57 protein-coding genes and 2 pseudogenes (1 of these 59 running past the window's edge) are annotated in these 56,198 nt (G+C 67.0%); 44 read left to right on the top strand and 15 right to left on the bottom strand.

Annotated elements, in window-relative coordinates; genetic code table 11:
- The 3 genes in view from KZC50_RS15530 to KZC50_RS15520 are tightly spaced (each overlapping or abutting the next) and all read left to right on the top strand, a layout consistent with a single transcriptional unit that may run on beyond the window.
- Nucleotides 1–960, top strand: the 3' portion of a protein-coding gene (locus KZC50_RS15530) for a M15 family metallopeptidase (RefSeq protein WP_310892271.1). The gene continues 105 nt to the left of window position 1, outside the view; 960 of the gene's 1,065 nt are visible here — the last part of the coding sequence; its start codon lies beyond the left edge, outside the window; it ends in the stop codon at nucleotides 958–960.
- On the top strand, nucleotides 957–2,393 hold the full coding sequence (locus tag KZC50_RS15525) for a hypothetical protein (protein WP_310892270.1): 1,437 nt from the start codon (nucleotides 957–959) through the stop codon (nucleotides 2,391–2,393). Before KZC50_RS15530 ends, KZC50_RS15525 begins: the two co-directional genes overlap by 4 nt.
- Nucleotides 2,390–2,986 carry an FHA domain-containing protein gene (locus tag KZC50_RS15520; protein WP_310892269.1) on the top strand — a complete coding sequence of 199 codons (597 nt, stop codon included), beginning with the start codon at nucleotides 2,390–2,392 and terminating at the stop codon, nucleotides 2,984–2,986. Before KZC50_RS15525 ends, KZC50_RS15520 begins: the two co-directional genes overlap by 4 nt.
- A 61-nt stretch (nucleotides 2,987–3,047) precedes the next feature.
- Here KZC50_RS15520 and KZC50_RS15515 read toward each other — a convergent pair whose 3' ends face one another.
- Entirely contained in the window at nucleotides 3,048–3,602 is a 555-nt protein-coding gene (locus KZC50_RS15515) for a hypothetical protein (RefSeq protein ID WP_310892268.1), read from the bottom strand.
- A gap of 304 nt (nucleotides 3,603–3,906) precedes the next feature.
- Here KZC50_RS15515 and KZC50_RS15510 point away from each other — a divergent pair, with 304 nt between their 5' ends.
- The 16 genes from KZC50_RS15510 to KZC50_RS15435 all read left to right on the top strand — a co-directional run bounded on the left by KZC50_RS15510 (nucleotide 3,907) and on the right by KZC50_RS15435 (nucleotide 17,998).
- On the top strand, nucleotides 3,907–4,128 hold the full coding sequence (locus KZC50_RS15510; RefSeq protein ID WP_310892267.1) for a hypothetical protein: 222 nt from the start codon (nucleotides 3,907–3,909) through the stop codon (nucleotides 4,126–4,128).
- Between the two features lie 100 nt (nucleotides 4,129–4,228).
- A complete protein-coding gene (locus KZC50_RS15505) occupies nucleotides 4,229–4,471 on the top strand; it encodes a hypothetical protein (protein ID WP_310892266.1) in 243 nt (80 codons plus the stop codon).
- Nucleotides 4,472–4,661: 190 nt separating this feature from the next.
- Nucleotides 4,662–6,599 (top strand): hypothetical protein, encoded by a 1,938-nt coding sequence (locus KZC50_RS15500; protein WP_310892265.1) that lies wholly within the window; start codon nucleotides 4,662–4,664, stop codon nucleotides 6,597–6,599.
- Nucleotides 6,600–6,824: 225 nt separating this feature from the next.
- Nucleotides 6,825–7,751: a ParA family protein gene (locus KZC50_RS15495; RefSeq protein ID WP_310892264.1), complete on the top strand. Its 927-nt coding sequence runs from the start codon at nucleotides 6,825–6,827 to the stop codon at nucleotides 7,749–7,751.
- Nucleotides 7,752–7,813: 62 nt separating this feature from the next.
- Nucleotides 7,814–8,203 (top strand): ParB family protein, encoded by a 390-nt coding sequence (locus tag KZC50_RS15490; RefSeq protein WP_310892263.1) that lies wholly within the window; start codon nucleotides 7,814–7,816, stop codon nucleotides 8,201–8,203.
- A 345-nt stretch (nucleotides 8,204–8,548) separates the two neighbouring features.
- Nucleotides 8,549–9,583 carry a LacI family DNA-binding transcriptional regulator gene (locus KZC50_RS15485; RefSeq protein ID WP_310892262.1) on the top strand — a complete coding sequence of 345 codons (1,035 nt, stop codon included), beginning with the start codon at nucleotides 8,549–8,551 and terminating at the stop codon, nucleotides 9,581–9,583.
- A 96-nt stretch (nucleotides 9,584–9,679) separates the two neighbouring features.
- Complete coding sequence (locus KZC50_RS15480) at nucleotides 9,680–11,047, top strand: M24 family metallopeptidase (RefSeq protein ID WP_310892261.1); 1,368 nt, start codon at nucleotides 9,680–9,682, stop codon at nucleotides 11,045–11,047.
- Nucleotides 11,048–11,058: 11 nt separating this feature from the next.
- A complete protein-coding gene (locus KZC50_RS15475; RefSeq protein WP_310892260.1) occupies nucleotides 11,059–12,324 on the top strand; it encodes an amidohydrolase family protein in 1,266 nt (421 codons plus the stop codon).
- A 12-nt stretch (nucleotides 12,325–12,336) separates the two neighbouring features.
- A complete protein-coding gene (locus tag KZC50_RS15470) occupies nucleotides 12,337–13,158 on the top strand; it encodes an ABC transporter ATP-binding protein (RefSeq protein ID WP_310892259.1) in 822 nt (273 codons plus the stop codon).
- Nucleotides 13,158–14,003, top strand: coding sequence for an ABC transporter permease (locus tag KZC50_RS15465; RefSeq protein ID WP_310892258.1), 846 nt, complete (start codon nucleotides 13,158–13,160; stop codon nucleotides 14,001–14,003). The genes KZC50_RS15470 and KZC50_RS15465 overlap by 1 nt, the downstream gene beginning before the upstream one ends.
- The gene (locus KZC50_RS15460; RefSeq protein WP_310892257.1) at nucleotides 14,003–15,160 is read left to right on the top strand and encodes an ABC transporter substrate-binding protein; all 1,158 of its coding nucleotides are present in this window, start codon (nucleotides 14,003–14,005) and stop codon (nucleotides 15,158–15,160) included. The genes KZC50_RS15465 and KZC50_RS15460 overlap by 1 nt, the downstream gene beginning before the upstream one ends.
- A 71-nt stretch (nucleotides 15,161–15,231) precedes the next feature.
- The gene (locus KZC50_RS15455; protein ID WP_310892256.1) at nucleotides 15,232–16,128 is read left to right on the top strand and encodes an arginase family protein; all 897 of its coding nucleotides are present in this window, start codon (nucleotides 15,232–15,234) and stop codon (nucleotides 16,126–16,128) included.
- A gap of 137 nt (nucleotides 16,129–16,265) precedes the next feature.
- Nucleotides 16,266–16,562 (top strand): hypothetical protein, encoded by a 297-nt coding sequence (locus tag KZC50_RS15450; protein ID WP_310892255.1) that lies wholly within the window; start codon nucleotides 16,266–16,268, stop codon nucleotides 16,560–16,562.
- A gap of 347 nt (nucleotides 16,563–16,909) precedes the next feature.
- The gene (locus tag KZC50_RS15445; protein ID WP_310892237.1) at nucleotides 16,910–17,119 is read left to right on the top strand and encodes a hypothetical protein; all 210 of its coding nucleotides are present in this window, start codon (nucleotides 16,910–16,912) and stop codon (nucleotides 17,117–17,119) included.
- Nucleotides 17,116–17,532, top strand: a complete 417-nt coding sequence (locus tag KZC50_RS15440; RefSeq protein WP_310892254.1) for a hypothetical protein — start codon at nucleotides 17,116–17,118, stop codon at nucleotides 17,530–17,532. The genes KZC50_RS15445 and KZC50_RS15440 overlap by 4 nt, the downstream gene beginning before the upstream one ends.
- 16 nt (nucleotides 17,533–17,548) lie before the next feature.
- A complete protein-coding gene (locus KZC50_RS15435) occupies nucleotides 17,549–17,998 on the top strand; it encodes a hypothetical protein (RefSeq protein WP_310892253.1) in 450 nt (149 codons plus the stop codon).
- A 1,077-nt stretch (nucleotides 17,999–19,075) separates the two neighbouring features.
- Here the strand turns inward: KZC50_RS15435 and KZC50_RS15430 are convergent.
- On the bottom strand, nucleotides 19,076–19,402 hold the full coding sequence (locus KZC50_RS15430; protein WP_375294621.1) for a helix-turn-helix domain-containing protein: 327 nt from the start codon (nucleotides 19,400–19,402) through the stop codon (nucleotides 19,076–19,078).
- Between the two features lie 154 nt (nucleotides 19,403–19,556).
- Complete coding sequence (locus KZC50_RS15425) at nucleotides 19,557–20,456, bottom strand: LysR family transcriptional regulator (protein ID WP_310892252.1); 900 nt, start codon at nucleotides 20,454–20,456, stop codon at nucleotides 19,557–19,559.
- A 167-nt stretch (nucleotides 20,457–20,623) separates the two neighbouring features.
- On the opposite strand from KZC50_RS15425, the gene KZC50_RS15420 reads away from it, so the two are divergent.
- The 7 genes from KZC50_RS15420 (at nucleotide 20,624) to KZC50_RS15390 (ending at nucleotide 28,556) form a co-directional block, all read left to right on the top strand.
- A complete protein-coding gene (locus KZC50_RS15420; protein ID WP_310892251.1) occupies nucleotides 20,624–21,973 on the top strand; it encodes an FAD-dependent oxidoreductase in 1,350 nt (449 codons plus the stop codon).
- Complete coding sequence (locus KZC50_RS15415; protein ID WP_310892250.1) at nucleotides 21,970–22,506, top strand: flavin reductase family protein; 537 nt, start codon at nucleotides 21,970–21,972, stop codon at nucleotides 22,504–22,506. Before KZC50_RS15420 ends, KZC50_RS15415 begins: the two co-directional genes overlap by 4 nt.
- A gap of 147 nt (nucleotides 22,507–22,653) precedes the next feature.
- Nucleotides 22,654–23,469 carry a carbohydrate ABC transporter permease gene (locus tag KZC50_RS15410; protein ID WP_310892249.1) on the top strand — a complete coding sequence of 272 codons (816 nt, stop codon included), beginning with the start codon at nucleotides 22,654–22,656 and terminating at the stop codon, nucleotides 23,467–23,469.
- Between the two features lie 51 nt (nucleotides 23,470–23,520).
- Entirely contained in the window at nucleotides 23,521–24,432 is a 912-nt protein-coding gene (locus KZC50_RS15405; protein ID WP_310892248.1) for a carbohydrate ABC transporter permease, read from the top strand.
- Nucleotides 24,433–24,484: 52 nt separating this feature from the next.
- Nucleotides 24,485–25,789, top strand: a complete 1,305-nt coding sequence (locus KZC50_RS15400) for a sugar ABC transporter substrate-binding protein (protein ID WP_310892247.1) — start codon at nucleotides 24,485–24,487, stop codon at nucleotides 25,787–25,789.
- 107 nt (nucleotides 25,790–25,896) lie between these two features.
- Nucleotides 25,897–28,098 (top strand): malate synthase G, encoded by a 2,202-nt coding sequence (locus KZC50_RS15395; protein WP_310892246.1) that lies wholly within the window; start codon nucleotides 25,897–25,899, stop codon nucleotides 28,096–28,098.
- A 35-nt stretch (nucleotides 28,099–28,133) separates the two neighbouring features.
- Nucleotides 28,134–28,556: a GlcG/HbpS family heme-binding protein gene (locus tag KZC50_RS15390; RefSeq protein WP_310892245.1), complete on the top strand. Its 423-nt coding sequence runs from the start codon at nucleotides 28,134–28,136 to the stop codon at nucleotides 28,554–28,556.
- Nucleotides 28,557–28,910: 354 nt separating this feature from the next.
- Here KZC50_RS15390 and KZC50_RS15385 read toward each other — a convergent pair whose 3' ends face one another.
- On the bottom strand, nucleotides 28,911–29,192 hold the full coding sequence (locus KZC50_RS15385) for a hypothetical protein (protein WP_310892244.1): 282 nt from the start codon (nucleotides 29,190–29,192) through the stop codon (nucleotides 28,911–28,913).
- A gap of 145 nt (nucleotides 29,193–29,337) precedes the next feature.
- Here KZC50_RS15385 and KZC50_RS15380 point away from each other — a divergent pair, with 145 nt between their 5' ends.
- Entirely contained in the window at nucleotides 29,338–29,739 is a 402-nt protein-coding gene (locus KZC50_RS15380; RefSeq protein ID WP_310892243.1) for a DUF3800 domain-containing protein, read from the top strand.
- Between the two features lie 524 nt (nucleotides 29,740–30,263).
- Here KZC50_RS15380 and KZC50_RS15375 read toward each other — a convergent pair.
- The 3 genes from KZC50_RS15375 to KZC50_RS15365 form a co-directional block, all read right to left on the bottom strand.
- Nucleotides 30,264–32,819 (bottom strand): S8 family peptidase, encoded by a 2,556-nt coding sequence (locus KZC50_RS15375; protein ID WP_310892242.1) that lies wholly within the window; start codon nucleotides 32,817–32,819, stop codon nucleotides 30,264–30,266.
- A complete protein-coding gene (locus KZC50_RS15370; protein WP_310892241.1) occupies nucleotides 32,812–33,780 on the bottom strand; it encodes an AAA family ATPase in 969 nt (322 codons plus the stop codon). The genes KZC50_RS15375 and KZC50_RS15370 overlap by 8 nt, the downstream gene beginning before the upstream one ends.
- Nucleotides 33,781–34,001: 221 nt before the next feature.
- The gene (locus KZC50_RS15365) at nucleotides 34,002–34,271 is read right to left on the bottom strand and encodes a hypothetical protein (RefSeq protein WP_310892240.1); all 270 of its coding nucleotides are present in this window, start codon (nucleotides 34,269–34,271) and stop codon (nucleotides 34,002–34,004) included.
- Nucleotides 34,272–34,609: 338 nt separating this feature from the next.
- Here KZC50_RS15365 and KZC50_RS15360 point away from each other — a divergent pair, with 338 nt between their 5' ends.
- Nucleotides 34,610–35,281, top strand: coding sequence for a DNA-processing protein DprA (locus KZC50_RS15360; RefSeq protein WP_310892239.1), 672 nt, complete (start codon nucleotides 34,610–34,612; stop codon nucleotides 35,279–35,281).
- 316 nt (nucleotides 35,282–35,597) lie between these two features.
- Here the strand turns inward: KZC50_RS15360 and KZC50_RS15710 are convergent, their stop codons facing one another.
- The 3 genes from KZC50_RS15710 to KZC50_RS15355 form a co-directional block, all read right to left on the bottom strand.
- A complete protein-coding gene (locus tag KZC50_RS15710) occupies nucleotides 35,598–36,410 on the bottom strand; it encodes a uracil-DNA glycosylase (RefSeq protein WP_375294620.1) in 813 nt (270 codons plus the stop codon).
- A 162-nt stretch (nucleotides 36,411–36,572) separates the two neighbouring features.
- Nucleotides 36,573–36,767, bottom strand: a complete 195-nt coding sequence (locus KZC50_RS15705; protein ID WP_375294619.1) for an RNA polymerase sigma factor — start codon at nucleotides 36,765–36,767, stop codon at nucleotides 36,573–36,575.
- Nucleotides 36,768–36,865: 98 nt separating this feature from the next.
- A complete protein-coding gene (locus KZC50_RS15355) occupies nucleotides 36,866–38,065 on the bottom strand; it encodes a hypothetical protein (protein ID WP_310892238.1) in 1,200 nt (399 codons plus the stop codon).
- A 554-nt stretch (nucleotides 38,066–38,619) separates the two neighbouring features.
- On the opposite strand from KZC50_RS15355, the gene KZC50_RS15350 reads away from it, so the two are divergent.
- From KZC50_RS15350 to KZC50_RS15340, 3 genes are read left to right on the top strand one after another with little or no spacing between them, the layout of a single operon-like run.
- A complete protein-coding gene (locus tag KZC50_RS15350) occupies nucleotides 38,620–38,829 on the top strand; it encodes a hypothetical protein (RefSeq protein WP_310892237.1) in 210 nt (69 codons plus the stop codon).
- Complete coding sequence (locus tag KZC50_RS15345; RefSeq protein ID WP_310892236.1) at nucleotides 38,826–39,251, top strand: hypothetical protein; 426 nt, start codon at nucleotides 38,826–38,828, stop codon at nucleotides 39,249–39,251. The genes KZC50_RS15350 and KZC50_RS15345 overlap by 4 nt, the downstream gene beginning before the upstream one ends.
- Nucleotides 39,252–39,267: 16 nt before the next feature.
- Entirely contained in the window at nucleotides 39,268–39,789 is a 522-nt protein-coding gene (locus KZC50_RS15340; RefSeq protein WP_310892235.1) for a hypothetical protein, read from the top strand.
- Between the two features lie 111 nt (nucleotides 39,790–39,900).
- Here the strand turns inward: KZC50_RS15340 and KZC50_RS15335 are convergent, their stop codons facing one another.
- Nucleotides 39,901–40,146 (bottom strand): hypothetical protein, encoded by a 246-nt coding sequence (locus KZC50_RS15335; RefSeq protein WP_310892234.1) that lies wholly within the window; start codon nucleotides 40,144–40,146, stop codon nucleotides 39,901–39,903.
- A gap of 354 nt (nucleotides 40,147–40,500) precedes the next feature.
- Here KZC50_RS15335 and KZC50_RS15330 point away from each other — a divergent pair, with 354 nt between their 5' ends.
- Both KZC50_RS15330 and KZC50_RS15325 read left to right on the top strand, forming a co-directional pair.
- The gene (locus KZC50_RS15330; protein ID WP_310892233.1) at nucleotides 40,501–41,442 is read left to right on the top strand and encodes a DUF3560 domain-containing protein; all 942 of its coding nucleotides are present in this window, start codon (nucleotides 40,501–40,503) and stop codon (nucleotides 41,440–41,442) included.
- Between the two features lie 69 nt (nucleotides 41,443–41,511).
- Nucleotides 41,512–41,748: a hypothetical protein gene (locus KZC50_RS15325; protein WP_310892232.1), complete on the top strand. Its 237-nt coding sequence runs from the start codon at nucleotides 41,512–41,514 to the stop codon at nucleotides 41,746–41,748.
- Between the two features lie 320 nt (nucleotides 41,749–42,068).
- Here the strand turns inward: KZC50_RS15325 and KZC50_RS15320 are convergent, their stop codons facing one another.
- The gene (locus KZC50_RS15320) at nucleotides 42,069–42,368 is read right to left on the bottom strand and encodes a hypothetical protein (protein WP_310892231.1); all 300 of its coding nucleotides are present in this window, start codon (nucleotides 42,366–42,368) and stop codon (nucleotides 42,069–42,071) included.
- 186 nt (nucleotides 42,369–42,554) lie between these two features.
- Here KZC50_RS15320 and KZC50_RS15315 point away from each other — a divergent pair, with 186 nt between their 5' ends.
- The 4 genes from KZC50_RS15315 to KZC50_RS15300 all read left to right on the top strand — a co-directional run bounded on the left by KZC50_RS15315 (nucleotide 42,555) and on the right by KZC50_RS15300 (nucleotide 46,001).
- Nucleotides 42,555–42,974, top strand: a complete 420-nt coding sequence (locus tag KZC50_RS15315) for a plasmid mobilization protein (RefSeq protein ID WP_310892230.1) — start codon at nucleotides 42,555–42,557, stop codon at nucleotides 42,972–42,974.
- Entirely contained in the window at nucleotides 42,974–44,536 is a 1,563-nt protein-coding gene (locus KZC50_RS15310; protein WP_310892229.1) for a relaxase/mobilization nuclease domain-containing protein, read from the top strand. Before KZC50_RS15315 ends, KZC50_RS15310 begins: the two co-directional genes overlap by 1 nt.
- Before the next feature lie 18 nt (nucleotides 44,537–44,554).
- Nucleotides 44,555–45,379 (top strand): coiled-coil domain-containing protein, encoded by an 825-nt coding sequence (locus KZC50_RS15305; RefSeq protein ID WP_310892228.1) that lies wholly within the window; start codon nucleotides 44,555–44,557, stop codon nucleotides 45,377–45,379.
- A gap of 94 nt (nucleotides 45,380–45,473) precedes the next feature.
- Nucleotides 45,474–46,001: a hypothetical protein gene (locus KZC50_RS15300; RefSeq protein ID WP_310892227.1), complete on the top strand. Its 528-nt coding sequence runs from the start codon at nucleotides 45,474–45,476 to the stop codon at nucleotides 45,999–46,001.
- 26 nt (nucleotides 46,002–46,027) lie between these two features.
- Here KZC50_RS15300 and KZC50_RS15295 read toward each other — a convergent pair whose 3' ends face one another.
- Entirely contained in the window at nucleotides 46,028–47,020 is a 993-nt protein-coding gene (locus KZC50_RS15295; RefSeq protein WP_310892226.1) for a hypothetical protein, read from the bottom strand.
- Nucleotides 47,021–47,185: 165 nt separating this feature from the next.
- Nucleotides 47,186–47,479, bottom strand: a pseudogene (locus tag KZC50_RS15290) (transposase); the annotation flags it as partial.
- A 196-nt stretch (nucleotides 47,480–47,675) separates the two neighbouring features.
- Between KZC50_RS15290 and KZC50_RS15285 the strand changes: the two are divergent.
- Genes KZC50_RS15285 through KZC50_RS15275 form a run of 3 tightly spaced genes read left to right on the top strand, consistent with a single transcriptional unit; the run spans nucleotide 47,676 to nucleotide 49,404 of the window.
- The gene (locus tag KZC50_RS15285; protein WP_310892224.1) at nucleotides 47,676–47,939 is read left to right on the top strand and encodes a hypothetical protein; all 264 of its coding nucleotides are present in this window, start codon (nucleotides 47,676–47,678) and stop codon (nucleotides 47,937–47,939) included.
- Complete coding sequence (locus KZC50_RS15280) at nucleotides 47,936–48,253, top strand: type 1 periplasmic-binding domain-containing protein (RefSeq protein ID WP_310892223.1); 318 nt, start codon at nucleotides 47,936–47,938, stop codon at nucleotides 48,251–48,253. Before KZC50_RS15285 ends, KZC50_RS15280 begins: the two co-directional genes overlap by 4 nt.
- Entirely contained in the window at nucleotides 48,250–49,404 is a 1,155-nt protein-coding gene (locus KZC50_RS15275; RefSeq protein WP_310892222.1) for a glycerate kinase, read from the top strand. Before KZC50_RS15280 ends, KZC50_RS15275 begins: the two co-directional genes overlap by 4 nt.
- A gap of 761 nt (nucleotides 49,405–50,165) precedes the next feature.
- Here KZC50_RS15275 and KZC50_RS15270 read toward each other — a convergent pair.
- A pseudogene (locus tag KZC50_RS15270) lies at nucleotides 50,166–51,633 on the bottom strand (IS1380 family transposase).
- Between the two features lie 167 nt (nucleotides 51,634–51,800).
- On the opposite strand from KZC50_RS15270, the gene KZC50_RS15265 reads away from it, so the two are divergent.
- Genes KZC50_RS15265 through KZC50_RS15250 form a run of 4 tightly spaced genes read left to right on the top strand, consistent with a single transcriptional unit; the run spans nucleotide 51,801 to nucleotide 56,119 of the window.
- Nucleotides 51,801–52,709: a DeoR/GlpR family DNA-binding transcription regulator gene (locus tag KZC50_RS15265; RefSeq protein ID WP_310892221.1), complete on the top strand. Its 909-nt coding sequence runs from the start codon at nucleotides 51,801–51,803 to the stop codon at nucleotides 52,707–52,709.
- Nucleotides 52,706–53,800, top strand: coding sequence for an alcohol dehydrogenase catalytic domain-containing protein (locus KZC50_RS15260; RefSeq protein ID WP_310892220.1), 1,095 nt, complete (start codon nucleotides 52,706–52,708; stop codon nucleotides 53,798–53,800). Before KZC50_RS15265 ends, KZC50_RS15260 begins: the two co-directional genes overlap by 4 nt.
- On the top strand, nucleotides 53,797–54,642 hold the full coding sequence (locus KZC50_RS15255) for a class I fructose-bisphosphate aldolase (protein ID WP_310892219.1): 846 nt from the start codon (nucleotides 53,797–53,799) through the stop codon (nucleotides 54,640–54,642). Before KZC50_RS15260 ends, KZC50_RS15255 begins: the two co-directional genes overlap by 4 nt.
- Nucleotide 54,643: 1 nt before the next feature.
- Entirely contained in the window at nucleotides 54,644–56,119 is a 1,476-nt protein-coding gene (locus tag KZC50_RS15250; RefSeq protein WP_310892218.1) for an FGGY-family carbohydrate kinase, read from the top strand.
- Nucleotides 56,120–56,198: the final 79 nt, after the last annotated feature.

Genomic DNA, 56,198 nt, shown 5'->3' with positions numbered 1-56,198 from the left:
CGCGTGGCCGAAGGGCAGACCGTTGGACGGTGGGACGCTGAACAGCTCACCAACGCCGCGGCGATCATCCAAGCGGCAGGCGACCTCGAGCTGGACGCACACGCCGCGGTCATCGGTGTGATGACCGCGATGGGTGAATCGTCGTTGCGGAACATCGACTACGGCGACAACGCGATCAACCCGGACGGCAGCGTGGCCGACTCGATCGGTTTGTTCCAGCAGCAAGGCAGCTGGGGCACCGTCGCGGAGCGTATGGACCCGGCGACATCGGCGCGGTTGTTCTTCGATCGTCTCGCCGTGCTGGATGGCTGGGCCGGAATGGTGCCCACGCTGGCGGCTAACGCCGTCCAGCGCAACAGCGACCCGTACCACTACGACCCGTACCACGCCGAGGCGGTCGAGGTTGTCGAAGCCCTGACGGGTGCGACTCTCGATCTCGTCCCCGGTGCCTCGGGAGCGTGCGCCGCGGCAGGAGACGGCAGCTTCTCCCCCGCGACCGGCGCAGCCCCCGGCCCATGGGGCGGATTCAGCAACGGGAAGATCCCGGAGAGCGCGCTGCAGCCGCTTCCGTGGAACCCGGACCGGACACTTCGTGCCGACGCGGCGCAGGCGCTCATCGCGCTCAACAACGCCTTCCGGGCAGAGTTCGGCTACGACCTCCCCCTCAACGACGCGTACCGCAGCTACGAGAACCAGGTCCGCGCACGAGAGTTCTGGTGTTCCCTCGGCAGCTGTCGGAACGCCGCTGAACCGGGCACAAGCAACCACGGGTGGGGAATGGCGATCGACGTCGCCAACCGCCAGTCGTTCACGATCTCCGAGGGAAGCCCGATCTTCGTCTGGCTGACGGCGAATGCCGGCCGGTACGGATGGGTCCACCCCGATTGGGCGAAGCCCGGCGGCACGGGCCCGCGCGAGGCATGGCACTGGGAATACTACGGATTGGCGGTAGCCGCATGACCACGATCGACCCCACCACCGTCCCTCCGTTCCCGATCTACACGCTGGAGCTCGACGCACGCGGACGGCTCCAGCTCAACGGGTTCACCATCCCCGTCAGCGTCGGAGAAGACCCCATCCGGGCAGGCCACCAGGCGATTGCCGAGCGGGCGCGCAATGAAGGTTTGCGTGCGGTCCGCGTGCGGGCCGTCGCCGGCGACGTCGTCACCGCGCTCGTCGTCACCGACGACGGCGCGGTCCACTCCCTCGGGCAGATCGACGCGGAGGCTAGCCCTCGCCATCGTCCGCGGTGGGTAATCGGGGCCGTCGCCGGCCTCGCCGTCGTCGCGCTCGGGTCGGTCGGGTTCGCCGTCGCCGCCGGGGCAGGCGCGTTCGATCCGCCTCGGCCCACGGCAGCGCCCGTGTACACGCCCCCCGGGCAGGGCGCACGCCTGCCGGTCTTCCCCCCTCCCGGGTTCTCCCCCGATGCCAGCTGGTCCCTACCTGTCCGAAGCGGCAGCACCCCCATTGCTGTCAACGATTCGGAGGCCGCACTGATCCTCGACGACGGCACCCTCTCGGTCCGATCGCTGTCCGACGCCCGCGAGCAGTGGCGCTCGATCAGCGGCACGTCAGGGACCCGCGTGGAGCTCGCGCAGATCGCAGGCACACGCGTACTCGTCAGCGCCGCCGGCGCTGGACTGACCGCCTGGAACCTCGACAGCGACCAAGGCGCGTCACAGGCGTACTCGTTCCCCACGGGCGGGAAGCTCAGCGTCGACGGGTCGGCGCCGCTGATGACCCTCCCGAACCAGACCGCAGGGATTGTCACGTCCGAGGGGGCGCGTACCGTCGATATCCCCGCCACCAGCACCGCCGTTCTCGCGCGCGAGGACAGCGTCATCGCCGCCAACGGCGAGGTGTGGTGGGAAGTGTCGGCCGACAACCGACTGTCGTCCAACCTCATGCCCGTCCCGGACGGCGCCGACGGACAGCCGCGCACGATCCGAGGCGTCGACGACCAGCACATCGTCGTGGTGTGGCCAACCGGCGGGAGAGCGATCATCTCCCTGGTGGATCTGGAGCGCAACGAGATCATCGCCACCGCGGCCGCGTCGACGGCGAGCATTGGGACAAACGCGACCCTTTTGCGCTCTGTCGACGGCGACACCGCCGTCCTCGGAAGCGTCTTCATCGATCACGGCGACAACCCCGCCGTGATCCCGCTCGATCGAATGATTCCCACCGCCGTCGACGGCGACACCGTCTACGGCACCAGCAGCGGCGTCCCCGTGCTCGCCACCCGGGACGCCGACTTCAACGCTGAACCGTTCACCGACCAGACCGCCGGCGACCGCGAGCCCGTCGTCGTCGCCACCGGCGACGTCGTCCTCGTCGTCGCAGACAAGCTCCGCGACCACAACGTGTACGCCACACAGAGGGAGATCCGATGACCACCACCGTTCACCTTCGGTCCGACGCGACATGCACCATCAACATCGACGGTGCGCAGCTGCACCGCCACGGTGACGACGTCCCCACCCTCCGCGGAGACGTGGGCGACGTGCTCCTCCAGCACGCGGCGACCAAGGACGAACCTGTCCGGGTCGTCGTCTATGACGTCGACCGACAGTTCACCCTCCGCGTGCACAACGACCGCGAACGGATCGAGGTCGTCCACATGCAGCCGTACCAACCCAGCGAGAGCGCGGCGGTGCACACCACGGCATCCCTCCTCGCCGGCAGCGGCGACAGCTACGCCGTAGGCGGGGGAATCGTCATCGGCCGACGCCCCCAGTCCATGACCAGCCCGGACGCCACGATCGACAACCTCCTTCCCGTCGACGACCCGACGGTCTCCCGATCCCACCTGGTGCTGCACTGGCATCACGGGGTGCTGTACTGCACCGATCTCGGATCGACGTCGGGCACGACGGTCCATCGAGGGGGCGCCGACATGCCCGCCACCGGATCACCAGTGCCCCTGAAGGACGGCGACCGCCTCACTCTCGGAGAGAGCACGTCCTTTACGCTCCGCATCACCTGACGCCACACACAGGAAGAGGGCCCGGAGGCGGATGATCCGCTCCCGGGCCCTCTTCGCGCGCTCAGCAGGCTTGCGTGGCCTCCAGCTGCCGCAGCACTCCCCTATCGCGGAGCGCTGCCAGGCCGGCGTCGTACGCCTCGTAGAGATCCGGCGGAGTGAGCCCGATTCCCAGATAGTCGGCCGCGATCACCACGGTCACGACAAGCTCGCTGACGGTGGCGTATGCCGACCAGCCGATGCTCGAGGGGCGAAGGTGTCGGCTCACCGAGAAGCCGATGACAGCCAGCGCGGGGAACTCGGATTCCAGCAGATCACGATGCGACGCGTGATCCGCGTACAGCCGGGATTGCCGCCCCTGGGCGCGAAATCCCAGCAGCATCTCACTGCGATCCGAGGCGAGGTACCCCCGAAGATCCGTCAACTCCCCCGCGGCCGCCGCCCATGCCGGCGATGCCACACACTCAGCAGGGGCAAGCTCGGGGAGCTTGCGCAGCAGATCCGCCGTGTCGTGCCGGTGTGCGACGTCGAGGAACAGCGGCAGTGCCGTCCGCAGATACCAGTTGACGGCATCCGCGGGGTGGACGTCCCCGAGCGTGTGAGATTCAGCGAGCGGCATTCCAGGCTCCAATCATCAGTGCGATACGGGGAGCAGGCTCACCCGTCGTCATCTTGTAGGACGCGCGGATCCCGGAACGATGCCGGAAAATCGCGTACTCTCTACAGAGTAGTTCAACTACACTCACACCGTGAGTACGTCCGCGCACTTTGCGAAGGGAACAAAGGTGGTCTTCGATGCACCAGGCCCATTCGGGCAAGATGGAGGGATGCCGAAACGGCGCGAGCGATCCGCGGACATGCCTGAGTCGGCAGACCGCGCATTTCACGCACTATCGAGCCGCGCGCGCGTCGAGGTCTTGCGGATGCTCCTGAGCAATCCCGATCAGACCCGCCCGCAGATCGTCGACGGGACCGGCGTCGGCGCGCCCACAGTCCGGCTCGCGCTAGAAGAACTCGAGCGTCTTGGATACCTCGAGGTTTCCGTCCCTCCCGGCGAACGGCACGGGCGACGTGTCACCTACTCGGTGCTGGCGGACAAGCTCCGCGCGGACCACGCCGCGCTCACGGCATACATCTACGGCTGAATTCTCGGACGCGACCCTCCGTGCGACCGCACGGGGGTCATCGAGCTCCCGTGCGGCGTGTCGCCGGGGAGCGTCTAGACCTAGGGGTACTTTTGCGGACATGGCCACCGATTACCGCCGCCCCCGCGGCACGCGCGTCGACCCGGTCGCTATCGGCTGGGAGATCGAACGCAGCCGAAAAGACCGTTTCATCCAGCTTGCGCACCACGCCGGTGTGTCGAGCGCTGCCTTCTTGGAGATCATCATGGATCGCCTCGAGGATGACCTCACCGACCGCGGGGTTCCGAGCTGGTGGCCCGAGCCTTCTCGACAAGACGGAGAGCTGCCTATAGAAGCCGCGTAGACGTCAGGGCCCGCCGTGCCAGCGGATGGCCCTGTAACGGTCGAAACCCCCACCTGCCAGGGCGGGGGTTTCGGAAGAAAAGGACCGATGGGTAGTCGGTTCTCGGGTGTCCTACCAGATCCAGGAAGGAGACGTTGCCATAGTAGCGCGTTCCCCCGCTCTACGGGGTGTATTTTCCGACCCTCTGCGCGTGTCGGAGCCAGATGTGGCTCACGCGTGGATTCTCACGCGCGCGCTCAGCCCGCGCGACACCGTCCGCGTGGCCGTTCAATCTGCCTCAGGTGAAGCTCTCAACGAGTACCCGAGCGAGATCACCACGACCTCGCCGGCCCCCACTGTTCCGTGGGCGATGTACCTTTCCGCGGACCGTCAGCGCTACGACTTCGTCGTATTCGATCTCGACGCCTCCCAGGGGAACGCGCCCTACGACGCGGGTCGGTTGTCGCTTTGGCTGGACGAGCTGAACATCGACCACCTGGTGTGCGAGTCCGGTCCGTCTGGTGGCCGGCACGTCTGGATTGGCCTCGCGGACTCCGTCGACGCCGACACGGTCCGCACCGTCGCCGTCCTTGCGAAGCAGCTCCTCCCCTCCCTCGACTCCTCTCCCCTCACCAACCCCGTCACCGGCGCGGTGAGGCCCCCAGGGGCACCCCACCGCCGCGGTGGCGCCTCCACGCCCCTCGGGCCGCTTTCTTCCCTCACGCGGACGTCTGTGCCCAGTGAGGCGATGACAACGCTCAGCGATTTTCTGGTCGACCTCGGGGCTGAGATCTCTCCCGCCACGACCGCGGCCGCGGTGCGCGGTATGGCCGTCGACGACGACGGCCACCCGTACATCGCAGGACCGCGCCGCGAGCTCTCTCCGCGCGTGGCCGCGATCGTCGACGCGCCCCCCGCAGCCGATGCGTCGCTGAGCCTCGCGTCGGTGCTCGCCGGGTGCGCACACGCCCGCTGGAGGTACGACGACGTCCTCTCCCTCATCCACTCCCCCGCGTTCGAGCACGTCCGGACCCGACGCGCCTCCGGCGCCACTCGCGTCGCCCGCACCGCAGACGCGCGCCTACGCGTCCTGGCACACGCCTGGCAGCGGGCCGTGGTGTACGTGGCCACCAACCCGCTCAACGGCGCCGGCGACGACGTCGACTACGCCCAGCGCGCGCACGCCGTCGTGCGCGCCGTAGAGCGCGCCCAGGCCAAGGCCGACGCCATGCCGGGACTGTGGGCACCCCGCCGCGGCGTCAGTTCCCGCACCACGCGAGGGTCGTTCAGCGTCCGGGCGGTGCTCGATGCCGTTTGCCTCTACATGCTCAGAAGCGCCAGGACTGTCGTGGAAGCCGATGTGCGGCGGCTCTCGGCCGACACCGGCTACGGCCGCACCACCGTGCACACGGCCCTCCAGCTCCTCACCACACCGCGGACCCACACGGACCCTGACTCCGCGTGGCTCGTCCGCGTTGAAGGGGCCGAAGGCCCCCACGGAGCGCGGTACCGACTCTCTAAGCGGTTTTCCACAGAGAGCTACGAAGATAACCGGACACAAGTGCTTGCACGCCCCTTGGCGGCCCCTCCCACCCTGCAAGCCCTCGCCCACGCACTCGAAACTGGACTAGCCCCGCTCACGCACGACACCTTCGCAGCGCCCCGCAGTCTGGGACGTGCAGCAGGAATCATCTACCGCCACCTCTCCCCCGACGCCGTCGTGTCGCTGAGCACCCTCGCCCGGAGGACCGCCCTCGACCCCGTGCGGTTGCGCGCCCTGCTCGAGCGGTTGCACTTCCACCGACTCATCGTGCGGTCGGGCGAAGGTTGGATGCGGTCGGCCGCGATCCAACTCGACCGGGCATCGGCGTTGTTGGACGTCGACGGCTACCTCGAGCGCCGACGGAGCCGATACGACGAAGAGCGCGCCCGCTGGGCGTGGTGGAGCGCGGAGCTCCAGTGGATGCGGAAGCGAGACAAGAAGCGCCGAGGCCGGAGAGGCGCGGGCTCGGTCGCCCTGTTCCAACAGAACGACCGCCCTGATTTCGCACGTTACCCCCGCGGCCCTGATGGCCGCGGGGATCACCGCGAGGCGATGCGACTCGTCGAGGCCGGCGCCCTGTCCCCCAGCGTGGCACTCGTCGCATGACGGATAATGCTTACATTCCTGTCAATCCGCGCATTGCACGCATTGCACGCATTGCACGAATTTCCGTCAATGCTTGCATTGCTGGGATTTCATGCATAGACTAAATGCAAGCAATGCACGCATTGCAGGTGATGCCTGTATTGCTAGCACTTCATACAATTCACTCACCGCACCAATTCCACGCATTTCTAGCATTGCGTGGAATCCTTACTCTCGGAGGTCTACATGGTGGAGATCAATCGCGACGCTCTGGGCCGAGTCATCACCGTTATCAACGGGAAGGGCGGGGTCTTGAAGACGACCCTGGTCGCGAACACGGCCGGGCTGCTCGCTGCCTCCGGGTTCCGGGTCCTTGTGGTCGACCTCGACCCGCAGGGCAACCTCGCAGAAGACTTCGGCTACACCGACAAACCTGAGAACGACAACGGTTCATCGCTCGCTGCAGCGCTAATGTTCAATCACCAGCCGCAGCTGTACCACAACGTCCGGCCCGGCCTCGATGTACTCATGGGGGGCGAGTCGCTGGACAGCGCGAGCGCTGGCCTTGCGGCCATGCAGGGGAAAGACCCCATGCGGGCCAAGCTCGCTCTGGCGCAGACGCTCGAGCCGCTTGCCTCCGAGTACGACATGGTCCTGATCGACTGCCCTCCCGGCGACGAGATGCTCCAGACCAACGCGGTCGCGGCCGCTCGGTGGGCCCTGGTCCCGGTGAAGAGCGATAAGGCCAGCAGGAAGGGCCTGAGCGCCGTGGCGAAGCGCCTGGATGCGGTGATCGACGTGAACCCCGATTTGGATCTTCTCGGCGTCGTCCTGGTCGACGTGGGGCGAGGCGCGACACGGATCGAGCGGGAAGCGCGGCAGCAGATCAGCGACCTGTTCGGCGGTTACGCGGATATCACTCTGACGGCCACGATCCGCCATTCGGAAGCGACCGCCCAGGCCGCGCGGGAGCGGGGACTTCTCGTGCCCGAGCTGGATGAGTTCGTGCAGAACGGCCCGAAGTGGTTCGAGATCCGCCGCGGCCAGGCCGAGGCCGCGACTCTCGCGCCTCGCACTGCGACGAATGTGGCTGACGACCTCCAAGCGATCACGGAAGAGATCGTTTCCCGCATCACACTGTCCGAAAACGCAGCTGTATCGGAGCAAGCATGACCGACTCACCCCGCCGAACGATCTCCGGCCTCACGCCCCGCGCGGGAGCGCAGCCCGGGGGAGTGGAACGCCTGTTGAAGAAGAACCGCCCCCAGGCGAGCGACGCCCCCGAGGTCATCGACCCGGTCGCCCCCACGCTGACCCCCACGCTGACCCCCGAGCCGACACCGGCGCCAACGCCGAGGACGAAGGCGCGTCCAGCGACGCTCGCTCAGGCGCCTACAGAGGAGGCGAAGGAGTCGATGAGCGTGCGCGTGCGCACGTCCATTCGTGCCCGATCCCGAGCCGCCTACCGGGCGACGAATGTGCTTGAAGCCGACGAAAGCTATTCCGACATGATCGAGAAGGCGATTGAGGCAGAAGTGCGTCGCCGTGAGCTCGCGCACAACGACGGGAAGCCGTTCGCGGCGAACACCGCGAGCCTGCCCGCTGGCCGCCCGTTGGGCGCGTAAGAGCGCGCTCAGTGCGGCGCTGCGCGGCCCAGTGCGACGCTGGGTTTCCGCCCTGTCTGGCACTTGATCCTGCCGTGGCTACGCCGCCGCGTCCAGTCCGGTACCGCCCCACCTGGCGCACTCCACGACTGCGCTCACGACCATATCCCTCATCGCCAGGGAGGTGGAAAAATGTTGACGGAAGGGAAAGGCAATGACTGATGTGAAGGTGACCGTGCACAGCACGGGCCCGAGCGGCGGACAGTCTGCAATTCAGCAGACGAAGCGCAATCGCGCCTCATCACTTTGGTGGAATACTTGAAGTGAACAAGTAGCGCAACGTTACGCAACGTATATCGTGGGTAGATGCCGAACTCTAGCTCCGCGCGGAAGCGTCGTAGGCCGAGCATTCACGCTGTCGCGGAATCCGCCGGGGTGGCGCCGTCGACGGTGTCGCGCTTCCTCAATGGCAAGCTCGAGATCGCGCCCGACACTGAGGAGCGCATCCGGAAGGCAATTGCAGACGTTGGGTACACGCGGCCGCACCGCGCCGAGCCATCGACGGGCAAGATGCCCCTCGTGGCCATCGTGGTTCCGCGAGTCGAGATCGCCTATTTCGCCGACCTGGCCGATCGAGTAGCCGATGCCGCGGAGCGCGCGGGGCTCGAGACCGTGATCTGCACGACGCGCAGTCGTGGGTTCAAGCGAGGTTCGCTCATCGAGCAACTCCTCGCCCTGCCCGTCGCCGGCGTGATCTTCGCCGGCACCAACCGGCACAACGAAGGCGTCCGCCAGTTCCAGGAGGCCGGTATTCCGGTGATCGCCATCGCCGAACCGGTGAAGGGGCTCGAGCTGGACAGTGTCCGCGTGGACTACGGTTCCGGGGCGCACCAAGCGGTCGCCTATCTGGCGAGTCTCGGGCATCGATCGATTGCGATGGTGGCAGGGCCGCAATGGCTCGAGTCCAACATTGCCGCACGTGCCGGGTTCGAGGATGCGATGCGCCAGTCGGGTCTCGAGCCGCGCCGGCAGAACCAGCTGTTCGGGGAGATCAGCCGGGACTTCGGATACTCGGCGCTGTCGCAATTGCTGCTGGCCGAGGAGCGACCGACGGCGGTCTATGTGACGGCTGACGAGATCGCGCTGGGCATGTACTCGGCGGCACGCGATCTGGGTGTCGCGCTGCCGGAGGAGCTCTCCATTGTCGGTTCGGACGACATCTCGACAGCGCAGTTCCTCACCCCCGCGCTGACGTCGATCCGTCTGCCTCGGGACAAGATGGCCGACCGAGCGATCGACATCCTCCTCAGCCGGCTGGCGGGGGAGGAGTCGGACGAGGTGGCGGATCTCGTCCTGCCCGTCACGCTCCAGGTGCGGAGCTCTGCGACCGCGTCGATGTAACAAACGTGTGAACAACACTCGCGAAACACTTGCGCAACGTTGCCTAAGTGGTGCATAGTCTCTGCAACTGCTTCACACAGAGAGGTGCCGTTTCCCATGGCCCGTTTTGCACACGTCCCCCTTCCCGCGTTCGGTCTCGGGGTGAACCCCGAAGAGACCACGGTGGACGAGTACCGGCAGCGCATCGCCCAGGCGCGCGTCCTGCTCGCGGAGCACGGCCTCGACGCGCTCGTCGTGTACGGCGACCGCGAGTACTTCGGGGACTTCTACCACCTCGTCGGGATCGACACCCGGTTCGAAGAGGGCATCCTCGTCCTCACCGCCGACGCGAGCACCGTGATCCTCGGCAACGAGAACTTCGGCCGTCCGTCGCGCGAGCTCGGTCACTCGATCGTGCTCTGGCAGGAGCTGAGCCCCGCCGGGCAGCGGCGGGACAAGGCGTCGACGCTCGAGAGCCTGCTCCGCGACGCCGGCGTCGTCGCCGGTGCGACCGTGGGCGTCAATGGCCAGAAGCGCCTGTCGTCGCCCTTCTTCGAGTCGGGTGCCGCGCAGTTCTCCGCCCCCGCCTACCTCGTCGACACCCTCCGCGCGCTCGTCAGCGGCGGTGAGGTACGCGACGCGAAGGATCTGTTCACACACCCCGACTTCGGGCTCCGGTCGGTCGCGACCGTCCACGACATCAACCGCTTCGAGTTCGGCGCGAGCGTCCTGTCTTTGAGCGTGCTCCGCGCGATGCAGGGCATCACGCCGGGCGTCATGGCCGACGAACTTGCCGACGGCTACTTCAGCCGCGGTGTGTCCGAGACAGTCCATCGCATGCTCAACTTCGCCGATCGCGTCGGCCTCGGATCCCCGCGTCCCATCGCTGCCCGTCTCGGCGACAAGTTTCAGCTCGCGCAGGGCATCCAGGGCGGCCTCACGGCCCGTGTCGGTGTCGTCGCCGCGAACGAGGGCGACTTGCAGCCCGCGCAGGCCGAGCTCTTCAACGCGCTCACCCTCAACTACTTCGATGTCGTGAGCGGATGGCACGAGAACGTCCGGGTCGGCGCCGACACCGCCGACGTGTTCGACGTCGTCGACGGCATCCGCGACGACGCCGTGTGGCAGTTCGCGCTGAACCCGGGCCACCACCTGCACTACGAGGAGTGGAGCTACTCCACGTTCTGGAAGGACGACCACCACATCCTCCGCTCGGGCGCCATGCTCCAGTGCGACGTCATCCCCGTCACCGGACGTGCCGACGTCGAGGTCGGCATCGAGGACGGTCTCGTCCTCGCAGACGCGGCGCTCCGCGACGAGATCGCCGACGTCTATCCCGAGCTGTGGGGACGCATCCAGGCGCGACGCGCCTTCCTCCGCGACGAGGTCGGCGTGACGCTCGACGAGTCGCTCCTCCCGCTCAGCAACACCCCGCTGTGGCACACGCCCTACGTGCTCGACGGCACCCGCAACCTGACCCGCTAGGAGACGGCACCATGAGCAGCACGGACAAGAAGATCGTCGTCCGCGGCGACGGGTTCCTCGACGGCACCGGTGGCCCGGTGAAGGACGCCGTCGACATCGTCACCGCCGGTGGCCGGATCGAGCGCATCATCCCGCGTGAGAGCGAATCGTTCGGCGCCGACGTCGAGATCGTCGACGCATCGGGATCGACGCTCATGCCGGGACTGATCGATGCCCACATGCACTTCTTCGGCGTTCCGAGCCATCAGCTCCAGCGCCTGCCGAAGGAGACGGAGTCTTACCGCGCGCTTCGCGCGGCGGGCGAGGCCCGCAAGATGCTCCTCGCCGGCATCACGTCGGCCCGCGACCTCGGATCGTCCATCGGTCCGGACGTCCGCCGCGGTATCAACGAGGGCCACATCCCGGGACCGAAGCTCGTCACCGCGGGCGAGTTCATCACCACCACCAACGGCACCTGGGAGTACACCGACCTGCCCATCGAGTGGGCCCGGGAGCGAGACATCATCGCCGACGGAGCCGACGGCATGCGGGAGATCGTGCGTCGTCGCACCCGCTCCGGAGCGAACGTCATCAAGCTCGGACTCTCCAAGGGGTACATCGACGATCAGTACCACGCGTGGGGCGACGACCCGAACCTCCAGCTGGCGGCGATGACCCTCGAAGAGGTCGAGGCGGCAGTGGACGAAGCCCACGTGCACGGCATCAAGGTCAGCGCCCACTGCATCGGCGAAGCCGCCGTCGTCCTCGCCCTCGACGGCGGGATCGACATCATCGAGCACGGATATGCGATCACGGAGCCCACCCGCGAGCGGCTCGCCGCGTCGGGCAAGCTCGTCGGCTCGACGATCTCGCAGCTGTACAGCCACCAGGCGGCGTACGACGAGTACAACTACCCGAAATGGGAGCGCGACGTCTTCGACCGCCACACGGTTCAGATGAAGATCGACTTCGAACGCAGCCTCGCCGCCGGCGTGCGCTTCGTGCTCGGGTCGGACCTCATCGGGTACCCGACCCATCCGCAGGACACCGCGGCCCGCGAGTTCCAGTACGCGGTCGAGTGGGGGATGAGCCCGGAGGAGGCCATCGTCGCCGGCACGGCACGCGGCGCCGAGGCCCTCGGGGTCGAGAACGAGACGGGGACGCTCGAGGTCGGAAAGTACGCCGACATCATCGCCGTCCCCGGCAACCCGATCGACGACATCACGGCGCTGCAGCGTCCCAGGGCCGTGATCAAGAACGGCTCCCTTATCCGTTACGGCAGCAGCATCCTCATCTGAAAGACAAAGATCATGACCCTCATCGACGACAGCGGCGTGACCCAGAGTCACGGCGAAGGCCCGGATCCGTACATGCGGTTCCAGAACCTCGGACTCCGCTACAGCAACACCGGTCCGGCGATCCTCGCCGACATCGACCTCGACGTGCACAGGGGCGAGATCGTCTGCCTGCTGGGGGCGAGTGGCTGCGGCAAGTCCACCCTCCTCAACGTCGCCGCCGGGTTCCTCGAGCCGACGGAGGGGCGCGCGCTCCTCCAGGGACAGGACATCGCCGGTCCGGGCGCCGATCGGGTCATGGTCTTCCAGGAGGATGCCGTCTTCCCCTGGTACACGGTGCGCCAGAACGTCGCCTACGGTCTGCGCGTGCGCGGGATGTCCAAGAAGGAAGCGGGGAAAGCCGCCAGCGACGCGATCGACCTCGTCGGACTCACCGAGTATGCGGACGCCTATCCGCGGGAACTGTCCGGCGGCATGCGCAAGCGGTGCGACATGGCCAGGGCCATCGTCCTGAATCCGGAGTCGATCCTCATGGACGAGCCTTTCGCGGCTCTCGACGTCATGACCAAGGAGCGCCTGCAGGTCCAGTTCCGCGAGATCGCGGAGCGGCAGAACACCACGTCGCTGTTCGTCACGCACGACCTCGAGGAGGCGCTGTTCGTCGGAACGCGGATCGCGATCCTCCGCAAGGGGGCGGGTCCGCTGCTCACACTAGCCGAGGTCCCGTTCGGATCGCATCGCGAGGTCGAGATCAAGACCTCGCCCGAGTTCCAGAAGCTCCGCCGCGAGCTCGCCGACGTCATCGCCGGCGACCCGTCCAACCGGAAGGCCGCATGATGGCGACCACGACCCAGATCTCCACCCGCCTGCGTCGGCCGCCGAGTGCATGGCGCCGCCGCAGCCTCCGCATCGCGGAAGCCTTCGTCGTTCCCGTCGCCCTCATCGTGCTCTGGGTCGTCGTGACCTCGGCCGGCGCGGTCGACACGCTGTTCCTGCCCAGCCCGGAGATGTTCTGGAACAGCCTCGTCGGGCTGTCGCCCCGCCTGCCCAGCGCGATCGGGATGACGGTCGCCCTGACGCTCGCCGGGTTCTTCATCGGCACGCTCGGTGGAATCGTCGTCGGACTCCTGCTCGCCTACAGCCTGCGGATCCGCAACCTCTTCGGCGGTGTCTTCGAGGCGCTCCGCCCGGTGCCGGTGTTCGCCCTGATCCCGCTGTTCATCCTGTGGTTCGGTCTGGGGACGACGCCGCAGATCATCCTGGTGGCCTTCGGGACCTTCGTCGTCCTCGTCGTCACGACGCTCGAAGCGATCCGCAACGTGAGTCCCGTGTACGTGAAGGCGGCACTGAACCTCGGTGCCAGCCGCAGCTTCATCTACCGGACCGTCATCGTCCCCTCGATCACGCCGCACCTCGTCGGCGCGGTCCGGGTGAGCGCCGCGGCCTCCTGGGGCCTCGGCGTCGCCGCGGAGTTCATCGGTGCGCAGGACGGCCTCGGGTATCTGATGCTCAACCGTCAGACCTTCCTCGACACGGCCGGAATCCTCGTGATCGTCGTGATCTACAGCCTCATCGCGTTCCTTTTCGACACCCTCATCCGCATCGGTCAGCGCCGCCTGTTGCGCTGGACCGGTCGCAATCAGCTGTCCTCGCAAGTCGGTTCCGTCCTAGGAGTGAAGTAATGATGCACCACACCAAGAGCACCACCCGCAGCATCCTGTCCACCGTCGCGCTCGTCGCGGCATCCGCCCTCGCCCTCGCCGGATGCGCCAGCACCCCGGCGGCGGAGAACTCCGGTGAAGGGGGCCTGCAGACCGTCCGCATGTCGATCCAGCCTCTCCACCAGTACGTCGCGTGGGAGTTCGCCGAGGAGAGCGGCCTCGCCGAGGAACTCGGACTCGACCTCGAGTTCACCTACCTGCCGCAGGTCGACACCGCGGTGCAGTCGCTCGCCCGAGGCGACCTCGACATGATCAGCACGTGCGGGGCCTGCAACTTCCCGTACCTCGCGCAGTCGCCCGAACTGCGCGATGCACTGATCATCAGCCAGTTCAAGGGGTTCATCCTCGTCGGACAGGCCGGCGCCCCCAGCTTCAACGATCTCGTCGACGGCGGTGCCACCCCGGAGGCGGCCCGCCAGGAAGTCTTCGACTACATCGAGGGCAAGACGTTCGTGCTCCGTGAGTCGGCGTTCGGTGCTCTCGTGAACGGGCTCCTCGCCGAGGCCGGGCTGACCCGTGACGACGTGACCGTCCTCGACGTCGCGGACGACGCGCGCGCCGGACAGGCATTCCTGCAGGGGCAGGCGGACTTCTACATGGGATCGCTCGCCCAGGAGTCCAAGCTTCTCCGCGACTACCCCGACCGCGCGATCAACATGGGTGGTGCGGAGATCCTCGGCCCGGGCGGCCTCTGGTACGACACGATGGCCGTCGACCAGGGCTGGCTCGACGACAACGGCGACACCATGGTCAAGCTCGCCGCACTGTGGGCGCGCGTCGCTCGCTACGTGACCGAGCAGCCCGACGACGTCGTGCCCCTCATCACCGAGCTGATCAACGAGAACTCCGGTTCCACGTTCTCCGACGAGGAGATCGAGCAGCTGCTCAACGACTTCCTCGGCTTCGCAACGCTCGAGCGCTGGGAGACAGACACGTACAACCCGGACAGCGCGCTCTACTGGCGGAAGTCGATCGACTTCTACGCCGAGCAGAACGTGAAGGACGGTGTGCTCCCCGCGAGCGTCGACGTCGACGAGCACTACGTCGCCGAGGACGTCTACACCCAACTCCTCGACGACCAGGAGCTGCTCGACTGGATCAACGCACCGCTCAGCTGAGCGCGTCCGATCGATCGAATCGAGGAGGGGCGAGTGGGTCACCGCTCGCCCCTCCGCCGATAGGAGCCCTCATGACCGATGTCCTGATCCTCTCCATGCCCCAGTGGCAGGGCGGCGACATCGCCGGCTACCACGCCGGCGGTCTCGAGCTTCGACGCATCGCGCGCGACCTCGCGGGGCTGCAAGTCAGGGACCTGCCTGTCGCACCTCCGCCCCTCCACGCGGACGGTCTTCTCGGCTCCGACACGCAGGACGGAATCTCCTCGCGATCCCGCGTCGTCGCGCAGCTCGGCGCCGCGCTGACCGCGCTCACCGCCGCCGCGCCGGAACGGACACTCATGCTCGGAGGTGACTGCGCCACCTCCCTCGCGCCCATCGCGCACCACGTGGCGAGCGACGAAGAGCTCGGACTGGTCTGGATCGATGCACACCCAGACATGTGGGATGGCGCATACCAACCTCACGCGAACGCGATGGCGGCCGCTGCTGTCACGGGCACCGACACCACCGGGCTCCATTACCGACTCCCCGCCACTGTCGATCTCAATCGCGTCGTCTGGGTGGGCACCCGCGCCGAACTTCTGCCCGACACACTCGAGATAGACCACATCTGGAGAAACCGCGTAGCTGCCACATTGGCCATCGAGGGTCCCGCGGCGGTCGTCCGACGATTGCAGCGAAAGCGCATCTCGCGTATCGCCATCCACATCGACCTGGATGTTCTCGACGCCACAGAGTTCACTGACGTCGCGGTTCCCGAAAACGGCGTTGGTCTGACGTGGGTTGGTCTTACGAACCTGGTTAGGGCCCTCGCGGAGGAGTTCGAGGTCGTGCACGGTACCGTCGCAGAGTGCGTTGTGAGTGCGGACAGCGGGCTCAGCGAGGCGGCGATTGCCGCGATTGCACAGTTGATCCGTGATCTACACGCGTATCTCGGGCGGAAACCAGTCGCAAGTCGACGTGACTAGGCCCGGATAGGGCTGAGCCTTCGAGCTCGAACCTCGTGGCGATCGCCGAATGTATCCGCCCGTCTCAAACCGGGAGGGCCAGGACGCGGCATCGGCGCCCGACGGTTATCGCTACCAGCCTCGCCACCACCGGGGGAGTGATCGCCCAAGCCCTCGGCCACGGAAACACCGTCGCCGCGAGCATCCTCGGCATCACGGACGGACACGGGTCGGCCCGGATCGCGGACTACCTCACCGCGCACGTCACCCTCGCTCTCGTTCTCGGCGGCATCGAAGAGAGCACCAGCCGGCGGAATTGGAGAGGCCCCGACGCGCGCACCGCGGCCTACCTCAACACCCTCGCCGCGTGGGGATACACCCTCACCCCCGTCGAGCGCATCGCCGCGATGCTCCCCACCGAGAACACCGACACCGACGCCCAGCCCGAGGACTGACGGCACAGGCACCCCGGCCACCGGGCCGGGGTGCAACGCCGGCGACGGAGGCCGGCGGGTCGGCACGGAGGCCGACCTTTCGACGGGCGCTCACGCGCCCGCGCCCATCCACGTCCCTACGGGCCGTTGTTCCGCCGTGGAGCCTTCGGCATCGTACGGGTGCTCGAGCTGCACGCAAGCGGCTGCGCCGCCGCTGCGACGGACGATCCCGGACGCGGTCGCTGCGCTCCCTCACATCGCCCGGAAACTCTCGCGCTGCGCGCCCTTCGGGTGGCGTTCCGCGCGATCCCCCTGCTCGGCACATTCGTGCCTCCACGGCAAAACAACGAGGAGGGGAAAGGGAACCGATGAACACCGTCTCGATCGTCACGATCACCACCGGTCTTTCCGTCCACGCAGACGAGCACATCACCAACATGCGCCGCCTCAGCGACCGCGCGGTGGATCTCGCAGACCACGCTCGCCACGGCTACCAGGTCGCAAGCACCGTCACCGTCCCCGGCGAAGAGGAAACGATCCTCATCGACATCCTGCAGAAAGTCGAGGCGGGAGCATGAGCGCCCGCGCGCACCTGGAAGGCCTCCAGCTCGGGCAGATTTCCGCCCGCCAGTACCGGCACGCAGTCGCGGGGGAGGAGAAGCCGGCGACCATCGTCGATGCCGCCCCCGCGCCCCTCACGGTCGGCGCGATCCTCGTGTCCCGATGGGGATACGACCAGACCAACGTCGACTACTACGAGGTTGTCAGCGCGACCCCCAAGACCGTCACCCTCCGCCCGATCCGCTCGCGCGTGACCGGGGATGCCGGATTCATGGCCGAGTACGTCGCGCCCGTCCCGGGGGAGTACACCGGCGAGGCATTCCGGCGGAAAGTCCACCACTACAGCGACCGCCCCACCGTCGCGATCAACCGCTGCGCCAACGCCTACCCGTGGACCGGCGACGACGACCGCGCCACCCACTACGCCTAACCCAGAGGCCCCCGCCATGAACACCACAGACGCCCTAAGAGCGTTCGCCGCGACAGGGACCGGCGATCTCACCTTCGATGTTGCCCCGTCACTGTCCTGCCAGGAAGCGGACACCCTCGCCGCGCTCCTGCGCGCACTCGGATACACCGCGGACGCGGCGCGCGAACACCCCGCGTCCGATGCCGAGCGTGAACGGTGGCTCGAGCTCCGCGAAGAAGAACCCGAAGCATTCGGCGCCGGTCACATCGTGCTCTACGCCGAGGACGAGCACCGGTTCGCGATCACCGAACAATGCGACCGCCCCAGCGACGACCCCGACCGCGACGTCATCGGCTGGGAATGGCAGACCGCGGAACGCGCACCCAGCGACGCATGGATGACCACCGCGACCGGCCACGCACACACCGAGCACGTCCGCGCCCTGCTGATCGCCGTTATTGAATGGGTGCGGGCTGTTCGAGACTGACCAGAGACACGGGACGCCGAGGTGGCGAGATCCACGACGAGCGGCGCCACCCCCTCGACCCCCGCTGAGGAGCATCACCCTTCAGGCGCCCAAGGCGAGTGATGACCTCTTCATGAAAGCCCTACTCATTCGGCCTGATGTCCGCGGTGGAAAGGAGCGTCGGCAAGTAGGTCAGCTCGCAGTAGCGACAGAGCAACCCCGCGCCCGCCTCGACAAGCACGGTCTGACACTCGGTGCAGTGTGGCATGGCGAACTCTTCAACACCATCAGAGCCACGAGGCCCAGGCAGATCGTCCACGCACTGACCGTAGCTCGAGCAGCATGGCCGAGCCCCACTCTTGTGGAAAGAGTTGATGGAGACTGTCAGCACTCTCGCAACCTATCGGTCAGCGGATGTGGTGCCGAAACCTTGGACCCCGGAGCCGTCAGGCGACGGGATCCTTGTGGCCCGCTAAGAGGGCTGTGGTCGAAGGTCGCCAAACAAGGCGATTGCGCCCGTGCCCTACGGCGATCTCGGGCCAGGCGGTCCGGGCTTCCACCGCGTAAGTACCTTCAGTACGCGGTACGCCCTTCTGCTCGCCTTTTCGGGCGCGAAGGTGGCCACAACTGTCACCATAGCCACGAGCGAGAAGTACGCGATCGTGAGGCCGCCGGCAATGTACGGGGTAGGGGAAAGAATCTCGACGAGGGGTTGCACGACGTGCACCGTGTCTCCGAACTGGCGACAGTCCCTCGCACACGTGACGCCGGCCTCAAAAGACGACTCTCCGAGTTTCGTGTGACGGGCAGGTATTCCTGCATTTTGAACCGCGCGTCCTCCGCAGCCTCAGGCCTGCGAGGAACCTGAGGGAAGACCCGCAACTCAAACCGTCTCATCATCCTCGCGACGTTTATGTACGCGCGGGTGATGTGTCTCCAAAAAGCCTCCCCCAGAGGTATCCCGAGCATATCGGCTCGCGACTTTCCTGACGGATCATTCTCAGCTTTCCTGCAGGGTGCCTCACGTGTGGCGGTCGATGAGGTGCCAAGATCCCGGCGCTCGGCGCGATGCGAAACCCCGTTGCAGAACGGTCGCGTCTATGTGGCGGCGCGTTGCAGTGCTCGATAGACGGTGGATCGGGCGACGCCGAAGAGCTCTGCTACCTCGGCGGTGGTGTGGGTTCCGCTCCGGTAGAGCGCGACCAGGTGCGCTTCTTGCTTCGTCGACAGCTTGGGCTTCTTGCCGCGGAGGCGGCCTTTGGCTTTGGCGACGGCCATGCCTTCGCGTGTTCGTGCGCGGATGAGGTCGGCTTCGAACTCGGCGACCATGCCGAGCACGTTGAAGAGGAGCCGGCCCACGGCTGTTCGCTCCGTGGCGGCATCTGATCGATCCGGCCTCGCAGCGACTCTTGGAGGAGACCGGATGGGTCCCGCCGGAGCCGGATGCCGCCCCGACCGGCCCCGAGCTCGTGGAGGCCTCCCTTGCTCCGCCCGGGGGCTTGGAGTTGATCGGATCGCGGATCCGGTTCGGGGCGCAGGCTATTGCGGTCAGCCGGGAGGGAATGGACCGCACCCGCCGTCACGCTGGTGCGCAATCAAGCAGCGCGGCGCGCAGCAGCTGCTCGGGCTGCTCAAAGCCTTGGACTAGGATGCGAAGGAACGCGCGCGTGGCCGGTGATGGCGCGCGTCGCGGCAGCGCGGCCTGAAGCGTACTCGTCATTCCGTTCACGGGGATGAAACGTACACTGTCGTCGGCGAGGCTCTGGTAGCCGGCGGGCATCAGCGCGACGCCCACACCGGCCCCGACCAGCTGCAGCGCCGCCTGCGGGCTGTGCACCTCGTACAGCCGCCGCGGATTGAAGCCCCACGCGTTCATCCAGCGACGAGTTGAGATGAAAACCTCGTCGAGCGCCTCGACGTCTGCCGAGTCGATTCGGTCGCACCGCGAGATCGGATGCGACGATGCCGCGACGAGATAGGACTGCTCGACATCGAGCTGGACGCGCTGCCAATCGGAGTCTGCGGCGAGATCTCGTGCGATCACGAGATCGTCGTCGCCGCCGACCAGGCCGCTCGTGGGGTCGCTATACGAACGCTCACTGAGGGTGAAAGCCACGTCGGGATGCAGCTCGTGCATCGTCGCCACGCAGCGCACCACCGTCTCGACGGCAGACCCGACGAAGCCGACCGACACGTGACCGAGATCACCGCGCGCTGCGCGCCGGGTGCGATCGACGGCGCGGGCACTGAGCTCGACGAGGCGCTCGCCCTCGCGCCGGAGCTCCCAGCCGGCTTCCGTCAGCGAGACGCCGTGCGAGCCGCGCACCAACAGGGGGACACCGACATGCGCTTCCAGGCTCTGGATTTGCCGGGACAGTGTGGGCTGGGTGACTGCGAGGCGCTCGGCCGCACGCCCGAAATGAAGCTCGCCCGCTAGCACCAGGAACGACTGCAGCCGCCACATCTCGAGCTCACCCATACGCGAAACGTATCACAGAGATCGAATTTGTCATTGGACTGTATCGCGCCAATCACGCATGCTCAGACGAGAAAGCGCGCTCACATCGCTGCGAGCCTCGGACGACGATCGTCCACACGTGCTGCGATGTCGAGTCGCCCTGCAAACGTAACCTCGAGAGGGCATCCATGAACGACACTCCAGCAACCAGTGACTTCGACGTCGTCGTCGTCGGCGGCGGGACCGCCGGCGTGGTCGCCGCCATCGCCGCCGGCCGCAGCGGCGCTCGGACACTGCTTGTCGAGGCATCCGGCAACCTCGGCGGCAACGCCGCCGTGGGGATGACGTTCGGTGGGTTCCACGACATCGATCGGCGCCAAGTGATTCAGGGCATCCCTGAGGAGATTGTGCAGCGCTGCATGGCCCTGGGCGGTCGTGGACACGTCACGATCGACAGCGACGACATCTGGATCTCCACGAAGGCGTCGGCCGACTCCGAGACGGTGAAGTTCGTCTGCGCGGAGATGGTCACCGAGGCCGGCGTGACGGTCTGGCTCCGCTCGAGCCTTCTGGAGGTCGAGACGGATGATGCCGGGCGCGTGACCGCGATCGACGTGGTGTGCAAGTCCGGCCGCATCCGCATCACGGCTCGCATGTTCGTAGACACCAGTGGGGATGGAGATCTCGCCGCCGGGGCAGGAGCACAGTTCGAGCGGGGCGGCGGCGACCGTCAGCAGCTCATCTCGACGATGTTCCGCGTCGGCAACGTCGATGTCGAGGCCCTCGAGAACTACATGAACACCGTCATCAATGTGGACGGGAAGGACCCGTGGCGCGCCGAGAGCGCGTTCCTGCGCGGAAGCCACGAGTATTGGCTGCCGTGGAAGTTCGATCCCGCGGCCGATCACTTCCCCCGCACGTTCGGGGTCTACCACCACGGAACAGAGGGCGACCTCGTCATCAACGCCGTCGGCGTCCCGGGCAACGGCCTGGACGTGACCAGCCTCTCAGCCGCCGAGATCGAATTGCGCAAGCAGAGCACGGAGCTGTTCTGGTGGCTGCGCGACAACGCTCCCGGCTTCGAGAAGTCCTACCTGTCACAGGTGTACCCCGTCGGTGTCCGCGAGAGCCGGAGGATCATCGGTGAGCACCAGGTCACCCTGGAGGACATGATGGCCGGCGTCGTGTACCCCGACACGGTCGCGATGGGCGCCTATCCTCCGGACCTGCACGATGCCAAGAGCGGTTCGGTGCACATCTCCAAGGACGACAACCGCGCCTATGCCCTGCCGCTCGGCGCGATGATCCCTACCGGCCTTGCGAACGTGATCGTCGCCGGCCGCTGCATCTCGGCGACCTTCGATGCCGAGTCCGGCCTGCGCGGGATCGGTCCGTCGATGGCGCTGGGGCAGGCCGCAGGGACGGCGGCCGCACTCGCTGCACTCGATAACGGATCGGTGACCGCTCTCGACGTCGTCCGGCTCCAGGATCGACTCCGTCAAGACGGAGCGTTCCTGCCCGACGCCCTGGTCACATGAGGGCGGCGACTGCCGCGGCCGTCGAGGCCACGAGCCTGCGGGAGCTGATGCGCCGTTATGCGTCGGGCGTCAGTGTCGTTACCGCGCCGCCGTCGGCGGGCCGCGTGGTCGGCACGACGATCACCTCGTTCGTCTCGATATCGATCGATCCGGATGTGGTCGCCGTATCGCTGCATTCGGGGGGACGAACGGCACGGGCCGTGGGCGCGGCCGGCGTGTTCGCGGTCAACGTCCTCGGCGCGGCGCAGATCGATCTGGCCCGGGCTTTCGCCGCTCCGGGGGCCGCTCGACCGGACCTCACCGCCCACGAGACCATGCGAGACGTGCCCGTCGGCCTCGGCAACGTGGGCTTCGTGCTGTGCGAGACGATCAGCGTCACCCCAGTCGTCGATCACGATGTCGTGATGGCCCGCGTGATAGCCTCGCGCGCTACGACCGCAGAGCCGCTGGTGTACTTCGACCGGGGCTACCGGCGGATCGCCGAGGCGACCGTCCCTCCGGACGACGTACGCCGGACTTCCGAACGGTCGTAGTGCCACGACTCGGCACCGCGCACCCTGCGCCCCCCCGTCGTGACTGCGCCGTCACGACCGAGCAGAAGGAACTGTATGAGCATCGCAACGAGGTCCAGGAGGATCGCAACTCACCGCGTCGCGCCCTACCTGTGGTTGCTTCCGGCCGTGGCCATCGTCGCATTCTCGACGGTGTACCCCGTCGTCTACTCGGTGGAGACGAGCCTGTGGCAGACGCAAGTCTTCGAGCGAGTCGAGTTCCTCGGGCTCGGCCACTACGTGTCATTGCTGACCGACCCCACCTTCTACGCGACCCTCTACCGCTCTGCGTTCTTCACATTGGTCGGCGTCGCGGTGACGTTCGTGCTCGGCTTCACCCTCGCTCTTCTTCTGCGGCGGAAGACGCGGCTCAATGCGCTGTACCGCACCCTGATCCTCATCCCGTGGGTGACCAACGAGATCGTCTTCGCGCTGATGTGGCTGTGGATGCTGGATCCGCAGCTGAGTCCGATCTTCTACTGGATGTCCGAGCTCGGCCTGCCCACGGTCAACCTGCTGGGCAGTGAGCAGTGGGCGCTTCTGACCCTCACCCTGATCAATGGCGTACGGGCGGTGGGCTTCTCACTCGTCATGATCCTCGCCGGGCTCACCGCCATCCCGAAGGAACTCGAGGAAGCGGCGGCGATCGATGGCTCGAACTCCTGGCATCGGATGCGCTACATCATCCTGCCGCTACTCAAGCCCGTTTCGGTCGTCATCGTGATCGTTCTGACGATCAGCTTCATCAACATCATCGGCTTCGTGCTCATCATGACCGGCGGTGGCCCGGCCGACGCGACCGAACTGCTGAGCGTCCGCCTGTACAAGCAGGGCTTCGTGTACTTCAACATCGGCCTCGCCTCTGCGCTGACAGTGATCATGCTCACAATCAACCTCGTGCTGGCGTGGATCTACAAGAAGAGCATGGGCGCGGACGAGGACTGACCGATGGACACCACCGAACTTCCCTCCCGAGCCTCCCGAAAGGATCGCAGCGTGGCGACGACCCTTGACACCCGTCCGACCCGCAAGGATGCCCGCCCGGCGGAGACTCCGCCGCGTCGACGTCACGTGCGGCTGCGCGAACTGGGCGGGCTCACTCTCGCGCAGGCGTTCGTGATCGTCTTCCTCGTGGTGACGCTCGCCCCGTTCGCGTGGACCCTGCTGACGTCCTTCAAGCCGAACGACGAGGTGATGGCGTATCCGCCCGTGCTGTTCCCGACGGAGTGGACGCTCGACAACTACACATCGATACTCATCGACGGCGACTTCTTCCTCTACACGTTCAACAGCCTGTTCGTGGGGCTGCTGTCGGTCCTGCTCAGCGTCGGAGCGGCGCTGTGCGCGGGCTACGCTGCCGCGCGGCTCGACTTCGCGTTCAAGCAGACGATCCTGTTCGTCATCCTCGCCGGCATGGCGATCGGACGGTTCGCCAACATCATCCCGCTGTACTTCTTCTCGGTGCAACTGGACCTGTACGACACCTACGCCATCCTGGTCCTCTCCAGCTCGGCGTTCATCGTCCCGCTGCTCACCTGGTTGATGGCGGCGTATTTCCGGTCCATTCCGCGGGCGCTCGACGATGCGGCTCGGATCGACGGATGCAACTCCTGGACGATTTTCTGGCGCATCCTGCTGCCGAACATGAAGCCGGCCATCGTCGCCGGCGGGATCATCGCGATGGTCAACGCGTGGAACGAGTACATCCTCGCGGCGACGCTGACGAACTCGCCGGAGCGACGGGTGCTGCCGGTCGCGATCAACTTCTTCCTCACCGATACGGGCGTGCAGTGGGGTCAGCTCACCGCCGCCGCGATCGTTGCGACCATCCCGATCGCGGTGATGGTGCTCGCACTGCAGCGCTACTTCATTCAGGGATTGACGGCCGGAGCGCTCAGCGCGAACTAGCTCCGCCGGCATCCGCCACAGACCCACCACCAACGATGATGAAGGGGAATCGATGAACAGGAAACACCTCACGAAGATCGCCGGGGGCGCCGCCGCCCTCGGGCTCGCGGCCACGGCCCTGACCGGGTGCGGCGGCGGGTCCGCGAGCGCACCGACGGGCGGGGGAGACGGCGAAACCGACACCATCACGCTGCTGACTTTCTTCGACCCGGCCGGCACGAGCGGGCGTGAGACGGGATTCAAGCAGGTCGTCGACGCCTTCACGGCCGAGACGGGGATCACCGTCGAATACACGACGTTCCCGTGGGACAGGCTCGAGTCCCAGCTGCTGCTGTCCGTACAGTCGGGCCGGGCGCCCGATGTCGCGTTCGTGCGCGACAGGTCGCTCGAGCAGTTGATCGCCGCCGGAGCATTGGAGTCGCTGAACCCGCGCATCGACGCCGACCTCGACGCCGACTATATCGACGACTTCGTCACGCTCCAGGGGACCACTGCCGACGACGAGGTGTACGGCTTCCCGATCTCTGTCGTCGGGACCGCGCTGTACCTGCGGGAGGACATGCTCGCCTCCGCCGGTGTCAGCGCGCCCGCGACATGGGACGAGTTCGTCGCGGTCGGCGAGGCTGTCCAGACTCCGGCGACCAAAGGATTCCTCTTCAACGGATCCCAGACGCAGCCGAACCAGCTCGACTTTCTCCAGTCGCTGATCGAAGGGCGCGGCGGTCAGGTGCTCGATGAAGATGGACGCGCCGCATTCAACAGTGAGGCCGGCGTCGAGGCGTTCGAGTTCCTCAAGGCGTCGGTGTTTGACTACGAGATCAGCCCGGCTGACGTGTCCACGCTGAGCTACGACCAGGTGACCGACTCGTTTAATGCCGGACGCGGCGCGATGACGATCAATGGATCGCACCGCTACTCGGTGCTGTCGGACGGGGTCGGCGCGGAGAATCTCGGCGTGAGCATGATCCCCGGCATGACGGCCGACGCCCCGTCGCCCACCGTGGTCAGTTCCTGGTCGTTGGGGATCCCGCAGGGTGCGCAGTACTCGGATGCCGCGTGGCAGTTCATCGAGTTCTTCAGCTCGGCCGAGCAGGTGCTCGAGTATGCCAAGGCGTCCGGTGAGGTTCCGTCGAAGAAGTCCGTCCTCGAGGACCCGTTCTTCGCCGACCGCGAGGTGACGCGCTTCTTCTCGGAGTACATCGCCGAGTACGGCTCGCCGGCTGTGGTAGGCCCCGCCAACACGCAACTCAACGACATCATCGCGCGCACCGTGCAGCGGGTCGTCAGCAGCGCCGACTCCGACGTCCAGGCTCTGCTGGATGCGGCCGCGGCTGAGTACGACGCGATCGTCGACTGACCGGCTGCGGGACGGACGGCGGCTCGGGAGATTGGGCTCTCCGAGTCGCCGTCTGGTCGAGCACCATTCACTCAAAAAACCTTCCTGAAGGGGAAACCGAGGTCAACATGAATCAGCGCATCGACGAGGCCGGCCTGCAGATCGATCCCGTGTTGCACGCCTTCGTCGCCGACGAACTGGCTCCGCGTGTCGGCGTCGACCCCGCCGCGCTGTGGACCGGGCTCGCGGAGATCGTCGCCGAGTTCGCCCCTCGCAACGCCGCGCTTCTGCGGCGTCGCGATGAGTTGCAGGAGCAGATCGACGAGTGGCATCGGCGGCATCCCGGCGCTCCGGCGGACCCCGGCGCCTACCGGGCCTTCCTCGAGCAGATCGGCTACCTCGCACCCGCGCCGGTGCCCTTCCGGATCACGACCTCCCGAATCGACCCCGAGATCGCCGACCAGCCCGGCCCACAGCTGGTCGTGCCGATCACGAACGCGCGCTTCGCCATCAATGCCGCCAACGCACGCTGGGGTTCGCTCTACGACGCCGTCTATGGATCAGACCTCGTGCCGGACGAACCGCCGACGATCAGGTCCGGCTCGTACAACCCCGCCCGCGGCGCTGCGGTCGTCGCCTTCGGTCGGGAGTTGCTCGACGTCGCCGCCGCGCTCGAGGACGGATCCCATGTGGACGCGACGTCCTACCGCGTCGAGGACGGCAGGCTCGTCGTGGCGCTTGCCGACGGCCGTCTCGTCGGCCTGGCCGACGAGGGAGTCTTCGCCGGGCACACGGGGGATTCCGGCGCGCCGACGTCGGTGCTTCTGGTCCACCACGGTCTCCGGCTCGAGATCGTGATCGACCCCGACAGTGCCGTCGGCGCAGCGGACCGAGCCGGGGTGCGGGACATCCTCGTGGAGTCGGCGGTCACGGCGATCATGGACTTCGAGGACTCGGTGGCGGTCGTCGATGCCGCAGACAAGACCGCCGCCTACGCGGTGTGGCTCGGACTCATGGAGGGCACCGTCACCGCGACCTTCGAAAAGCAGGGTCGCTCGTTCTCGAGGGCGCTGGAGCCCGATCGTCCCTACACTGCGCCCGACGGAACCGCAGCAACACTGCCGGGGCGAGTGCTCATGCTCGTGCGCAACGTGGGCCTGCACATGTACACCGACGCCGTGCTGGACTCGTCCGGGCGCGAGATCCCGGAAGGACTCCTCGACGCCGTGATGACGACCGCGTGCGCGCTCGGCGACCTGCGGGCGCAGAGCGACCGGCCGAACTCGCGCACTGGTTCGCTGTACGTCGTGAAGCCGAAACAGCACGGCGCGGCGGAGGTCGCCTTCTCGGCGGACCTCTTCGCGCGCGTGGAGGACATGTTCGGACTCGCCGCGGGCAGCATGAAGATGGGAGTGATGGACGAGGAGCGCAGGACGTCGCTGAACCTGGATGCCGCGATCGCAGCGGTCCGGGATCGGGTGTTCTTCATCAACACGGGATTCCTCGACCGAACCGGCGACGAGATCCACACCTCGCGGCTCGCGGGTCCCTTTGTGCGCAAGGCCGATATGAAGGCCCAGCCGTTCCTGTCGAGCTACGAAGCGGCGAACGTTGCAGCAGGCCTTCAAGCCGGCTTCCCCGGGCGCGCGCAGATAGGCAAGGGCATGTGGGCGATGCCCGACCTGATGCGGCCGATGTACGAGACCAAGGCCGCGCAGCTGCGCGCGGGCGCGACCACGGCGTGGGTGCCGTCGCCGACGGCGGCGACGATCCACGCCCTGCACTACCACCGGGTCGATGTCGACGCGGTGCAGCGTGAACTCGCCGATGCGCCGCGCGACGGCGTGGACGGCATGCTGCAGATTCCGCTCGCGGCCGACGCCGACTGGACCTACGAGGAACGCCGGGCGGAGCTCGACGGGAATGTGCAGTCGATCCTCGGGTACGTCGTGCGCTGGGTCGATCAGGGCATCGGTTGCTCGAAGGTCCCGGACCTAGACGACGTCGCGCTGATGGAGGATCGCGCCACGTTGCGCATCTCGAGCCAGCTCCTGGCGAACTGGCTCGAACACGAGGTGGTTACCGAAGCTGACGTGATGCAGAGCCTGCACCGGATGGCCCCGGTCGTGGACGCGCAGAACGCCGCAGACCCGCACTACCGTGTTCTCGTCGCGGAGGACGGAACCGAGTCCCTGTCGTTCGAGGCCGCGCGTGACCTAATCCTGCTCGGCGGCGAGCAGCCGAACGGCTACACCGAGCACATCCTGCATCGCGCCCGGCGAGCGCGGAAGACGGCCGACGCCGAGGCCTCCGCGGAACTGTTCCGATGAGCCCGCGCGCCGCGGATCAAGAGATGAGAGCACCCATGCCGAAGTACATCGACACCCCCACGATCACGCTCGAGACGGCGCTGGAAGCCGTCGAGGCCGCAGTGCGGATCGGTGCGGAACAGGGGGTGCGGGTCATCAGCACCGTCGTGGACCCAGGGCTCGAGCTGGTCGCGTTCGGCCGTGCCGACGGCGCGACGCCACACAGCGTCGAGACCAGCGGCCGGAAGGCTCGAACCGCCGCGTCGACCCGCAGGGCCACCGGGTGGATGGAGGGCGACTTCGCGACCCAGGCGCCGCTCGGCACCGGGCTGTTGCTGACCAACATCCGCGGCGGAGTCCCCATCGTCTTCGATGGGCGAATCGTCGGCGGGCTGGGCGTTGCGGGCGGGACGCCGTCGCAGGACGCCGAGATTGCCGCCGCAGTATTGTCGGCGATCAAAGCTGAAGCGGTCGAATAGCCTCTGGCCCGTTCTCGGCTCCTTGTGCGCTCCGAGACGTTTCGACGCGAATGCGGGGTTGCAGAATGCCGGGGTCGACGTTGGCGGGTGCGGCTCGGTGAAAGGGCCCATACCTAGAGCGACGCTGTGTTGCGGCAGCGCCTGGCCCGGATCGGTGTCATCTTGGTGCGCAATTCTCACGGGTAGAGCGTGGCGAGGATCTCGGCTGCGTCTCCGTGGGGCGGTTGTCGGCGACGGTGAGCTGGTGCCCCTCGATGCTGATCGTGACGTCGCGCAGTGGCCGCAGGGCGCGGACGACGCGGCGGACTCCGACCTCTTTGCTCGGCGCGTCGCGGGGGAAGTTCACCCACCCGGTTAGCTCAGTGTGAACGCGAGGATCGAGCCGATGAGGTACCGGCGACAAAGGGATTGTCGTACAGGCTGAGATCCGACCGCGATCTGACTCGCGGCATGCGGCGTAAAGACCCGCACAGACGGCGGCCACGAGATCGCGATCATGGATGCGGCGGCGATCACCGCCTGGACGGTGTAGTCGGGCGTCGGTGGAGGTGGGGCAACCAGCGGCATGGCGAGTCGGAAAGTCGCGACAAAGCCGAGTATGAGCAGCGCGACGAAAGTAATGACTGTGATGTGCACCCACGCTGTCGACCTACGCACCTCAGCAGGTATCTCGGCCGGCGCCCGTCCCACCGGGTCCGGGGCCGGAGATGCTCAACGCGCTATGCGCCGCCGTCACACCACAAGTGCGAACTAATGAGCATTGCTCGCTGCAATAAAGCACTTGCACCAGACGGACATCAAGGTCGGTTCTGTCTGGAGGCGCACCACCGCAACAGGCCGCGCCTACTACGAGGAACGTGGCAAGGTGTATCAGACGCTGCTCGACGGGTGGAATGCTGATCACCGCTCGGCTGACAGCTACGCATTCGTCAGTATGGACGGCAACGGCGACGATCCGACCTACTTCAATGCGCATCGATCTCTGCCGCTGGACACCCGTCATCTCATCGAGGACCCGATGATGCACGACTCTCGGCGATCGCAGTGGGTACAGATGGCCGACCTGGTCGCGTACACCGCATTCACGCACCTGAACCGGCATCCCGGTAACGAGTTCGGGTGGACCTGGTACGAGGACCACCTGGTGAGCAAGGACGTCAACGGAGGCCCGCGGCAGATCTAGCCGCAGAAACAGCAAGACCCGCTTGTCCACGTGTGTGGGGCGGGTCCGCTCCTACAGTCTAGCTGCACGATCTCGATGCGGCTAGCGGGTCCACCTCAGTCACGTAGGCGAGTGCGGGCGCGCTGGCACTTGCAACTTGGGTCTACGGCAGTTTGGATCACGACGGCCGAACATCGATCAGGCCGAAAGTGCCAGCGATGAACTGAGCCAGCAGGTCGGGGATGTGCCAATGCAACGACATTGCGGGCCAGTGCAGCGAAAGCACCCGGAGTGTAACGGGAACACGTTCCCGACAGCCGGTGTCGGGAACGCGGTGAAATGACACTGGATGTCACGTAAATCGGCCGCATCCGTCCGGAGACGGGGGCATGCCGTGACACTTTTCGCTCTGTCCCGGTGCGGCATCTACCATCCCCTGCTGGGATGCAAGTAACCGAAGGGTCTCGTGCCACTGTCGCCGGTCACTTCTCGTCAGCTCGGAGCTCAGCAGGCGACGGCTTGCGACCTTGGCTGAGTTAATCGAGCTATCCCGCGACGATCCCCGTCGGCAGGCGGATTTCATTGGCGATCGGGGTGTAGAGATCCACGTCGGCTCGCCTCGTACGCAGCGAGACGAGCAGCGCATATCGGACGGGGAGTGACGTCCGGTCGGCGCGACCGTTGTTCTTCCACCAGCCTCCTACCGGATAGACCGCGAGGGACCCGGAGGCGGCGAGCTCTTGCCCAGTGCCGATCCACTCGTCTTGGTGAAGCGAGCCGAGGTTGCGCTGATTAGGCCCGATGAACCAGTGATCAGAGCCCGACGACGCGCGACCGCTGCCGTCCTCCTCGTCGCGTTGCGCGTCGCGGTTCACGCGATTGACGAAGTCGCGCTGCGTCTCCAATGGCGCTTGTAGATCGAAGCGCAGTGCGTGCGACGCGTACTGGTAGCGGCGGCGCCATCCGCGGCGCGAGGCGGACGGCTCGATGAAGTAGGACAGCGTGACGCGGAGACGGACCTCGTCGCTGCCGAGTTCCTCGAGCGCTTCACTTGGCCACGGAAGGGTGTGGAGACGGAAGTGGCGCATCCGGTAGTCGGTTCCGTCGAACGGTACGAACTGGTCCTGGCTGATGAGGGTCACCGCCTGGGCCGAGGAGTACAGCACGGCGTCGTCAGTCGGCACGCCCCACCCGTATCGTCTCAGCAAGGACAGCCTGCTGGCTTTGCCCTGTTCGGCGTGGAGTTCGGCTCGCATCGCTGGCGTCCACTCCGCCGAATGAGTCAGCAGACCGCGGATCGTCTCCGGCCAATAACTGGGGTAGCGCGCCATCGCGCGCGCAGCGAGCCGCGCCGCTTGGGCGGCGGCGGCACTCGTTGCGTTGGCGGATGCCAGTGACCTGTCGTTGCTGGTTCCCGTCGAGCGAAGGGAGAGCAGCGGGTGCCGGTCCTCGAAGCCGCTTCCACCGTCGCTGAGAACGTTTCCGCCTTCCATGCAGATGTCAGGCTTGATCGGCCACTTCCTCGTCGCGAACATCGTAGATGTTCGACTGTGTGGAGACAGTTCTCCCTCCGCCGCAAGTGGCTTCCACCCTACGTACGCCGGATCTGACGGCGTCGTCACGAGATCTGTGTGAGCCGCGACCGTCAGGGCGTTCCACGCCTGGCCGGGATCCTCGATTGCGGATGTATTCGACTCGGTGTGGTGATCGAGCTGGTAGCTGTCTACGTTTCCTGCTGCGACGATGATGAGCCGTGCGGCTTCTGCGGTGGGAGCCGACAGGAGGCGCAATTGGTTGCCTTCACGGACGATGTCGCTGCCCGCGGCGAGAGCGTCGACGGTTGCGGACCAGAGCGTGGGCTCGCCTGGTCGGTCCGGCTTCGTGCTGATCGGCATGCAAAACACCCGCGGCCGGGCAACCGTGATCTCCGGGAGCGCGATGGCGTCGGCGGTGAGCGTGCCGAAGTCGAGCGGGTCGGTGGGCACCTCGTTTGCGCCCGGAGTGATGCGGACCGACTCGAGACGGTGCTCGAGTCGGACCTGCTCCGGTGTCAGCAGGAGCGGGTCGAGGTTCCCGTACAGGGCGAGCCCTGCCATCGTCGTGCCGTGGCCGCGGACGTCGTCTCCGGAGATACCGATGACCGTATGCACGTCTCGCGGCGCCAATGAGTCCTGCAGGAGAATGTGCCCTCGGAACACGCCTGTGTCGAGGTGGGTTACGGCTGGCGCGCTGTCATCGGCGGGCACGACACGGTCGACGAGATCCTGCACATACTCGTCCTGCTCATTCAGTGGAAGGTCGTCCACAGAGTCGATGAACTCGGGTTTGCGGACTTCAGCGAGTGGAACGTTCGTGAACGGTAGACCCTGTAGCTGTTCCCAGGTCGCCTCGACCCAGACAACGACCCGGTCACGGAAGACGATCGAACGCGGCACCGTGCGCAGACCAAACGCTGTGACGTACGCGTCGAGAGCCTCGACGCCCGGTTGCGTGGTGTCCAGCCACAGCTCCCACCAGTGCCGGCCTCTCTCCGGTGGTTCGTCGTCCGACGTCCAGAGATCGCGGAGGACTGCCCGACGGATTCGTGCGATGTTCGCGACGAGCGCTTGGTTGGCGGGGTTTCCGTCCGGCGTTGCCCATCTTTCGGGTGCTGCCTTGGTTGATGACTTCTCGAGGTAGTCCTCGAACAGCTTCAGGAAGCTCGCACGGTAGTCATCCGATACCCACACCGCGGCCCGCTCTGGCTCTGTCTCGGTGGCGGGGTGAACGGAGAGCAGTAGCCACTTGGGTCTCTTCGGAGACTTCGTGTGCGTGCTCAGCTGGTGGAGCGACTCGATCTTGAGGGGGTAAGCCGCGTCAGCGCCTTCGAGGATGATGACAGTGCCGAGCGCCTCAAGCTCGTCGGCGCTGACGCTGACCTGATGGCGCTCGTCGTCAGCGTCGGAGAACGCCTTCTGGAGTTCGCCCCGCATGAGTAGACCATGTGCACGGCGCTCGACAGAGCGGACCTTGGCATTGCCCTGACCGCCGCGGGAGAACGCTTCGTTAGCGGCGCGCTCGATGATGTAGAGGTGATCGAGATGCCGCAGATCGTCATCCAACGCTCGCCTGTCGGCGGACCGCCAGCGCTGCGATGAGGGCGTCGCGACTGACCCGCGTCTCGCCGCGCATCAGCGCGACCTTGGCGGCGCTCTCCGTCGCCTTCACCAGGTCAGCATGGCTCAGCCCCATGGTGTGCTCGCCAAGCTTCGCCAGACTCAGACCCGCGCCGAGGGATCCGAGACGGGCCCGTATCACGGCTCCTGCCTGCCGCGCATCCGGAAGGTGATATGTGAGCACGACGTCGAACCGGCGGAACAGCGCTCGGTCGAGGATCGCCCGGTGGTTCGTGGCGGCGATGACGATCGATTCGGGGCTGGCTTGCTCCAGAAACACGAGGAACGAGTTGAGGATCCGCCGAGCCTCGCCTACGTCGTTGCCGCTGCGGTCGGCGCCGAGCGCGTCGAACTCGTCAAAGAGGTATACCCCACGCCGCTCGGCGACGGCCTCGAACACTGTCCGCAGCTTGCTCGCGGTCTCACCCATGTACTTACTGAGCAGGCCGTCGAGGCGGAGCGTGAACATAGGCAGCGATAGCTCCGAGGCCAGCACGCTCGCGGTCATCGTCTTGCCCGTTCCCGGCGGCCCCTCGAGAAGTAGCCGATGCGCCGGTGGGAACCCATGGTCGAGCAGTACGCGACGTTGCCTCTGTTCGGCAACGATGTGCTTAATCTGAGCGATCAGTTCGGCGGGCGCCACGAGCTCTCGAAGCGGAACCGTAGGGTGTGTAACCTCCACGAGATCCGCAAGGTCACCGCGAGGCTGCGCCAGACGCGTGACGTTGCTACGAGGGACCGTCTTCCGCGACGCGTCGACGGTCTTCTTGATGTCCTCTGCGAGGGCATGATGGCCGCTGCGCGCCTCGCGCGCGGCGACTTGGAGCGCCACCGAATAGAACGCGGCGTCATCGCCCGCGGCATGGCTGCGCACCATCGCGGTGATGTGCTCGCCCTTCGCGGCCATGACGCTTCCCCCTGACCCTGCAGCGGACAGGATGCTACTCACTCATATCGTAGAGGACCCACATCGCCAAGCTCGCGACCAACAATGGTGCGCCACAGGAGCGCAGCGGACGCATCCGCATCGTCGTTTCGCTGCATCCAGTGCAACGCCTTTCGGGACTAGTGCAACGTAAAGCCCGCAAGTGCAACGAGAACGCGTTCCCGACAGCCGGCTCTAGGTCGCTACCGACGGTTGCTGGTCGGTGGGCCCGTGGCCCGCACGTATTCGGACCAGGTGCATTCGGCGGCCAGCCGCAAAGCGTCCTCGGGGAAGTAGCCGATGAGCACTCGCTTTTCCGGGTCCTGGTCGTAGGTCACCGAGCGCAACAGGCGCCGTCCCCGAACGGTCACCATCCGGACAATCGCGATGCGTCGCGACTTGTCGAACATGAGCCACACGCCGGGTTCCGGGGTCCGTTCGAGCTGCAACAAGGGCGTCCAGTGCTGCACCACCCGCACAGCGTAGAAGCAGCGCCAGACACCCGCCCTCCGTCTCCAGATAGGGCCGGCGACGGAGGCCGGCCATGGACGGGCGCTCCGCGCCCGACGCTCTGACACGTCCCTACGGGCCGTTGTTCTGCCGGAAGCCTTCGGCATCGTACAGTCGGTGCAGCTGCACGCAAGCGGCTACGCCGCCGCTCCGGCGAGACTTTCCGGACGCGGTCGCTCCCGCTCCCTCACATCGCCCGGAAACTCCCGCTCTCCACGCCCTCCGGGTTGCGTTCCGCTTCCCCTCCCTGCTCGGCACATTCGTGCCTTCCGGCAAAACAACGGGAGGGGAAAGGGAAACCATGAGCACCGTCACCGAGATCACCGCCGCCACGCACCCCGACGTGTTCGCGCGGATCAACCGGCTCGACACCCCGCCCGCGAACCTGTGGGTCGTAGGAAACGTCGACCTCCTCAGCGACAGCGCCCCGCGCGTCATGGTCACCGGTGCCCGCGCGTGCACCGCTTATGGGGAACACATCACCGGCGAGCTCGTGACCGGAATGCGTCGGGACGTGACTCTCGTCACCGGCCTCGCCTACGGCGTCGAGGGGTCCGCGGTGCGCGCCGCCCTGGTATCCGGTCGTCCGGTGATCGTCGTGTCCGCGAGTGGACTGGACCGCCCCTACCCCCTCGGGCACGCCGATATGCACCGCCGCGTCATCGACGCCGGGGGAGTGGTCATCAGCAGCGCCCCCATCGGTGCGGTTCCGACCCGTCACCGGTTCCTCGAGCGCGGGCGCATCGGCGCGGCACTGTCCGATGCGGTCATCATCACCGAAGCCGGACCCCGCTCAGGTGCACTGCACACCGCCGCGACCGCTCACGACCTCGGCATCCCCCGCGGTGCCGTCCCCGGCCCCATCACCAGCCCCGCCAGCATGGGCGCGAACGTGATGCTCAGCGAGGGCGCGCACGTCATCACCAGCGCCGACAGCATCGACGCACTCGTGCCCGCGGTGGCCGTCGTGTGAGACACGGCACGGGCACCCCGGCCACCGGGCCGCGGTGCCCGTGCCGGCGACGGAGGCCGGCGGGTCGGCACGGAGGCCGACCTTTCGACGGGCGCTCACGCGCCCGCGCCTATTCGCGTCCCTGCGGGCCGTTGGTTTGCCGTGGAGCCTTCGGCATCGTACGGGTGCTCGAGCTGCACGCAAGCGGCTGCGCCGCCGCTGCGACGGACGATCCCGGACGCGGTCGCTGACGCTCCCTTATCTCGCCCGAGATCGCCCGCCTCGCGCCCTCCGGGTGGCGTTCCGCGCGATCCCCCTGCTCGGCTGGGCTCATCGTTTAGAGCCGCCAGTCCACCGCCGATCGTCCGGCTTGCACTAAGAAATCGTTCGCAGCAGAGAACGGCCGGGTGTCAGCGAATCGGGGGTAGAAGCTGGGCTGCTCTCTCCTCGGATGCGTGGAGCGAAGCAGTTTGTGATGCGAGGGTATGTCCACGCTGTTCGCGATTCGGTTCGCATCGTCACCCCAGAGCATGAACACCACCGGCTGACGCCTACTTGCTATGGCCCGCAAGACTGCACGCGTGAAGCGAGCCCACAGCTCCACATCGGAGCCGGGCAATCCCTCTCGAACGGTGAGGCTTGTGTTCAGCAGCAGTACACCGCTAATCGCCCAATGGCTCAGGTCTCCACTCGCAGGAGGCCTGGCGAATGCGACGCGCGGATCGGCCTCGAGGTTGTCGAAGATGCGCCCAAGCGAATACCTAGGGGGTGTTCCGGCCCTCGTGGAGTAGGCCAGTCCGTCGGCATCGCCTCGCGTCGGGTAAGGGTCCTGACCAAGGATCACCACTCGCACTTCGGAAAGCGGAGTGAGCCAGAACGCTCGGAAGACGTCCTCACGGTTGGGGAATACGGCACCTCTGCTCGGATCAAAGGCGCGCTCGACCGTGTCCCGTACCTCGGAGGAGGACAGTCCTATTGCCGCGAGAGCGACAGTCCAGTCCGCTGGCAGGCCGGATTCGACATCTGCATTTGAGGATTGGCCCCGTGGCCTCGTATCCCTGCGCGTGCCCCGCCTTGCGTGAATCTGGCGGGCGGCGATGCCAGCGATCGTCGATCCAATCGCCGTGACAACAAGGCGATTGAAGGCCATGCTGCCTGATTCGCCGCTCTCAAAAGGGAACAGCTGATAGCTGACCCACAACGAGACAACGAAACCACCGACAGCGACAATCCAGGGCATAGACCAATTCAAGGCCATTTGATGGCTATTTGGTCTTCCGGGGTGAGCCGGTTGGCACACAGACCGCTTCGGTCAGGTGGGGTTGGGTGCGATGGTGTGGCCGACTCTGTCTCTGTGTGTAGGCTCTCGCAGTTCGCGCTCGAGGCGCTGTAGTGCGCGGCCGTATCGGGTGCGGGCTGTGGACTCATTCATCGATAGGCGCCGTGCGGCGGACGCGATGCTGAAGCCATCCCAGTGGACGAGCATGACGAGTTCTCGTGTCTTCATGTCGAATGACGCGACGAGTCGGGTCGGGCCTTGTGTAATAAGCCGTGATGGCGTGATCGTCAGACACGCTGCACTGGCGATCGCACGCGGAGGGTGCGTCAGCTAGATCCCGACCCAATTTTTGTTGCTCTCGAAGCCGCATCTGCACCCTTGCCTATGGAATCAACGATCTGATTCAGCTGCTCATTGGTGGGGCTGGCATGTTTCGCAGCATCGCGACTGCTGAAGCGCGACAGCGTGTTCTTGATGAACACCGTGTCTCCGAGAACGCGCCGGACTTCGCTGCGCTCAGTGTCATCAGCGCCAGCGTAGAACGGCTCGAGCGCCGCCAGCGCCAGCTTCACATCCTCGGCACTGTCGGCCTCCCGGAAGTGTCGGCGCGCCTCGAGCGTGAGAAATGATCCGACGCCGGCAAGGGCGAGGACTAGCGCGCCGCGGAGGACGCCGTCTCCCACGGTCAGTGTCAGATCTCTATCGATGGCGATCCAGAGAATCCAGCCGCCGACTAGGGCGGCGAGAGTGAAGAAGGCGAATGATGCCCAGCGGAGACTGTGGGCGTTCCATCGCTCTCGCTTTGCGCGCCCTGCCCAGTCGGCGGCGGTGAGGTGACCGGCCGCCTGCTCTACTAAACGTCGTCCCGTCAAGGCTGCGGTTGAAAGCAACTGGATGTGGGTCGCCATCTCGGAGTCGATCTCGGAGTCCCGAGCATCGCGATCCTGCTTCCACGTAGAGAGATCGGCTTCCCACTCCCGTCGGAGCTGATCGTCTGCGGCGCTGACTACCTGGGTGATGGTAGCCGCGTCGGCGGTCAGCTTCTCGTGCTGACGGTCCACCTTCTTGGTCAGCGCAGCGAGCTCCGCTGTCTTGGCCTTTACCTCTTCATCGAGTGCTAAGACGGATGCGCGAAGTTCCTCGAGCTCCAGCTGACGAGCGGCAACGGAGGTGTCGAGAGCAACGACGTACGACTCGTTGACCTGACGCGGTGGCGGGCCGGGGAGCTCACGCACCCTAGTGCGTAGGTCGTTCACGTACGCCTGTTGCGACCAGGACTGGAACGACCGTTCGTCTGCAGCTAGCTGGTTCAGGTTGTCGCGGATCGCATCGAGGACGTCATCGTAGAGCGTCGGCTGCGGATTGGATTTGGACCTTGCAGCAGCCTCCAGCATGGTGATGACCTTGAGGCGCTCCTCCTCAAGGGACTGCTGGGAGTACTTGACTGTCTTTAGCGCCCCGAGCTTCAGGTCGATCAGTTCCCACACCTCGTGCTGTCTGTATCGCTCGATCTGCGTCTGCGCCATGAGTGGAATGTATAGGTGGCCATGGACGCCGCGGAGTCGCAACGTGCCGATGCTGGGCAGACGTAGCCCTCGCCGCGCTGGGTGTCGTCGAAGGTGGAGTGCTCGGGCCAGGGGTCTCCCGCGCGTGAAGACCGCCGCGCCGATAGCCCCGCCAACATGGGAACGAACGTGATGCTCAGCGAGGGCGCGCACGTCATCACCAGCATCGACGCCCTCGTGCCCGTGCCGGCGACGGAGGCCGGCGGGTCGGCACGGAGGCCGGCGGGTCGGCACGGAGGCCGACCTTTCGACGGGCGCTTACGCGCCCGCGCCTATTCGCGTCCCTGCGGGCCGTTGGTTTGCCGTGGAGCCTTCGGCATCGTACGGGTGCTCGAGCTGCACGCAAGCGGCTGCGCCGCCGCTGCGACGGACGATCCCGGACGCGGTCGCTGCGCTCCCTCACATCGCCCGGAAACTCTCGCGCTGCGCGCCCTTCGGGTGGCGTTCCGCGCGATCCCCCTGCTCGGCACATTCGTGCCTCCACGGCAAAACAACGAGGAGGGGAAAGGGAACCGATGAACACCGTCTCGATCGTCACGATCACCACCGGTCTTTCCGTCCACGCGGACGAGCACATCACCAACATGCGCCGCCTCAGCGACCGCGCGGTGGATCTCGCAGACCACGCTCGCCACGGCTACCAGGTCGCAAGCACCGTCACCGTCCCCGGCGAAGAGGAAACGATCCTCATCGACATCCTGCAGAAAGTCGAGGCGGGAGCATGAGCGCCCGCGCGCACCTGGAAGGCCTCCAGCTCGGGCAGATTTCCGCCCGCCAGTACCGGCGCGCAGCCGCGGGGGAGGAGAAGCCGGCGACCGTCGTCGACGCCGCCCCCGCGGACCCCGCGCCCCTCACGGTCGGCGCGATTCTCGTGTCCCGATGGGGATACGACCAGACCAATGTCGATTACTACGAGGTCGTCAGCGCGACCCCCAAGACCGTCACCCTCCGCCCGATCCGCTCGCGCGTGACCGGGGATGCCGGATTCATGGCCGAGTACGTCGCGCCCGTCCCGGGGGAGTACACCGGCGAGGCATTCCGGCGGAAAGTCCACCACTACAGCGACCGCCCCGCCGTCGCGATCAACAGCTGCGCGAACGCCTACCCGTGGACCGGGAATGACGACCGCGCCACCCACTACGCCTAACCGAGAGGACCCGACCGTGAACACCACAGACGCCCTTGAAGCATTCGCCCAGACCTGGACCGGCGACCTCACCTACGACGTCGCGCCGTCGTTGTCCTGCCACGAGGTGGACACCCTCGCCACACTCCTGCGCGCCCTCGGGTACACCGCGGCCGCGGACGCGTGGATCACCGAGCACAGCCGCACCGACGACGAAGGCGACGCACACTACGTCACCCCCGCGGCCGTGCTGCGCGAACATCTCAGCGCCACGAGTGACCGCACCCCGTGGGTGGAGCTCCGCGAGGAAGAGCCCGACGCATTCGGCGCCGGTCACATCGTCCTCTACGCCGGGGACCGGCACCGGTTCGCGATCACCGAGCAATGCGACCGCCCCAGCGACGATCCCGACCGCGACGTGGTCGGCCGGGAATGGCAGACCGCCGAACGCGCGTCCGGCGAGGGATGGACGATCACCGCCACCGGCCACGCAGACACCGAACACGTTCGGGACCTACTGACCGCCACCGCTGGATGGATGCGCGCCGTTCGACCCTGACTCCATCACGGGGATGCCGCCCGGGGGCGGCATCCCCGACGAGGGGCGCCGCCCCCTCGACCCCCGCTGAGGGGCACGGCCCCTCAGGCTCCCGAAGCCTGGCGGCGAGTGTCAGCGGCTCTTGGTCGTGCCGCGCTTCACCAGCCATACGACCATGAGCACTATCCACGCGATGCCGAGTCCGACTGTCAGGAGAGCGAGGGTGACAAGGCCCGAGTAGGGTGCGGGCGCGATGTAGAAGGTTCCGAAGTCTCCGCTGGGCATGAAAGACCGCATGAGCGAGAACAGGACGAACGCGATGAGTGAGCCGATGCCGGTTATGAGCATCCAAGTGCGGAGTGCGCGGGACGTGTTCATTTCTCACTCCTTTACGCCGTCGACGGATTGGCGTCGCCAACACTAACGGTGGACGCGCTCACGTTGCCCCTATTCGAGGGGTGCTGCCCCTCGACCCCGCTGAGGAGCACGGCCCCTCAGACTCCCGAGGCTGGCCGCTGCGCGGCGATCGCACGGAGGCGATCGGTTCTTTCTTGCCCGGATGCTGGCTGCCGATCGTAGTTCCCGACGCGTTCTCCTCGCGCCGTTGTGGCTCCCTATCCTCGGTCGCTGCGCGCCCTCCGGTACCGCCGTCACGGCGCGCTCCGCACGCTCTGGTCACTCACGATTCTCTCGCCAGCACCGGCCAAAGAATGCGACGGAAGGACACGCGCGATGCTCACGATTACTCACTCCCACGAAGCCGGAACGCTCATCGAGGGGACCGCGAAGGGTGACGGGACGGCGGAGATTTTGAAGGGCACCGGGTGGAGGTGGGGGCGGAGTATCGGCACGTGGTTTGTGCCGATGAGTCGTGATCGGATGGCGAAGCTGCACGTTATCCGCCGCACCGTGGAGGCGCTGCGGGCGGCAGGTTTCGAGGTCGCAGAACCCGAGATCGACGACACCCCGCGCGCGGCGGCCGTGGTCGAGGGGGACCGAATCGTCCGCCAGGGCGAGCGGGTCGAAGCGCTCGAGGCGAAGGCCGAGCGGAAGACCGCGGATGCCACTGCGGCATGGGATCGGCATATGGCCGACGTTGGCCGGCTGCCCGAAGGGGGAGAGCCGATCAAGGTCGGGCACCACTCCGAGGGGCGCCACCGTGCAGCGCTCACACGCGCGGACCGGAGCGCCCGGCGTGGCATTGAGGCGCACAACGAAGCAGAGCGTGCGGCGGATCGTGCGGCGGCTGCGGCGTCGACGACGGCGAGCCGCTACAACCCGATCACGGTCGCGAACCGCATCGAGAAGTTCCGCACGGAGCTCCGCGGATACGAACGTCGAATCGTGGCCGATGTGTACGACTCCGAGCGCGGATACGTCCCGGCGACGGACGAGCAGAAGCAGCGCCGCGCTGAGCACTACGCGCCGTTCATCGAGCAGACCCGCGACCAGCTGACGTACTGGGAGAAGGTGCGCGCGGACCAGGTAGCCGCGGGTGAGGCGACCGACTACAGCCGCGAGACGATCAGCGCCGGCGACGCGGTGAAGATCCGCGGACAGTGGCGGCGCGTGGCGCGCGCGAATGCCAGGACCGTGAGTGTCGAGACGGGATACAGCTGGACCGACCGCGCACCCTACGCCGAGATCCAGGACTACAAAGCAGCCACCGTCTGAGCGTCGTGTGGGCGAGGGGAGAACCTCGCCCACACGACCGGGGGACGATCACCGGAGAGGAACAAGAGCATGAGCAGCGACGCACCGTTTATGGAGATGTGGCTCGCCGGCGCGGTCGAGATCACCGCACTCCGCGCGCAGCTTGAACAGCTCGAGCAGGCATGGCTACGCGCCGAGGCCGACGCGAACTATTGGTACGCGATCGCCAACAACCCAGAGCTAGAGGCACAGCGTGACCGGGAGCTACGCGATACGCGGTGTGTCGACGTTCGCCACGCACGCGCGCAACTGGAGCGCGCTGCCTAAGGCATCCCTTCCCACTCTCCCACCGTCCCCCACATTGGCGAGATCTTCGAGAGCGGGGGAGGGGTCAGGGGTGCGGCTCTGCCGCATCACGTGTGACGCGAAGCGCCCTTGACGCCTCGCCCGATCGAGAGACAATCCACGCCCAGGGGACGCGGGAGAACCCGTCAGAGCCCGTGCACATGCCGCACATACGAAACCGCACCGACGCGGACAACGTGACGGTGCGGCTTGTGTGCGGGCGGTCCCTTGGGGTCCCGCTGTCCACCTGTGGGCGGGTCCAGCCCGTAGGTAGCTGGAGCCGTCCACAGGTGGACAGGGGGTTACTCGTCGTGACCAGTCGAGTCGGTCGACGTCGGAGCCGACGCGCGCTGCGCACGCGATCGGCGCGGCTGCTTCGGTTCGGGCTGGAGCCCGAACGACTTAAGCTCTGCCATCGTCCAGCCGGCATCCGTGGCCGTCTTGAAGTGCGACGCGTAGGAGCGCTTCATCTCTTCGAGCTGAGCGCTCAGAGTCGCGATGCTCTCGCTCGCCTCGATCAGTCCACGAACCGCGCTCACGCGGTTCTCGACCTGCTGGCGCGCAAGCGCCTCAACTTCTTCCATGCTGATTTCGCGTGCCATACCGCGGATCATACCGTCATCCTCAGACGTCATCGTAACTGCACCCGCAGACGCCACAGGATGGGTAGCAAGCTATAGGTTAGGGAGTCCCTAAGCGGCTTGAACCCTGGACGGCTGCGCCGTCGTCGGGCACACTGGGAGTGTGGTTCCCGCGTCCGCGGGATCGTTGCACTGGGCAGGAGACGCGTGGCTGACGAGGCGAACGGATCAACCGCGAAGCGGGTTGATCGTCGCGCGTCGCGCGTAAAGGGCGGTCGCACAGCGACGCGCACCGTGAAGCTCAGTGACGCGGAGGAGGTTGTCCTCATCTCGCGCGCCCGGTCGGCCGGCATGAGTGACGCGGCGTTCCTTCGGGTGAGTGCGTTGCGGGGTGAGGCCGGGGGAGCGGAGCTGGTTGCCGCGCTTCGGTCGGTTGCGCGTGAGGTGTCGCTGGTGAATGTGCAGCTGCATCGTGTGGGCAACAACTTGAACCAGTTGGCGACGCGTGCGAACACCGGCGTCGACGTGCGCGAGTTGGAAGGCGCATTGCGCGGTGACCTCGCGCGAGTGCGCGAGTTGGCGGCGGAGCTTGACGGTGTGCTGGCTCAGTTGCGGGGCCGGCTGTGATGCCGAACGTGACCCGCGGCGGTTCGTCGGCGGGTCTGATGATGTACCTCTTTGGCAAGGGGGACGCGAACGAGCACACCGATCAGCACGTCATCGCCGGTGACGCCGGGACCGTCGCACGGTTCGGCGGTGAGCACCTTGACCGCGACGGCCGCTACGACCTCGCGAACCACCTGGACGCACCGATGCATCTGTGGGAGCGCGAGGTCGTCGTGCCCGATCGGCGCTGGGACCCCGAGAAGGAAGAGCACGTGCGCGTCGGGGACAAGCCCGCGCACGTGTGGCATTGCTCGCTGTCTTTACGCGCCGAGGAGGGGCAGCTGACAGATGAGCAGTGGTCGACCATTGCCAACGAGTTCGTCAGTGAAATGGGATTCAGCACCGACGACCCGAACGAGGCCGGATGCCGATGGGTCGCGGTGCGGCACGGGCTGTCCAAGCGCGGCAACGACCACATCCACATCGCCGTCAACCTCGTTCGCGAGGACGGAACGATCGCGAGCACACACAAGGACTTCGCGCGCGCCCAGAGCGTCGCCGGGCGGCTCGAGGAGCGCCACGGCCTCGCCGTCACGGCGGGCCGACAGCGGTCGAGTGAGGCGCTGGCGGGAGCGTCGAAAGCGGAGTCCGCGCGCGTGGACTCCGGGCAGCGTCGGCACGCCGACCGCGACGAGCTGCGCCGTCGACTTCGGAGCGCCGCGGCTCACGCATCGAATGAACGAGAGTTCATCGAAGGTGCGCGGGATCTCCGCGTGCTGGTGCGGCCGCGGTTCGCCAAGGGCGGTACGAGCGAGGTCGTCGGATACTCCGCGGCGCTAACGCCCGCGTTGGTCAACGGGAAGCGCGGCGAGCCCGTGTGGTTCAGCGGCGCCAAGCTCGACTCGAATCTGTCGCTTGGTCAGTTGCGCGCACGCTGGCCGGACAACGACCAGGCCGCGGCCGTCCCCGCATGGAAAGAGCGTGGGCGCGCGGCGCGCACAGGCGCGTGGGACACACCGCAACGCGCCTCCGCCCCGGCCGTGCCGCCGGCGATGGCGGCACGCCTGGCGGTGCTCGGAACATCCGGAGCGAAGGTCGGCCGGTACGCGGCGACCGAGCTGTCCGGGGCGTTTGCGTCGGCGTCGCTGTACTTCGAGAAGAACACCCACGGACCCCTCGCGAACGCGTCGAGCGTGTTCGCTAAGGCCGCGGCGATGCCCAAGTGGCGGGCCGACAAGCCCGACGCGAAACCCGGCGCCCGCTCCAGGATGGCGGCGGACTCGATCTACGCCGTGCGCCTCGCGATGCGCGCAGGCGGCCCGTCGTCGTCGACCGGCTGGCGTGCAGTGATGCGCCAGGCAGACCGGTCCTCGAAGCTCATGGCATCCCAGCTACAGCAGGCCGGCAACACCCGCATGGCGACGGAGATCCTGGGAAGCGTGAAGGCAGCGCTCAGCCAGTTCGAGAAGCTGTCCGGCGAGACCGTCGGTGAGCTCGAGCAGAACGCCGAGACGGAAACGCAGACGCCGCGCGCGCCGAGGCGGACCCCCGGGGTCGGCCTCGACAACGGAATCGAACGATAGAGATAGGAGAGAGCGAACATGGCCGAAGAAGAGATCATCGAGTCCGCCGACCAGGCGGTGCGAGTCGCTGTCTCGTCCGCGCAGCAGGTCGCGAGCCAGGTGGCCCGCGCGAAGCTCCACCGCGGCGAGAAGGAGATGGCCGAAGCCCAGACGGCGTTGGCCGCGCAGTCGGACCAGACGAAGCAGATCCGCGCGCTGGTGAGCACCGATGAGTTCTGGAGGAACGCCACCCCGGAGTCGGTCACGAACGCCGCGGTGTACGGCGCGCACCTCGCGCCCCACGACCGCGACGCCCTCGGTATCTACAGCACCGTCCGGGAGGGTGCACAGAAACGGTGGGGAGTCGACGTCGACGCGATCTACGGACAGCACGGCGGAGATCTCGACGCCGCCGCCCCGGTCATGCGCGCACGCCTCGCCGCGGCGATGCGCGACGGCATCGACGACACCCTCGCCGCTCGCCGTGAAGACGAGCTAGCGAACCAGGCTGGTCGCGAAGCCGGCATCGAGGAGAACCGTGCCGAGGAGGCGGAGCAAGACGCCGTCGAAGGCGACGCCGGCGACGAGAGCGCGCGCGAGCTGCACGAGCAGCGCGCCGAGGAGTTCTACGACGACCGAGAACGTCACACCGCGCGAGCCGACGCTTACCGCGGCGACGCCGCGGCCGCGGACGCCGAAGTCGCAACACTCACCCGCGGAGGCACGCAAGCGCGCGTCCGCGCCGAACGCACCTTCCCCGACAACGTCGGTGCCGCAATCAACCGGCCAGCGTCGACCACCACGGCCACGCGCCCGGCTCGCGCGAGCCGATCCCGCACACGCACGTCTGAACTCAGCCGGTGACGGCACATCAGGCACACTTACTTTCCAGAGAGCTGACCAATGAGATGTGCCTGGAGCAAAAGTGATGGGGCTTGATGACCGTGCCCACCGTTGGGTGAGTGACTACCTGCCAGCTGCACTTCCGGGCGTCGCGACGTCGATCTACCGACGGGGAGACGGCACAGTAGCGGTTCAAGTAGCCGCTAAGTCGCTGTTCTCTTTCGACGTGGCGCATCGGAAGAAGATGTGGTGGGTGCTCCCGAGCGAGCGAGCCCCCTTTGGCCGCTTCATCGAGCCGCAGACGCTGCACCGCAATCCTGGCCGTGTGCCGCTCCACGTCGCACAGATCCTCTTCTGGAACGGATGGTCACTGTTGGATTCTGACGTGGAGCCCGCGGACGAGCTTCACCATCTCTCTGACGTCGAGGGGACGGCCTTTCAACGCTACGAAGGTGATCTCTTGGCGCGGGCGGCCTACATGTTCGCCGCGCGACAAGCGGCAGGGCAAGTCGTCCCGAGCCCTCGACCAGATGAGATCTTCCTTGCGAAGCAGATGCTCGCGCAGTTCGACGAGCAGCTAGGTGAGTTCGGGCTCACGATGGAAAGTTGGGCTCACTCGGACCTCGGGAACATGTGGGGATGATGGCGGTGGAGTTCCGCAGTGCGGCCTTAGAGTCCGATGGGGCTTGGGGCGAGGATCGCGCTGACGGTCGGCTGCGTCTCTTTTCCACCCGAACGAATCACGGTCGCGGGTGAGACCTCTGATTTGAGCAGCTCGGGTTGGCTCAGTGGGGTCAGAGCTTCGATCACATCGAGAACCGGATAGGCGCGCCGATCTGCGAGGTAGCGTGCGACTTGCCGTGCAGCAGGACGAGGAAGGTCTACCTCCTTGGGCAACTTCGCGTCGGCGGCGATAAAAGCGGCGACTACTTCCCAAGCCATGTAGAACACCTCCACGAAGGCCCCGTCATACGGAACAGGGCAGACAATCAAGTTGCTACCGACGTCCCGCCGGACGGCGTCGGACTTGCCTTGAGCCGCTGGCACCAGGCCGACGCGGAGGCCCCTCGCACCCTTGAGTGCTGACGGGTTGATCTTGACCGTTGTGCCCACCCAGCGTTCCTCGTCGGAGTTGCCGAGGAAGAGGTCTGCTTTCCAGAGCCCGTCAATGCTCTGTGGGAGACGCGATCCGACGCCTCGCGTTCTGAACGCCGCTGCGGCTGAAGCGAGGTGGCGCTTCAACAGCGGGGGTTGCCCAACTCGCCCCGAGAGTAAACGAGACTCGGGCGTGAGGAGATCGACAGCGGTCTCGATCAGCTGCTGGCTACCCGCCTTCTCAACCCCGAACAGGATTGAGGAGGGATCTGAGCCGGGCACCTTGCACAGCTTCAGTGCGTCCGCGACGCGCTCTGAGACGGATGGTTCTCCACGTCTTACGGCGTCGTGAACCGCGTACTCGAAACAGATGCCTGTGTCGCCGTCTCCAGCTCTATGGTTTCGCGCGAGCATGTACAGCGGGATGTCGGCGTAGCCACCGAGCTGATCCGCGACCTCTCGCTTGAGCGAGTAAAGAACGCCGCTCAAGATTGGGCCCACTACCGCTGTTATCGCGGATACCTCGTCAGCGACAGGGTTCAGCTGGTGCTCTTCGCGGATCTCCATATGCGAAACCTAATGGCACTGCTAGGCCGTGTTGATCAAGTCTGATTTGATCCAGATGAGCGTGGCGGCGAGGCTGACGGCGGCTCGGTAGCTGCGGAGGAGTTTGTCGGAGCGCATCGCGAATGAACTGAACTACCACGGCAGTCGCGGGTCGAGCTCCCGCGCGAAGAACGAGGACGCCGCCAACAAGATCTCGTTCGCCCGCTTCAACTCGCGCACTTCAGCCTCGAGAGCCTTGATCCGCTGAGCCTCGTTCGTCGTGGTCCCGGGACGTTCGCCCGCGTCGATCTGAGCCTGCTTGCACCAACCCCGCAGCGTGTCGGGATTGACCCCGACACGCTGCCCGATCCGGATCACTGCCTGGTTCAACGACAGCTCCGGATCCTCCTTCCGGGCCTCGGCAACAAGCCGCATCGCACGCTCACGAAGCTCCGGCGGATACTTCCTCGGCGCTGGCATAGTCATCATCCTCTCGGGGAATCAGACCCTCCACGAGACCCGGGGCGATTCAGAGCGAAACCTCTTGATCAACACGGCCTAGGCGCCTTCATCGTCCAATCCGAGCTCACCGCTCTCCTTCCCTCACACCCTCCCGACCTGACGGCGCACCAATCGGACTCGAACTGCCCTCGTCCGCGCCGGTATCGTGGAGACCGTGGCTCACGTCGACGACCTCATCGCGCGAATCCGGGATGCCAGTCTGAGGGCGCAGATCGCCGGAGAGGTGGCGAAGCTCGTGGAGCAAGGACTTCCTCTTCGCCTTCCAGCGCCACCTGCTATCGTGCTCGCCGCGGCGGAGGGCGTCGTGACGAGCGACGCCCGCCTTGCCGAAGTCATGGCGGGCTTCACCGAGTTCGGCCTGGCCGACCATCGCATGCACCGCGGCGGTTTCAGGCGGGAAGCCGGCACAGACCGATGAGGGCGGCGCTCGCGGACGGCGTGGCGGCCGAGACCGTCGTGTTAGGCGTGAGCGACGTCGTCACGATCGGAGCCATGACTGCGATCCGCGCCGCCAGCCGCGCGGTGGACGCCGACATCGCCGCCACGGGCTCCGAAGACATCCCGACGAGCCGTGACGTCTCGCCGCCCTTGACCGTGTGCGTGCCGCTGCAGGAAGTCGGCTACCAGACGCTCCAGGCCTTGGTCGACCCCGCGTCGGAGCAGGATCCCGACGCCCTACGCATCAATGTCCGCCTGCGCGACAACACGACACGTCAGGAGCCCGCCGCATGAGACGGATCGTCCTCGCTTTGGACAGTCTGAAGGGGTCGATCGCGGCCGCCGACGCCGTAGCCGAGATTGCGTCGGGGTGGCGGAGCGTCGACCCCCTCGTCGGGACCGACCTGCGACCCATGGCCGACGGCGGGGAGGGCACGCTCGCGGCATTCGCCGAGGCGGTCGCGGGAGCCACGCGCGTTCCGGTCGCGGCCACGGGCCCGCACGGACGCTCGGTCGACGCGTCTTGGTTGCGCCTGCCCGACGGCACCGGTGTCGTCGAGCTCGCCTCGACGAGCGGTATCGAGCTCCTGGGCGATGACCGCCGGCCGTGGGATGCCGGGACGATCGGTTTCGGGCAGGCTATCGCTGCGGCCCTCGACGCCGACGTCCAGCGACTCGTGCTCGGCATCGGCTCGAGCGCGTCGACGGACGGCGGTGCCGGGATGCTCTCGGCCATCGGCGCGCGCATCCTCAATGGGAGCGGAGAGCCGATCGGTCCCGGCGCACGAGGTCTTCGCGACGCCGCGTCGGTCGATCTCTCCGGCATCCGTCCACTGCCGTCCGGCGGCGTTGTGGTGCTCAGCGATGTCACGAGCCCGCTCATCGGACCCCACGGCGCGGCCGCCGTCTTCGGCCCGCAGAAGGGCCTCGACGCCGCGGGCGTCGAGGCAGCCAATGCTGCCCTCGCTCGCTTCGCGGATCTCGTCATCGCGGCGCGGAGCAGGGTGCCGGTCTCGGCGGGCGCGAGGCGAGCGAACACGGTGCCACTCGGCCTGCGCACCGAGATTCCCGGGGCGGGGGCCGCCGGCGGCACGGGCTTCGCGCTCCTCGCCTGGGGTGCCGCGCTCCGGCCGGGAGCGGCCGAGGTCGCCGACCTCGTCGGGCTGCGCGCCGCGATCGCCAGGGCAGACCTCGTCGTCACGGGAGAGGGATCATTTGACGGGCAGTCCGCGGCGGGGAAGGTGCCGACGCTCGTCGCCGGCCTCGCCGACGCGGCTGGCGTTCCCGTCGCGCTCGTAGCGGGGCGAATCGCCCGCGACGCGGACACGTCGGCGTTCGCGGCGTCCGTCTCGCTCACACAGCTTGCGGGTTCGGCAGCGTCGAGCCTCGCCGAACCCGCGCGCTGGCTGCGCGTCGCCGGCGCCGCGCTCGCGCGCAACCTCTGATGCCGCCCCCGCGGTTCGGCGCGTTCAGTATCGCCGGGAGTGGGATCTGGGATCTGGGATCTCGAGCCACGCCGCGGTGAGACCTGATTATGGGACGTGGAGCGCAGTCGAGACCGGCGATACCGGTGTTCACCGGACGTTCCGTTCGGCGTCCGGCGGACTTGTGATTCGTCGTCACCTCGCGGCAGCGTAAGTCTCCCGGACCCACGCGCATCCCGAATGGTCACCTCGCGCGCAAGTGTCTTTCGCCGGTCTCGGCCTCGGGTCGGTCCTCACCCTCGCAAGCTGCATTGTGAGCTACCGCCGGCGCGGGCACCGCGGCCGGCGCGACCGATCGGCTCAGCTTTCCGTCGCCGTCCGGCACCCACGGCCCCGGATGCTCGGCCAGGTCGAAGCGTCGCCGACGAGATCGCCGCGACCCACGGTCGCGAGGACCGCCGTCGAAAACCCGGGTCTGCCGCCACCCAAGCGACAGTTCGCCCGGCCCTGGCGGTGTCGTGGTCGCTCGCCACCGTGATGTCTAGAGAACGCTCGGCGTGCGCGATCTTCGCGTTCGCGCCGCCGACTCCGCCTACACCTGTCGTAAGCCCGCCAGCGCAGCCTCCCTGGTGAAGGCCTAAGCCTCGATCCACCGACGGCCCTTGGTTCGACGGGGTGGGGCGTGGTCGGGGGTGTTGACTGGTAGCGGGCAGGCGGCTGTGCCGGGCGTTGCATCCCGGTCGTCCACTTTGTCCTCGGTCGTGCCGCGGTGGCGGCGATGGTCAGCTGGATGCTGCCGGTGGCGGGTGAGTGGCGGTGAACAGCCGGGTGAACGCTGTTTCCCATGGCCATGCCGTGGGCAGGTGCAACGTGATGCGGCGTGCCGAGCGTGCCAGCCGGGCCGGGACGTGGATGAGGGTGCGGCGGATCGTCGCGGTCGTCGCTTTCGCGAGCCGTCCTGCCTGGTCGGCGAGGACGCCGACGGCGCGGGTGATGTTGAACGCGATGACGGCGAGCACGAGCCAGGCGCTGTTCGCGGTGAACACTCCGGAGGGCAGGTGCGCGAGCGGCCCGTTCTTCAGGTCGGCGTGGACCTGCTCGATGATCGCTTGACCGCGATGGGTCTTGTCCGCGACCACCGTGTCCATCACCTCGGCGGGCGTGGTGGTGAAGAACGCGTGATGCCGCCAGGTGTCGAACAGTGTCGGCTGCTCCACCTGTCGCGGGTTCAGGTCGGGGATGCGCCGCACGACCAGCCGCCCAGCGATGCGCTCACTCTTCTTCCTGGATCGGAACGCGGTGAACGGCACCTCGGCGACCTCGGCTTTCGAGATCCATTGGCCGGTGGCCTGGTCGCGGATCGCGTCGGTGTATTCGATCTTCGTCCACGCGTCGTCGTCGATCGTGGCGATGGCGGCTTTGATGGCCGGGTCCATCCGGACGGTGACCGACACGTCGGCGCCGGCTGTGATCGCGGTGCCGATGGTGGCGTGCCCGTAGAACGCGGAGTCCGCCCGCAGCAGCGGCCGGGTCTGGTCGATGCTGCCGGTGCGGCGGAGGGTCGCCAGCGCATCGCCGACGATCCGGGCCGCGCCTTTCGGGGAGCCGGTCTTGCCCTTCCGTAACCGCTGACTCAGGATCACTGGTGCCGACTGCGACGTGGACGCTGTCGCGAGGATCGCGTTCAGCCCGCGCACGCCGGAGTATCCGAACCCGGCGCCCTGCTTCTGGTAGCCGTGGACCTCGATGATGGTGTCGTCCAGATCGACCATCACCCGTTCACCGTCCCGCGGCTGCAACAGCGGCGCCCGGGCGGTGAGGCTCTGCAGGACGTGGGAGGCGACCGCATCGAGCTGTCGAACGTGCCCGAAGGTGAACTCCCGCAAGAACGAGCCCAACGTGGAAGGCGCGTACGTCCGGTCGAACGTGCCCGAAGGTGAACTCCCGCAAGAACGAGCCCAACGTGGAAGGCGCGTACGTCCGGTCGAACAGTCCGTTCATGCCGCCGTGGCGGATCAGGTTCATGTAGTCGATCGAATCAGCCCCGGCGAGCATTCCCGCCACCAGGGACATCACCTTCGCGCCGGCGTTGGCGCCCTTGTCCGTCGGCACGCTCAACCGTCCCTGCGCGAGCTCGGCAAGACCCGCGGACCGCGCCAGTCGCAGCACCGGCATCAGGCCCGCGGCCGACACGAGATTCGGATCATCGAACACTGCCGACACCGCGGCCGGGGCGTGCTTGAATTGCATCTACGAGATGCCTCTCCGATCGGCTGAACAAGTGACTTCGACAATCACTATTCTCCCTGATCAGAGGGGCATTCTCAGTTCACCGCGCGGCCGAACACACCATCCGAATCGGTGGATCGAGGCTAAGGGGCACCATACCGTCGGCTCCTCGGGGCGTTAGCTACAGCGTGAGTGCCCCGGTTGCATTGATCTTTTGGATCACTTATGGTGATCGATATGATCAATCGGATGACGGCGTGAACGGGTCGGTCTCGCCGGCGTCGCGTAGACGTCGGGTCGTCGACCTCCTCTCGACCCGAGAGGGGCCGGTGAGCGCTGACGATCTCCGTTCGGAGTTAGGGGTGTCCCTGGTGACTGTCCGGCGGGACCTCGAGGCCCTCGAACAGGCCGGTCTCGTCATCCGCACGCACGGTGGCGCGCTGATCAATTCACTGAGGCCAGAACGCTCCATCCTCGAGCGCCAGGACACCAACGCGCTCGCGAAGGCTGAGATCGCCGTCGCCGCCGCGCGCCTGGTGCCACCCGGCGCGACGGTATTGCTCGACGCGGGGACGACCACCAGCCGGCTCGCTGCGGAGCTCGCGGGGATCACCGGACTGACCATCGTCACCACCGGTGTGAACGTGCTCGCCGTGCTCGCTGAGTCGGACACCGACGCTACGGTCATCAGCGCCGGCGGCACCCTCCGGAAGGTCAATCAAGCGCTCCTTGGTCCGTTCGCCGAAAACGTCGTCCGGTCTATCTACGCCGACATCGCCTTCATCGGATCGGACTGCGTCGACAGCTCGCGCGGCTTGTCCTCACGGACATCCGAGCAGAACGCCATGAAGTCGCTCATGATCCTTCAGGCGCGGCGGCCGATCATCGTCGCGGATTCGTCCAAGCTCGGCGCGAACTGGTCGACGCACTGGTTCATGCCGCCGCCTGGAGTGGAGCTGCTCACCGACAGCGGCGCCACCGAGGAGATGATCACCCCGCTCGTCGAGTCTGGCGCGTGGAACATCCTTCTCGCGGAGGCCGACGCATCGTCGGGCCGCGCAGCAATCAGCCGATCAACCAGCGAAGGAATCGCATGACCACCACAACCATGAAGCGCGCCGTGCTGAACGCACCGCGCGACCTGCGGATCGAAACGGTCCCGGTGCCGGCGCTCGAGCCGGGCGACGTGCTGCTGCGTGTCCAGGCAGCACTCATCTGCGGCACCGACCTCAGAATCGTCGATGGCACCAAGACCAAGAATGTCGTCTACCCCTCGGTACTCGGTCACGAGTTCGCGGGCGAGATCGTCGCCTGCGAGGGCCGGCTCCCCGACGGGCTGGAGCTGGGGGACCGGGTCGCCGTCTACCCGCTCGTCCAATGCGGCCACTGCGCGAGTTGCGTCCGGGGACTCGGCAACATTTGCCGCAACCGCCAGGCCTTCGGATACCAAATCGACGGTGCATTCGCCGAGTACGTGCGAGTGCCGGCGGTGGCCGTGCAGGCTGGAAACCTGGTCCCGGTCGGCGACACACCTGCGGACATCGCCGCCGTGATCGAACCCCTGGCGTGCGCCTACAACGGTCAACGGCTCATCAACGCCGCATCCGCTCGCTCGATGCTCGTCGTGGGTGCCGGTCCGCTCGGACAGTTGCACGTGCGGCTCGCTCGGGCGCTCGGTGTAGCGACCGTCGTCGCGGTCGATCCCGCTCCCCATCGGCGTGAGATCGCCGTCGTGTCCGGAGCGTCCAGCGCCCTGGACCCGTCCGAGGTGACTGCGGAGGTCGTCGCCGAGCTTACCGACGGAGTCGGGTTCGACACCATGGTCGTCGCCGTTGGGCGAGCCGATGCCATGGAACCGTACCTACAGATGCTCGCCCCAGGCGGACGGGTGAATATCTTCGCCGGGTTCCCGACCGGCACCGATCAGGTGACTATCCCGGCGAACTCGGTGCACTACAACGAGACGCTCATCGTGGGCAGCTCCTCGTGCCAGCTGAGCGACTTCCAGAAGGTCGCCGAAATGATCCGCACCGGAACGATCCCCGGCGAAGGACTCGTCACCGCGCACCTTCCCATCGACCAGCTCGAGCAGGGACTCGAGCGCGCCAGACAAGGCGTCGACCTGCGCATCAGCATCGACGCGACCACCGCACCCGCGACGGGCGCCACCGAAGGAGAGACCACATGACCACCGACAGCTACATCCCTCAGCTTGGAGCCGGGAGCGCCCTCGGCCGCTCGATCCGCCTCCGCCGCCTCTTCGGCGAGGACGGCAAGGCGGTTGTCGTCGCGCTTGACCAAGCCGTGCCGCGCGGAGTGGCCCCCCGGCTCGCGGCTATCCGGGACACCTGGGCCCAGATCGACGCGGGAGAGCCGGACGCAGTGACTGTCTCGAAGGGCATCGCCGCCACCCTCTTCGGCGGAAGAGGACGCCCCCGCCCGTGGATTCTCAAGGCGAGTACGTTCTCGGTGGAATTCCACCTCACCTACGACGCGACAGTGGCGTCAGTGGACGAGGCCGTCCGCCTCGGAGCCGACGCGGTCGCTGTCGGCATCAGCGCCGGCTCTTCGGTGCAGGCGCAGATGCTCGAGATGCTCTCCCGGGTCACCGAGCGGGCCGCGGAACTGGGACTGCCCACGGTCTGCCATGCCTACCCCAGCGGTGAGCTATGGGGCGACCGTAAGGGCTCGGTGGAGTCCGTCCTCTACGCAGCGCGCGCGGCCGCGGAGTGCGGTGTCGACATCATCAAGACCTGGTACACCGGTTCCGCCGAGAGCTTCCGCGAGGTCGTGGACGGCACGCCCGGCCTCGTCATGGTGGCCGGCGGGGCGAAGCTCGACACCGACCTCGAGGTGCTGCAGTTCGCGGAGTCGGTCGTCGACGCTGGAGCCGCGGGCCTCACTATCGGCCGCAACGTCTGGGGCGCGGCCGACCCGGCAGGCATGGTGAAGGCACTCCGTGCGATCGTGCACGAGGGTATCTCGGCATCCGAAGCTGCTCGCTCGCACCTGATCGCCACGACGGCCTGACGTGAGCGGCGAGCTGTACGTCGGTGTGGACGTAGGCACGACCGCCACGAAGGCGATTCTGGTGGACGTCGATGGGCAGGTCGTCGAGCGCGGCCGAGCCGCTCACGACGCCTCCCTCTCTGCGGGGCGAGTCGATCCGGCATGCTGGTGGGCGAGCGTCGTGGACGCGGTCGTGCAGCTCGGCGGCGCCCGCGCCCGCGCGGTGACTGTCGGGATCTCGGTGCATGCGCCGGTCCTCGTCCCTATGGGTGAGGATGGGCGACCGCTCTCGGATGGGTACCGGTTCGATGCCCCAGGCCTGCCCGGGCTTGTCTCAGCCGCCGCGACGGCGATCGGTTCCGATGCACTCGCGCGCATTGGCAACCCGTACACGCCGGCTACGGCGATCGTCGTCGCGTCCCGCCTCTTCGAACGGGAACACGGTGATCGCGTGGGAGCGTTGCGCTGGTTCGGCTCCGTCGGATCGGTGATCGGTCACCGCATGACCGGCGAGGTCGCGATCGATCCGAGCCAGGCTTCGTATTACGGCTGCTTCGACGTGGTCGGCGGAGCGCAGTGGCTGGTTCCGGCGGCGGCGGCGCTTGACGTTCCCCTCGAGCGGCTTCCGCCGGTCCGTCCGTCCGGATCGGTGCTCGGCCCGCTCCTCCCGGAGGCGGCTGAGATCCTCGGCCTCACTCCCGGGATCCGTGTCTGCGTGCCGGGCGGCGACACCCCGAGCGCGGCCGTCGCGATCGGGCTCGGTGCGGATGCCGCGACCCTGCTGACTCTCGGCACGACGCACGTGGTCACCCGACTGCGCACCGCGCCGGACACCCGGAACCGCCGTCTGCTGCAGCGAGCACACCTCGTAGACGGAGCGTGGCTGGCACATGGGGCGACGAACGGCGGGCTGGCGCTCTCCGTCGGCGTGCGGGAGATGGGTGGACAGGCCGAGGGCGCGGTGGCCGATGTGATCGCCGCCGCCGCCGCGCTTCCTCCGGCGGAGATCGCGATGGCGCCGTACTGGCTTCCGCACGTTATCCCGGAGCGGGGCCCGTTGTGGATGTCTGAGCCGGCCACCGGCCTCGTCGGTGTGAGAGACGGCGCCACGGTCGAAACCCGGATGGCCGCATGGGCCGTCATTGAGGGGGTGCTCTTCGCCGACCGGCTCGTGCTGGGTCAAGTGGAAGGCCACTACACCGGGCCGATCCGGGTCTCCGCCGACTTGTCCGGGGGCGCCGATCTCGTCCAGCTGGCTGCCGACGCTTTCGGGCGGGAGCTTCGCGTAGTATGCGAGTCGCACCTGTCGGCCCTCGGCGCCGCGCGGCACGCGGCGGCCGCGGAGGGGATCCACATACCCGCCGACTCAGCTGAGTTGGTCGTCGCTCCGCGCGACGAACGCCGGAATCTCGTGGAGACCCGGTGGGAGACCTGGCGCACGCACCGTGCCGCGCGCCTAGGCCGTGTTGATCAAGAGGTTTCGCTCCTCGGTGGGTGAGTCTTGAGCGGTGACGCGACAGGAGATCTCTGACGAGGTGTGGGCCGTGATGGAGCCGTTGATGCCGACGGTGTCCGGG

Origin of the sequence: Microbacterium aurantiacum (genome assembly GCF_031625015.1) — a bacterium.
GTDB classification, from domain to species: Bacteria; Actinomycetota; Actinomycetes; order Actinomycetales; family Microbacteriaceae; genus Microbacterium; species Microbacterium aurantiacum.
The sequence above is the reverse complement of the archived record's forward strand: the minus strand, read 5'-3'. Positions and strand labels throughout refer to the sequence as shown.

Coding starts and splice junctions, on each gene's coding strand:
- KZC50_RS15525 (WP_310892270.1), top strand. CDS start 957: ATGACCACGATCGACCCCACCACCGTCCCTCCGTTCCCGATCTACACG.
- KZC50_RS15520 (WP_310892269.1), top strand. CDS start 2,390: ATGACCACCACCGTTCACCTTCGGTCCGACGCGACATGCACCATCAAC.
- KZC50_RS15515 (WP_310892268.1), bottom strand. CDS start 3,602: ATGCCGCTCGCTGAATCTCACACGCTCGGGGACGTCCACCCCGCGGAT.
- KZC50_RS15510 (WP_310892267.1), top strand. CDS start 3,907: ATGCTCCTGAGCAATCCCGATCAGACCCGCCCGCAGATCGTCGACGGG.
- KZC50_RS15505 (WP_310892266.1), top strand. CDS start 4,229: ATGGCCACCGATTACCGCCGCCCCCGCGGCACGCGCGTCGACCCGGTC.
- KZC50_RS15495 (WP_310892264.1), top strand. CDS start 6,825: ATGGTGGAGATCAATCGCGACGCTCTGGGCCGAGTCATCACCGTTATC.
- KZC50_RS15485 (WP_310892262.1), top strand. CDS start 8,549: ATGCCGAACTCTAGCTCCGCGCGGAAGCGTCGTAGGCCGAGCATTCAC.
- KZC50_RS15480 (WP_310892261.1), top strand. CDS start 9,680: ATGGCCCGTTTTGCACACGTCCCCCTTCCCGCGTTCGGTCTCGGGGTG.
- KZC50_RS15475 (WP_310892260.1), top strand. CDS start 11,059: ATGAGCAGCACGGACAAGAAGATCGTCGTCCGCGGCGACGGGTTCCTC.
- KZC50_RS15470 (WP_310892259.1), top strand. CDS start 12,337: ATGACCCTCATCGACGACAGCGGCGTGACCCAGAGTCACGGCGAAGGC.
- KZC50_RS15465 (WP_310892258.1), top strand. CDS start 13,158: ATGGCGACCACGACCCAGATCTCCACCCGCCTGCGTCGGCCGCCGAGT.
- KZC50_RS15460 (WP_310892257.1), top strand. CDS start 14,003: ATGATGCACCACACCAAGAGCACCACCCGCAGCATCCTGTCCACCGTC.
- KZC50_RS15455 (WP_310892256.1), top strand. CDS start 15,232: ATGACCGATGTCCTGATCCTCTCCATGCCCCAGTGGCAGGGCGGCGAC.
- KZC50_RS15445 (WP_310892237.1), top strand. CDS start 16,910: ATGAACACCGTCTCGATCGTCACGATCACCACCGGTCTTTCCGTCCAC.
- KZC50_RS15440 (WP_310892254.1), top strand. CDS start 17,116: ATGAGCGCCCGCGCGCACCTGGAAGGCCTCCAGCTCGGGCAGATTTCC.
- KZC50_RS15435 (WP_310892253.1), top strand. CDS start 17,549: ATGAACACCACAGACGCCCTAAGAGCGTTCGCCGCGACAGGGACCGGC.
- KZC50_RS15425 (WP_310892252.1), bottom strand. CDS start 20,456: ATGGGTGAGCTCGAGATGTGGCGGCTGCAGTCGTTCCTGGTGCTAGCG.
- KZC50_RS15420 (WP_310892251.1), top strand. CDS start 20,624: ATGAACGACACTCCAGCAACCAGTGACTTCGACGTCGTCGTCGTCGGC.
- KZC50_RS15415 (WP_310892250.1), top strand. CDS start 21,970: ATGAGGGCGGCGACTGCCGCGGCCGTCGAGGCCACGAGCCTGCGGGAG.
- KZC50_RS15400 (WP_310892247.1), top strand. CDS start 24,485: ATGAACAGGAAACACCTCACGAAGATCGCCGGGGGCGCCGCCGCCCTC.
- KZC50_RS15395 (WP_310892246.1), top strand. CDS start 25,897: ATGAATCAGCGCATCGACGAGGCCGGCCTGCAGATCGATCCCGTGTTG.
- KZC50_RS15390 (WP_310892245.1), top strand. CDS start 28,134: ATGCCGAAGTACATCGACACCCCCACGATCACGCTCGAGACGGCGCTG.
- KZC50_RS15370 (WP_310892241.1), bottom strand. CDS start 33,780: ATGGCCGCGAAGGGCGAGCACATCACCGCGATGGTGCGCAGCCATGCC.
- KZC50_RS15360 (WP_310892239.1), top strand. CDS start 34,610: ATGAGCACCGTCACCGAGATCACCGCCGCCACGCACCCCGACGTGTTC.
- KZC50_RS15710 (WP_375294620.1), bottom strand. CDS start 36,410: ATGGCCTTCAATCGCCTTGTTGTCACGGCGATTGGATCGACGATCGCT.
- KZC50_RS15705 (WP_375294619.1), bottom strand. CDS start 36,767: ATGAAGACACGAGAACTCGTCATGCTCGTCCACTGGGATGGCTTCAGC.
- KZC50_RS15355 (WP_310892238.1), bottom strand. CDS start 38,065: ATGGCGCAGACGCAGATCGAGCGATACAGACAGCACGAGGTGTGGGAA.
- KZC50_RS15350 (WP_310892237.1), top strand. CDS start 38,620: ATGAACACCGTCTCGATCGTCACGATCACCACCGGTCTTTCCGTCCAC.
- KZC50_RS15345 (WP_310892236.1), top strand. CDS start 38,826: ATGAGCGCCCGCGCGCACCTGGAAGGCCTCCAGCTCGGGCAGATTTCC.
- KZC50_RS15335 (WP_310892234.1), bottom strand. CDS start 40,146: ATGAACACGTCCCGCGCACTCCGCACTTGGATGCTCATAACCGGCATC.
- KZC50_RS15330 (WP_310892233.1), top strand. CDS start 40,501: ATGCTCACGATTACTCACTCCCACGAAGCCGGAACGCTCATCGAGGGG.
- KZC50_RS15325 (WP_310892232.1), top strand. CDS start 41,512: ATGAGCAGCGACGCACCGTTTATGGAGATGTGGCTCGCCGGCGCGGTC.
- KZC50_RS15320 (WP_310892231.1), bottom strand. CDS start 42,368: ATGGCACGCGAAATCAGCATGGAAGAAGTTGAGGCGCTTGCGCGCCAG.
- KZC50_RS15310 (WP_310892229.1), top strand. CDS start 42,974: ATGCCGAACGTGACCCGCGGCGGTTCGTCGGCGGGTCTGATGATGTAC.
- KZC50_RS15305 (WP_310892228.1), top strand. CDS start 44,555: ATGGCCGAAGAAGAGATCATCGAGTCCGCCGACCAGGCGGTGCGAGTC.
- KZC50_RS15295 (WP_310892226.1), bottom strand. CDS start 47,020: ATGGAGATCCGCGAAGAGCACCAGCTGAACCCTGTCGCTGACGAGGTA.
- KZC50_RS15280 (WP_310892223.1), top strand. CDS start 47,936: ATGAGGGCGGCGCTCGCGGACGGCGTGGCGGCCGAGACCGTCGTGTTA.
- KZC50_RS15275 (WP_310892222.1), top strand. CDS start 48,250: ATGAGACGGATCGTCCTCGCTTTGGACAGTCTGAAGGGGTCGATCGCG.
- KZC50_RS15260 (WP_310892220.1), top strand. CDS start 52,706: ATGACCACCACAACCATGAAGCGCGCCGTGCTGAACGCACCGCGCGAC.
- KZC50_RS15255 (WP_310892219.1), top strand. CDS start 53,797: ATGACCACCGACAGCTACATCCCTCAGCTTGGAGCCGGGAGCGCCCTC.